Source organism: Candidatus Berkiella cookevillensis (assembly GCF_001431315.2).
Lineage (GTDB): Bacteria > Pseudomonadota > Gammaproteobacteria > Berkiellales > Berkiellaceae > Berkiella_A > Berkiella_A cookevillensis.
Window position 1 is genome coordinate 1,960,832 of sequence record NZ_LKHV02000001.1, and the last position, 57,671, is coordinate 2,018,502.

A 57,671-nucleotide genomic window follows, 5' to 3' on the forward strand; every position below is an offset into this window, starting at 1 on the left:
CAAAGACAGTTTGTTCAAACTTCTGTGTGATTGAGTTTTTTTTCAATCTTCGACGAAAACCATCAATGATCAAGAAGCCAAAACCAACAATGACAACAATCAATATCATTAATCTTAAATCTTCTAGCATAGTCTCTCCCTTTAACCTGCTAACTGAACAGCCTCATCTATATCCACAGATACTAATCTTGATACACCCGCTTCACGCATCGTGACACCATGTAATTGCTCACCCATGGAAATTGCTATTTTGTTATGGCTAATAAAAATAAATTGAACACTGTCTGACATCTCTTTAACCAATCGACAGAATCGACCTACGTTATTATCGTCTAAAGGCGCATCAACTTCATCGAGTAAGCAAAAAGGTGCAGGATTTAGTAAGAATATAGAAAAAACAAAGGCTACCGCGGTCAGTGCTTTTTCTCCACCGGATAATAACTGTATACTTGCATTCTTCTTTCCAGGGGGTCTGGCCATTACCGTTACACCTGTATCTAGCAATTCATCACCCGTTAAGATGATAGAAGATTCCCCGCCCCCAAAGAGTCGTGGAAATAAATTTTGGAAACCAGTATTAATTTTATCAAATGTTTCTCTAAAACGATCTCTTGTTTCTTTATCAATTTTCTTAATCGCAGCATCTAAGGTTGCAAGCGCTTCAGTCAAATCATTATATTGCTGATCCAAATAGGTTTTACGCTCTTGTGCACTGCTGTATTCTTCAATTGCCGCTAAGTTAATTGCACCTAATCGACTTATTTGTCGTTCAATTTTTTCAAGGCGCTGCTGCCATTCTACTTCTGTTGCTTCAGGAGAAAGCGTGCTCAAAACATCCTGCACGTTTATCTCTTTTTGAGTAATCTTCTCTGATACTGTTTCCATATGCACTTTCAGTGCTTGCCAATTCATTTTTTGTTGCTCAAGATGGTTACGAACATCTTCAATGCGATTTTGTTCTTGATTCATCGCACTATCAATTGCTTTCAGTCTATTTTCACCTTCATGCATTTCATCACGTGCTTGGTTCAACAGATCTTCTGCTTCAAGCCGCTGATTCAATGATAACTCAAGGTTTTGTCTTAACTGCGCTTCAGGTGCTTTCGAAGATAAAATAGATTGTTCAATGCGTTTTAAGCGATCTTCTGAAACGACAATTTGCTCATCATATCGTTCAACACTTTGTATCAGAGCTTTTAATTCGCTGCGTGCTGCTTGCAAATCTAAAGCTAATTTATGATGCTGTTCTTTTTGTGTTTGAAGCTGTCTTTTAACTTGCTGGCGCATTTCTTCCAAAGAAGCTTTCTTACTATTGTGTGTGTTTAGAGCTTCATGCAATACGCCCATTTCATCCACACTGTAATGTAATTTTTCTCTTGATTTATTGATAGCCTCATTGGAAAGTTTGATATTTGTTTCAATATCATTGATTTCATCACTAATTTGGAAGATTCTTTGCTGACTTTGCTCAATCTTGTTCTTTTTAATTTTGATTTCACTTTGTAAATTAAAGCTTCTTTGCTTTAACATGGTGAAATTATCAACATCATCTGAGATCATCTGTGATAGTTCATTGAGGTTAGCCTCTGTTTCTTCCAACGACTTAATAAGCCCAATAAAAGAATTATCACATTCAGCGTATTGCTCAGACAAAGATTTAATTTGTTGTGTCAGCTCAAGGATGCTCTGCTGATTTTCCTTATTGACTGTCGGGATCTTAATAAAACCTTGACCTAACCAAATGCCCTTTTGTGTGATCACACTGATATCTGCATGCTGTTCTAGCAAAGCAAAAGCTTGTTCGAGATCTTCAGCAAACCAAATATGGCTTAATTGCGCTTTTAAACCTTTGCTTAAAACATCTAAATTGAAAATTTTGCTTAATATACTTCTTGAATCGAGCTGTAGATTGCTATCATCATGCACAACCATATTCAGCCCAGATACTTGTCCAATATCAATGGAGGCTAATAACTCCACTAAATTATCTTTTTCTAAATAAATTGCATCTAACTGCTGAGCCAATAATGTTTCTATCGCAGACTGCCATAGAGCATCGACTTGAATAACCTCGGCCAAACGCTTGTTATCTATCAGTCCTTTTTCAGCTATCCAGGCATTGATATTTTTATTTTCTTTACCCAATCTCACTGCTTGAATGGCTTGCAATGTAGTTAATTCATCTTTAAGCTTCTGTCTTTGTTTTTCTGTGAGTTTAATCTCATTTTTCAAATCAACAACATTATTTTTCAATCTTGATTGATGATTTTTTTGCTCTTCCAACTGTCTTTCAAGCTGTGTTTGTTTAAGCTGAATATTTGCCAATTCTGATTCAAGTGGTGGTAATGATAAATCACTTTCTGCATCTTTAAGGAGCTCCAACTCACTTCTTAACTTCTCATACCGCACATCATTTTGCTGCACTTGTTTTTCAAGATGGCCAATGTTCGTCTTCTCTGTTTCTGCTGCCTGCGTCGCGTGATGAAGTGATTGTTGAATTTGTTGATTTTCTTCGCGCCAAGATTCGAGGTATGATTCTTGCTCTTCTGTTTGCTCACTGAGTAATTCTATTTGCGCTTCTAAAACAGATTCTTCTGGTTCAAATTTCTCAATATCGCTCTGTAATTGGATGATCTTTTCTTTGTCTTGAGTGACACGTACTTGCGCCTGCTGTAGCGAATAAGTTTCTTCTTTTCGGTTTTCTTCAAGTGTTTTTACTTGTTCATTGATATTTTCGAGCGCTTGCTCTATTTTTGAAATATTTGAACCAATGCTGTAAAACTGACGCTGTGCCTCATTTAAATGCTCATTGCGTTCTGTTTGCCCATCTCGTGCTTCTTCTAATTCTGCACGAAAATGTGTCAGTGCCGCCTGATGCCTTTCATAATCTGTGGCTAAATCACGAATATTACTTTCTTTAACTTGAATTTCAGCATCTAAGCGCTTCCAGGACATCGCAGCAAGCTCAAAATCAACCGATTTTTCTTCTTGCTTAAGTTCTTGATATTTCTTAGCTGCAATGGCTTGCTTTTCTAAGTTTTCTAATTGTTTTTCTAATTCTAATCGCACATCATTCAAACGATTTAAATTATCTTGTGTGTGTTTGATGCGATTTTCAGTTTCTTTTCTTCTTTCTTTATATTTAGAAATACCAGCAGCTTCTTCAATGAAATGACGCATATCATCTGGTTTAGCATCAATAACACGGCTTATCATACCTTGCTCAATGATTGCATAGCTTCTAGGGCCTAAACCTGTACCTAAGAAAATGTCTGTAATATCTTTTCTTCTTGCACGTTGACCATTGATAAAATAACTGGATTGCCCATCGCGTGTGACAAGACGTCTTAGTGCAATCTCAGAAAAGGCAGCATATTCACCGCCCAAAGTGCCATCGCTATTATCAAATACCAGCTCAACGGATGCTTGGCCAATGGGTTTACGAGAGGATGAACCGTTAAAAATCACATCTGTTAAGGCGCCACCTCGTAAATTCTTTGCAGAAGATTCCCCCATTACCCAACGAATGGCGTCGATAATATTGGATTTTCCACAACCATTAGGACCCACAATTGCGGTAAGATTACTCACCAAATCTAGAGTGGTTGGATCAACGAAGGATTTGAAACCTGCTAACTTAATCTTGCTTAGCCGCATTTTCATAGCTCCTGGAACATACAGATTAAAAAGTGTTATGGTGCTTTTAGCGCAAAGTGATGAATATCACCTAAAACTCAATGTGAGCCTTTGTTAAACCATCTCATAAATGACAGTTGGCCGCTGAGGATTCAATCGCTACACTATTTATATGGACAACGATTATAGCATGGAAAATTATGAATCAGCTTATGAAGCAAATTTTATTGGTTGAAAACAGCAAAACAGCACGCGTATCTTTAGAAACAAAGTTAACAAACACAGGTTATACTGTGCTTTCTGTCGGCTCTGGCAGAGAAGCTGTTGACCTTGCGCAAAGCAAAGTCTTTGATCTTATTATCATGGATCTATTTCTACCTGATCTGAATGGCTATGAAGCAGCTAAACTCATCAAATCAACAAATTTAGCCAACAAACCTATAGTGGCCTATTCTAGCAGCGATAACCCATTTGATCGAGCCAAATGTCGGGCTGCAGGAATTGAGTTGTATATCCTAAAGTCTGTTGACCATAAAGAATTGATGGAGCAAATTTCTCTATTACTAAATTAATATAGTTAAATAACAAAATTGGATTCTAAAGAATGCGCCTCACTTATTTCCTCTTGAGGCTGCGCTGCTATCCATTTTGCAAAATCACCCGATGCACTATGCATGTGCTTTTGAAAAATGCGCTTGTCTCCCACAATCCACAATTTTTTCTGAACCAAAGTTAACAACTTGTAAAAGTATCCCCTCCCCTCATCAAAAACAAAGGGTCTTGAATCTTTCATTTGATAAACAGGAGAAAAAATCACATACTCACTCATGTAAGAAGGCATATTTGAAAAGTGACAAACGGTTACAGGGAATGATGACAATACCAAAGACAATAACTGATATTGCTTATAAAAGGGCGTTATCACAACACACTGCTTAGTTATCTCAGGATAACGCTTGAACAAGGCTTCAATTGCATAGGCTTCTTCTGGATTACTGTGTTGATTTTGAGCTATGGCTTTTTTCTTCTGTCTAGAGATATCTATAAAAGCAACCGGAATATCTTTATCAATCGCTTGAGACCTATTTGCAAGCATCATTGTATTTTTAAAATATTTCTCATTCCAGTAGTCAAAGATTGTTTTGTTTTTCTCCGATATTTCTCCCAATTGCAAACAAGCTTTTCTACTACTTGCTCTACCACAATGATACTTACTATTATTTGCTGCAACATCAAATGCTGAACCATAACTTATGTTTAAGCCCAATATTTGCATTTTTTCTAACAAGGCATCACTGGCTTGATAGATATTTTCTAAGACAAATTCGTCTTCCTGTGCTGAAATCACACCAGCATTTAATTGCCCTAAGGGATCGCCAAAAAAAATCGCTCGCTGCGCGCGACTCAATGCTGGCAGTACACTGACAGCCGATAATTGCTCCGCATCTTGTATCAACAAATACTCTATGGCATCTGTGTTAGGTTTAAATTCAGATGTGCTCTGCAATGCTTGACCTTGCCAATACAAAACCGTCAGCTGCCACATCGTCGTTCTTAAATTTTGTAGTGCAAAGTTAAGCGTATTCATGGATAAAGAGTGGCACTCATCTGCATATCCTAAGTCACTTATCCATTTATGCCACAGTTGTTCTGCTTTTTGATATTGGTTTAAAAACTCTACTGCTTGAATTCTTCGTTGATCATTCTTAGCCTGAATCACTTTTAGCTGCCTGATTTTTTCAACAAGCTGTTGCTCATAAGGGCTATGAATAGGCTCATTTGATAAGGCTTTCTGCAAATATTCGCTGGCCTTTTTCCTTCGATGCTGCTTCACAAAGCTCAACCATCCCACACATCTCTGTACGAAGGTTTGGCTCTTGAGTTTTTCATGCCATTGATTTTGTATCTCAATATATAGAGATCTCTTTTCATCTATATTTTCATCTTCATTCATGAGTTGTTCTAAGAAAGCATTTACTTCACCATACTCTTTCTCATTTTTCTCACGCAAAATATAGTAGTTCCTTGACAGACTGATTGTTTTTAAAATCACCTCATAAGTCTTGGTAATTTTTGAATAAATGTACTCTTGCGCAATATCAAGCGTATTAATCTCAGCGATATTAAAATACTGAGTGCATTTTTCTAAAAATGCTTCAATCGTATTCATGTCATCCATTGCAAGCAAATGTGTCATGGGCTCTACTATTTGATCATTGCTTAGCAAGGCAATCGTAGGTCTTGAGGATTTGCTTAAGGCATGTAGTGAAAAAATATTAGCAACATAATCATGCATGAATGCATCAAAAGGGACGCCCTTAGGTGCAACCACAGCCTGCATCATCCCTTTCTTTAAACTCAATAATCCCAGTAATGTATAGTAATAATCTGCGCTATGTATTTTTGTATTCGGAATATGGGCTTGATGAAAATGCGCGATATTCAAATAATTTTCTTGGCTAATAGGCTCTTTAGAAAAGTCATTGTCAAGTTGGCAATACTGCTTAAGCAATATATTTTCTTCTTTAAGCCTTGTAATATTTTCAAAATTCCCGTCTAAGTCTGCATGCGAAATAATAATCCAAGAATCTTGAGATACTGGATCAATTGTTTTCAATAGAGAACTTATCTCCGTATTTAACAGATTTTTGAGTAACTTCATACTTGCTTTTAAAAAAGCTTCTACTGTTTTAAAGCAATAGCCACCTTCTTTATTTACACATTCATGCTTTAAAAAATCATCATATAAAGCCTGTGGTCTTAAATATATTTTTGAGCTGGGTAAGAATAAGCTACTGGGAATCCATGGCAAAGAAGGGCTGCTTCTCAATACTATTTGCTTATCTAAAACACGGATAGGCAACCATATTGGGAGCCAAATCTCTTCTTTATCCTGCCAAAAGGGCGCGACCCAATAGTCTCCATCAGGAAAATCTGCGCATGCACCCTTTTTGAATGCTTCTTGAGAAAGGATATGATGCTTTGGTATAGCATTCTGATTGAGTGGCAATTGCTTAAAAGGCTCTCGCCACGCAAACATCTGCCAATACTGCAATAAATCAAGACTATCTTTTTTATCTGTTAGTATTTCACAGTCTTCTTCATGGCTGCCTGCTTGCATTTTGAATCCTTTATGAATCATGGAATTATTATGGGCATAAAAAAACCCACTATCGAAATGCTCGAGAGTGGGTCTCATCGATATGTTTTTTATCTATAGGGTGTAAGTTTAGGTTTGTTAGACCTTCTTGCACGCAGATCATCTCTTTCTTCAAGATCAGGATAAGGTTCATCCACGTAATTATTACGACCATTGTTTAAGGGATGCATCCCAAGCACATCTTTAAAGCCCTGATTTTGAGGACCATGTGGCATACCCTCTTTAAAAGGATGAACACCATCTGCATAGGCATGAGGACGACCATTTGGATTCGAAGTTGCTTGATAACCTGCTGAGATGTACTCGCCTGTCAGCTCTACAGTGAACATTTGGCGCACATCAGCCGAAGGTACTCGTCTGGTTACGACGGCATAAGCTCTATCATATTGTTTTGAAAAGGTTTTCCAATCTTTTGGTATATTTGCAGCCATGGCTAGCCCTCAAGTATTCTCTTTGGGTCAGTCTATCATAAACATTTAATATTTGAAGTATCTAGGGGGAAATGTCCCCCTAAAGTCAGATGAACGTCTTAGAAAGATTTCCAAATGGTAGGCGCATCATCTTCGGCAGGATTATCACGTTTATCAAAAATCTTTTTATGTTTTTCCACTTCTTTAATTCTGGATGGGGGCAATTTAGTGCGTTTTTCATCAAAAGCTCTAAAAAATGCATCAAAATCACTGACATAATCTTTTTTTAACTTGCATCCAAACATCTTTTTCTTCGCCTTAATCAAGTTGTTAGTAGTATGGATTTTCACCGGAGCTATGATCTGTTACATCCACTACACGGGCAATATTAGGAAATTTTTCTTTTAAGGTGCGTTCAATACCATCTTTGAGCGTCACATCGACCATACCGCAGCCATGGCACCCGCCCCCAAATCTTAAGACCACATCATTGTCCTCTGTGACCTCAACAAGACTGACCATCCCACCATGTCCTGCTAAATTTGGATTCACTTCTGTTTGTAGCACATATTGGATTTGATCTGCCAAGCTAGATTCTACATCTGGCTTAGGCCCTTTGAGATTGGGTGCAGTAATGGATAACTGCCCACCCATTTTGTCATTCAAGTAGTCAATTTTAGCCTCTTCAAGATAGCTAGCACTCGCTCTATCGATGTACAACTTAAATGCTTCTAAGTCCATAACTAAGTCATTAGGCCGCTGTTCTCCTGGGGGACAAAAGCAAATACCAATATCTGCTGTAGGTAAACCGGGTTGATCTAAGAAAACTCTTAGATTCATTCCCTCAACCTCTTCCTTTTCGATTAAATAACGAAAATGTTCTCGTGCAGAGGGAGTGACATCAATTTCTGGTAATAAATCAACAACTTCAGACATAATTTTTCCAACCATAAGACTTTCTAACTAAGCATATAATACTATTTTACCTGTTTATAGAACAGAAATCCTTAACTACTGCCATTCAAAGTAGGAATTATGTTTGCTATAATTCCTAGGTCGCTGCTAAATTTTAGTTAGCTAGTTTAGGAAAATAAGGGATATAATCACTATTTAACGGATCTCGACGAATCAACAGTAAATCGTGACTATTTCATTGTGATGTGTGTATACAAGGATAACCACGGAGATTTTAATGACTGATCGGAACGTACTCGACTTCCGTGCCCAAGCAGAACAAATGATGCGTATCATTGAATCCCGCCTGGAAGCAAACCAAACGCAAGCTGCTACAGAGTTTCTCATACTCAAATTTAAAGCACTTTATGAACAAGGTGTGGCAAGCGGGCGCCTCTATGAAAAAGAAGGTCTGTATCCCTATACCGCTTTCCAGGAAGATCTCTAGAAAATTGTATTTCAAACACGACTTAATCATCAATTCATTGAATTATAAGCTCTTAATTATTTATTAGCTTATTTGTTGTCTACTCTTGCTTATGTCATACTTAAATTAAGGAAAGATTGAGTACGAGTGTGCTATGTCTACTGAAATTACACCTAGCTGGGCTAATAAAAGGTTAAGTGGCGAAGAACGCGCCCTGGTTCGCCAATGCAATACTGCCTCAGAACTTAATAAAGATATTAGACGAACTGCAGAATGCCCCGATGTCATTCAAGTCCCATCCCCCAAAAAAGTACAGCAATTAAATCAGGGCTTATCAGCTAAAAATAAACAAAAACCTTCTAAACGATAGTCTTTGCCCATGAATCTTCTGGGGTGTTGTCGATGACAACCCCCAGTTAAGAAATTCGTGCTTATTTAAGAATGTTTAAAATGCTTATGATGCGATGCAAATATGTTATCCACTTCTAACAAAAATGCTTTTCTTTCTTCGGAATTTAAAACTTTGCCTACTATCTGTACATTTTCAAGTTGAGCTTCTTTAATTCCAGAGGCAAATAATTTTTGACAAGCCTTCAAAGCCTCTTCTTTTGATTCTACAATGACATCAAATACTAATTCATCTTCTTCAGATGTTAAAATATCCAACTCTTTTATCGCTTTGACCATTTCATCAATAGCTCTATTTTCTCCTTCTAATTTAATGCCATCCATAATATGCTCTAATATAAATGAGGTACCATCTTCTTTCTTCTCGCTAAACTCGCAGCGATTTTCACTCAGTTCAGCACAAGCCCATTTTTTCTCTGGATATACAGCCTTAAGCTTCTGCATATAAGCAGATACAAAAGCTTTATTGATAGGTGTTGAAGGCTGCGTCCCTTCCACAGATTGGATATGTGCATTTAAGGTTGTAAGTAGCGGTTCTGAAAGCACTCTTTTTCTTGTTTTTTTAGCAGAAGAATTTGTCGTCTCATCATATTGATAATGCACAGGCTCAGCTTTAAGCCATTCACTAGAATGAGTCATGGGTTGTGATGGATTTTTTAATACCGCAGGAGACGAAATCACAGCTTCTGTGCTTAAAACGTGTATCCTATCGACTTCTAGTTGCTTTGCTTTGTTCGTTACTTTAGCAATAAATTGAACCACACTTTGGGCTTGCGGTTTGTCCTTTGGACTAGAAGTTAATACTGAAACATGATCTTCTGCAAAAGCTCTCAATGCCTCTGATGCAATTTGGTTTTCTTTTAATCCAGGATCTAAGCCTAAAATACCAGCTGTATAACCGTTATAAAGGGTGCTATCACCACAGGTATTGCCCACTTGTCTTTTACAGTCTTTGCTGTCAATTAAAATGCTTGGGCCTCCATCCCTATTTTCTGCGACGAACCCTTTTAAGGTTTTTAGATAATCAAGATAATAACGCCCTTGATCATTTTTTGGGTTATGTGAATCATAATGATGAATGAAAACGTCTGTTACACCTTTAATTTTTTGGTTGTGTATAATATCTATATTAAGAACTTTGCTCTTCAAATATGCATTGATAAAATTTTGTAAATCAATAGTTCTTAAAGCTGCGATTTCTGTTTGAGAATATTTTTGATGCAAAACATCTTTCAGCTGCTGATAGAAAATAGGATCGAGCAAAAACTCAGACACAGAACAAGTCCAATGTACATTGGAATGATTAATGAAAGAGATCACTCTTATTTTTTCTGGCATTTCGCTATCACGCGCCAATGACTGCGCAAATGCCCGCCAATAACCTTCCGCAAGATTATGTCCGCCTGCTTGACCACCACACACAACATCAGGACGAATACCTGTTACTGTCCCATCTGGATTTTTAATATATTCATAGTCTCGATCGTCTAATTGAGTAACGGAAGCAATATTCTCATCTACATGCTGCAAATACCATTTTAAAAGTGGCAAAAGATGTCTATCATTTTCTAAAAATTTTCCAGTATTTGGCATACAACTTCTCCTGTTTTATAGATCAGTTATTCAAGGTCGATATCAGATTAGGTATAAAATTGATGTTATAGTCACAGCACATGAGTTTTACCCGCAAGGGGCACAATGTCGGGTAGGCGTCAAGCCTCAAGCAACCGGAGTGTACATATTAGTACATGAGGATTGCGAGATGGCGAAGACAACACCCCCGAAAACTCATGTGCGAAGACTATATAGCTTAGGCATGATTAAATAGATAAAGTTCAAGAGATGCTCTGACACAAAAGCAAAGCATTTATATTCTATATGTGCATATACAAATAATGAAGAAAATAATACTTGGATAAAAAAAGCCCATGCCAATAAATACAAAAATGGCTGGGCTTTTTCCATATACGCATAGTATTTCTAATTTAAAAACTTGGAATGTTTTTTAAGAGGCATTGATTCTGAGTTGTTAATTATATTTTTCTTTTTTTTCTGCTGCCGTTGCTGCAACTTAAATACTTCATTAACGCCAATCGTTTCTTTCTGCACAATTTCCTCTAATACAGAAAACATTGTACGAAGCCACTTCTCTCGAACATAAATAGGTGCTTTGGATTCAAGCAATCGTTGGTTTTCAGGTAGACACTCTTTTTTCAATTTCTGCAAACATAAAAAAAGTGATGATTTTTTAAAAAAATCATACTCTGGCGCAAACTCGGCTCTTGCTTTTGTTTTCCAAGCTTTGTAAGCATCAAGATTACTATACAATGTCGAGGAATTATTATCATGCCCTGCGGGTATATCACAGATATTCTCATAACAATCATCGCTGTATAGCTGACCACCTTTATTTTCCAACTGCTTTTCTTTGGAATATACTTCAGTAATCTCTGGTTTCAGCTTGCTTTTATATTCACGATAAAGACTATTTACTGTATGCTTAATTTTTTTGGAAAAATAATCTATTTTATTTCTCGTAAAGATATTTGACTCCATCTTGATTGCTTTTAATCTATCTAAAGCTCTCTGCCTAAATATATAAATACTGTTCGATCGTTTAAGTGCAGCATTATCTGTGGTTATAAAGGTATCTTTATGAATATCTTTAAAAGAGATAACATATCCAATTTTTTTCGGATCAGTATCAGTAACCCTCATTACTCTGCCAATCATTTGAATAAAAATATCTTCGTCTTTAGTATTCTGTAGATCTAATACATAATTGACGCTTGAATCATCAAAACCAACGCGCATCTTACGAACAGCAACTGCAACACAAGCATTAAGGCAGCATCTAAAGCGTACAATATTTTCGTTATCAGCCTTTGAGTGAATACCAAAGGCTTGAATACCTAAATGATTCAATTCAACAGTTAATCTGTCCACATCCAAAATACTATTAACAAAAATAATTCCCTTGTTATTACAAAGCAATTTCCCATTTGGATGAAAATGTATCTTCAATATTTCAGAAATTTTAGCAATCTTTTTTTGATAATGTTCTTTTGAATATTTTTCTGAAAAAGTATCAGTAACAATGGGCACAACTCTTCCGTCTTTTAACGCATCCAGACGTGAATATCTAAATAGCTGCTGAGCTAAAGGAGCATCTTTTTTCTTATCTTTAGTCGGGGTGGCAGACAAACCAATGACAGGCGTATTTTCTTCAGAAGAAAGTCTCTCAATAGTGATTGATATAGTGTCTCTTGCAATATCATGATATTCATCAAAAATAATAAGCCCAGGGTTGAAATGTCTTTCTAGATCCATCATAAAAAGCTTAAAGCTCTCCTCACAAAAAATGAATACATTTTTGTTTTCCTGATGTTTTTTATGCAAAAATCCTTGACTTACATCCTCTTGTTTGGAACTTATCTTTATAATTTCTTGCTTAAATAGAGCTGTTTTTAATCGATTTGCAAAATCCGTCTGTGTTTCAATAAACTCATTATAAGTCTGTTGTACAAGCTCCTGGGTGGGAGCAACAATAAAAATTGGTCTTTTCATTTGAGTACAGCAAAGATGTGCTAAAGCAATCTGAACTCGTGTTTTTCCAGATCCTGTACACATGGCCATATGGCCAACTGCATTTTTCTTAGATAATAACGTTTCTAAAGCTTGATATTGATGCTTATACAAAATGTCTTTAAGCATTTCAACTTGTGTTGATGCCTGAGCAAATACTGCATGAGTATTCAAATGAGCAATAGGCCTTTCTCTATCATTAATATTGCGAATCACTTCTATATTGTTCGCCACAGCATGAATATTTTCAAGATTCAACTGCAATAAGCGTCTTTGCTTTTCTTTATTAGCATATACTCTATCATTAACCAAGTTACACATATGAGTAATACTATTTTTAATGTTCTCTCTGAAACTTTCTTGAACACGTTCAAAGTTAATGCCTTGCAAAAATGCACTTGTCTTTTCAATATAATCCTCTGCTGTGGATATTGCTTTCTTACAAGCATTTTTGTGTTGCGTACATCTTTCTAGCCCACCAAAATCATTTTTTGATAAAACAAGAATACCTGGCACGCCATCTATCCTATAAGCAACTTCATTCAGCATATACTGCATGAAATAATCTTCTCCCCACCATTTCACACAATTCGCAGGAGGGAAAAGATAAAATAAACTTTCAGAATCATTAAAAATCTCTTTTAATTTACTCATATTATAAGCAAATATCTTTGAGCCTAGCGCCACATTTAATTTAGTCTCAACACTTAATGGTTTGTTGCTAATGGTTTGAAGGCTTAAGCATAAATTTTTATTTAAATGAGAAATCAATTTTTGATAAAAAACTTTCGAATCTAAATTTTCTATTTGCTCATTCAGCAAAAATGTAGATATATTATCATCGCAAACGATACAATAGTTAAGATTAAAATGATGTGAAAACATAAAAGCTGTAATTCGTCTCGCAACCAACATTCCCAGTATCTCTTCCTTAAAAACACCATGAGAAGCGGACATAAGCTCTTCAATCACCAGATAATCAAGTGATGCAGGAATGGGATGAGCCATTTCCTTTAAATCTTTCTCTGAGAGAACCAGTATAGTTCTTATTCCTTTCTGAGGAGGAGAAAAATATGCGTTTTCTTTTCTTCCTGCCATAATAAAGACACAAGGCTCATCTTTTTTTACAACGGGGTTCATAGAATAAAAACGAATTTTACAATTTTTATTCTGTATATATATCATTTGATGTGTTTGCTGTATTAATTTTGCTTGTTTAGAAAGCATTTCTAAACTTATATTCTGAACAATCGACTTTTGCTGAATAGCGCTTCGAGAAGCTAAATTCAAAGAGATATTTTTAGGCATACTCAAGGTTGCCCGATTTTCTGGCCTTAAATATTTATTAGAAATGCCTGCACTTAAAACTGTTTTTTCCTTGTTTTCCCCCAGAGCATTGACCTGCTGCAAGACAAGCAATGCATTTTTATTTCCTCTTTGAGCAGCATTTTCCAGCAATGATAAAGCATTTTTACCTTTATATGGACCATCATTTATGGACTGATTAAAGTCGTCTACAGTAAGTGTATCTTGATAATGTTCCAAAACCACCAATAATTTTTGAGGTTTACCATTAATCGCTGCCGTGGTCAAAAAACGCAGAGGACTTTGTCCTTTAGACAAACCTTGTTGTATTTGAGTAGAAAAATCTTCTGCTGTATACAAAGAAAAATCAATGGCAGCCCCTCGCATAATAAGATCAATAAGCTCTTGTGCTTTATTAGATTGTGCCATTAAATCTTCTACAATGGGCAAAGGGCTGCTTATAAGTTCTACATCCTTGCTCAAAGGAGGCAAATCATAACTCTGCTTAAAAAGCTTATCTTGTGTTGCCTCCTCGTCCTGTTTCTCTTTATCTACAAGAATGTCATCTTTCTGCTCAAGCGACTGAGGAGAACTAACTTGTGCTTGCTTTTTTAAATCTTCTGCTGTACATAAGGTAGAATCAATTGTAACCTTAGCTTTAATGAGATTAGAAAATTTCTCAAAATCTTCTGCTGTAAAATCGTTTTTATATTGTTCAAATACAGTACGAAACGCTTCAGCATGGCCATTGGAAAAAGCATCAATGAGATACAACAAAGAGCTTTTGCCTTGATACCGCCCTTCTTGCGTTCTAGCTGTAAAATCTTCTACTGCAAAATCGTTTTTGAAGTGTTCAAATACAGAGTGAAAAGCGTCTGGATGACCTTTACTAACTGCAATCGCCAGATAAAATAAAGGATTGTTTCCTTTGAGATTTCCTGTTCTCACTCTCACCGTAAAATCTTGTGCTGTAAAATCGTTTTTGAAATATTCAAACATAGATTGAAAATTTTTATTAGCTGATTTATTAAAACGAATAGACATAGCGAAGCGAATCAAAGGATTTTCACCTTTAAATGGCTTCTCTTTTGCTTGTGCCGTAAAATCCTTTGCTGTATACAATGAGAAATCAAAGTCTGTGTGGAACCAAACACGACAGATAAGTTCATCTACTCTATTAATAGGCGGAGAGATATTTATGGATTCTACATCCTTGCTCAAAGAAGACAAATCATAACTCTGCTTAAAAAGATCATATTGTGTTGCTTCCTCATCCTGTTTCTCTCTATCCACAAGAATCTCATCTTTCTGCTCAAGCGACTGAATGGAACTATTTTGTGCTTGCACTCTTAAATCTTCTTCTGTGCATGAAGCAGAATCAATTGTAAATTTAGCTTTAATGAGATCAGGAAATTCATCATAATCTTCTGCTGTAAAATCGTTTTTATATTGTTCAAATACCGATTGAACAGCTTTAGCATGGCCATTGGAAAAAGCATCAATGAGATACAACAAAGGGCTTTGATTTTTATAATATCCTTCTTGCGCTTGAGTTGTAAAATCTTCTACTTTAAAATCATTTTTGAAATACTCAAATACAGATTGAAAAGCGTCTGTCTTACCTTTGCTAGCTGCAATAGCCAGATACAATAAAGGACTATTACCTCTAAGACTTCCTTCTGCCACTTTTTCTGTAAAATTTTCTGCGATAAAGTCATTTTTGAAGTGCTCAAATACAGATTGGAAAATTTTATCCTTCGTTTTATTAATAGAGACAGTCATAGCGAGACGAACCAAAGGATTTTCCCCTCTAAACGGTCTTGTTTCTGATTGTATTGTAAAGTCCTTTGCTGTATACGAAGAGAGTTCAAAGCTTGTGCCTTGCTGAATAAGATTGATAAGTTCTTGCGCTCTATTTATGAACAGAGAATTGTTTATGGGTTCTGCTCCCTTGCTCAAAGGAGACAAATCATAACTCTGCTTCAAAAGCTCATCTTGTGTTACTTTCTCTTTATCTACAAGAGCGTCATCTCTCTGTTCAAGTGGCTGAACAGAATTAACTTGTAGTTGTGCCTCTAAATCTTCCGCTGTGCGTGAAGCAGACTCAATTTTAAAATCAACACCAATGAGATTAGCGAGCTCTTCAACTTGTTGCAAAATCTGTTTCGCGTTTTCATTACCTGTATTACCAGCGATTTGTAATAAACGAAAAATACTATCATCCTTTTGATTGGCGCCATCCTGTTCTTGCAGCAACAGAACTTCTGCTTTAAATAGATCTTTGTAATGAGAAAATACAGATTGAAAACCTACAGTACCAGCAAGCGATGCTAAAACCCATAAAACTGTTTTACCTTTATAGACTCCCTTTTGTACTTGAGTTGTAAATACTTCTGGCATGTATATGCTGTAATCTACGCTAATACCTTGCACAATTAAATGAATAAGTTCTTCTGCTTTTTTACTGATACTATCTAAAAATAAGACATCTGTTTTTTGCAAAATTTCTTTTGCATTTTGATTATCTCTTTCTACCGCAGACTTCAATAAAGACAAAATACTTTCTGCTTTATGTGGCCACCGCTTCACTTTAACTGTAAAATCTTCGATTTTCAATTCATCTTTATATTTTTGAAACACCACATGAAAAGCTTGCGGATTACCATTAATTGCTGCTACAGCCAAATTCCATAATATATACTGGCCTTCATAAGGTCCTCTTTGTGCTTGTGTTCTAAAATTCTCTACAGAAAAATTATTTTTATATTGCTCAAAAACAGATAAAAAAACCGCAAGACCTTCCAACTTTGAAACACCTCTGGCAAGCAACCATAGTGGGCTTTGCCCCTCATCTGGACCTTTTTTTACTTGAACAGTAAAATCTTCTGCCTTAAAATTCTCTTTAAATCGCTCAAATACAACGTCAAAAGCCTCGAACTGACCATTAGATACCCAACTTGACAAACGCCATAATACACTTCTGCCTTTATAAGGTCCGGCTTGTGCTTGAGCTGTAAAATCCTCTACATTGAAAGCATCTTTATATTTTTGAAATACAGATAAAAAGAGGGAAAAGCTACCATTAGGTACTCCAGAGGAGAGAAACCATAATACATTTTTCCCTTTATCTAAACCTTTTTGTAATTGAGTTGTAAAATCTTCTGCCTTAAATTCATTTTTGTATTGATTAAAGACAGATTGAAATGCTGTGGCATTACCTTTACTAGCAGCAATAGATAAATGCAATAATGCTGTTTCACCATTGCAAATACCAAGACCGTCTTGCACTTGTGCTGTAAAATCTTCTGCTGAATATATACTGAAGTCTATTTCAGCGCCTTTTCTAATTAAATCAATAAGCTTTACCGCTTTATCCACAAATAAGGCTGGCATTTGCTGAATGAGTGCGTTCAAGATTTGTATTGCATATTGATTTTTATCTGTGGATGCAGCTGTTTGCAATAATGACAAAGTACTCTTGCCCTTATATGTACCCTCTTGCACTTTTGACTTGAAATCTTCAACTTTAAACTCGCTTTTGTATTGCTGAAATACCGCCTCAAAAGCTTCTGGATGACCATTAATAGCTCCAGCAATCAGGAGAAATAATGAACTTTGACCTTTGTATTCTCCTTCTTGTGCTTGTGCGGTAAAATCTTCAACTTTAAATGCTTCTTTATATTGATTGAATACAAGTAAGAAAGATGAAATTCCATATCTGCCACATAAAAACCATAAAGCACTTTTTCCTTTATCAAGGCCGTTTTCTATCTGAACAGTGAAATCCTTCGCTTGAAATTCACTCTTATATAGCTTAAACAAAGGAAAAAAAGCTGCTGACTGCCCATGAGCCATCCTCATAACCAGTAGCAATAACGCACTTATGCCTTTATAAGGATCTTCATGCAACTGAATTGTGAAATCTTCTACTGTATATGAAGCATAATCAAGCTTAACACCTTGAACAATTCGTGTCATAAGATCTACGACTCTCTGTTTGGCTTTATTTCTGCTTAAAATATCAATTTGTTGTAAGATTTTCTGTGCATCTTGATTATGCTCTTCTGCTGCAGATTGTAATAATGATATAATATTTTTGTTTTTATAGGCGCCAATTTGTATTGGATTAGTAAAATCTTCTGTTGCAAATGTATTTTCGTAGTGTTTAAAAACAATATGAAAAGCTTCAGGCTTACCATTAATCGCGGCATCAATTAAAAACCATAATGGGTTTTTACCTTGATTTTCACCTGCTTGAGCTTGTACTGTGAAATCCTCTTTCTTAAATGTATCTTTGTACTGTTCAAATACAGATAGAAAAATATCCGAATGACCATTCGTAGCGGCTACCACTAAAAGAAATAATGGACTTTGCCCTTTGCGTACCCCTTCTTGGGCTTGAGCAGTAAAATCTTCTGCACTGAAGGTATTTTTATAGCGAGCAAACACAGCCTGAAAAGCTTCAAGCTCACCATTTACAACCGAATGAGAAAGAGACCATAAGACACTTTGACCTTTTGCTGAGCCTTCTTGAGCTTGAACCGTAAAATCTTCAGCTTTAAATGCTTCTTTATGGTACTCAAAAACATTCAAGAAGTTTTTGAAATTGCCACTAAAAGCAGCAAACCAAGCCAAAAACCATAAAGCATTTTTGCCTTTATTTATTCCATCTTGTATTTGTATACTAAAATCTTGCGGTGTGTACGAGCGATAATTAATCAGAGTGTTTGAACTAATGGACTCAATTAATTCTTTTATCTTGTATTGATCAGGCCAACAGTTTTTAGTATCAAACATTATTACAGCATCCTCGTTTATTAAAAAATGAAATTTTTGGAAGGCACACTTTAAGCTTTAAATTTCAACGGGTGAGATTTTTTATGTATTTTTTTAAGAAACTAGAGATTTTCATGTCTATCGCAATACAGAATTACAATAAAAAAACCACTTAAAAAATAAGCTATCTTGAATACGCAAATAGTGTAAATGCAAGTCCAAAAACAACGGTTCAGACAGAGTGTTAAGCCGGTTTATTCATGAATATTAGGCAAATGATAGTGGCTAGTTATTGACACTTATTCTCATCGTAAAAAGACACACCCTTAATTTGTTGGTACTCTAACATGTGATCAATCAAATAACAATAAAGCCGAATCACTTAATGCTAATATGACTCAATTTTTCTTCATATCATGACTTTTATATTTTGTTGTATATTCACTATATGAGAGATCTTAAGATTTATTGCACAATAATTTAAATATGCTCAAAAGTAGAACTGGACACAGATTCTTTGAGTCGCGCAGTTTACACAGATGCAAATGAGTAGCACAAAAAGACCTGCAACGAAGGCTCAAAATGAAAAATAGATTAGCCATTCCATGGCTATAAAGTACTTAAACGAAAGGTTTAAAAGTAGTAAAAAAGAAGATTGGTGTCATATCAATCAATTTTTAAAGGCTCTGCCAAATAAACGCTCACGCGCATCCCAACTATGCAAACAACCTTCAGGATCACGTTCATAGTTTATCGGTAAAACACCATCAGTGTCACAACTTGTTTGAGAGCAGTCAAGTGCGGAGGTGACAGAGCTAGATGCTACGAATGAGCTTAATAATGGTGTGTAACTAGGTACTGGGATAGGCGTTGCCATCTTTAAAGATTCTTCATGTTGACGAGTAATTCTCTCAATAATACCTTGGACTTTCTTAAAAATTTCTTCGCGTTTGTGATTTAAACGTGAACGAAGATAGTTTGGATCATCTAACATCGCCATATCTTGAAGTATCCCAGGATTAAAGCACTCAAAACCAACTCTTGAAATGCCTTTACTGCTTACATCTTCTAGCACTTCTGGCGTATCATCCAACATAAGGCAATTTTCTAACGCAATGTTATAACGCGTCGCTAAATCTATAATGTGTTTTGATTTAGGGGCCAGTGCCTCAATAATAAAATGCGGTACCAAAGCTTTGTTCAAAACCTCTACTTGCTCATTAGCTTCCAAGCATTCATATTGAAGGTTACCAGCCACTCTTGTTAAACAATAGCCTTTATCCCCTGTCGTTGGATACATGAATGGACCTGAAGAAGTGTTTGCTTGTAAAAATGGCGCAAATGCAATAGCTGCAACTTCGCAAATATCATCAAAATTAGGTTTATTTGTTACCACAGCAAACAACATCTCAATCCCTTGTGATTGTGCACCATGAAAGATACGCTTATAGAGATCTAGCCAAAATCCTTCGGAACCCATCCATGTTGCTTCAGCTTTATTGCTATTAAAATGCGTATAATCTAAATCCGCAACAATGAGAAATTTTTTGCTTGGGCCATAACTTGCCATAAGAATCAGTACCTTAAAGAAATAAAAAATTAGTCAGTTAATAAATCAACTAACATGAGGCTGACAATTATTATAGATTTGGCACATATTTGCAACTCATTGTGCAGAAAATGCTTATTATTGTGCCATAAGAAAAAATTCTAAAATAAGATAAGCGAGAAAAGAAAAAGAGGAAAAAAGAGCGCATTCAATATGAATACGCTCTTTTTTAATTAGGCACTGTGCGCAATAATTGCCAACATTAACAAAGCCACAATGTTGATAATTTTAATCATTGGATTGACAGCAGGACCTGCCGTATCTTTGTAAGGATCGCCAACGGTATCGCCGGTTACAGCCGCTTTATGTGCATTTGAACCTTTTCCACCAAAATGACCATCTTCAATGTATTTTTTGGCATTATCCCAAGCACCACCACCTGAGGTCATGGAAATAGCAACAAATAATCCTGTCACAATCGTACCCAACAGCATCGCCCCTAAGGTTGTGAAAGCTGCTTCTTTACCAGCAACAAAATTAATCATGAGCCAAAGTACAACAGGTGCTAATACAGGCAATAATGAAGGCAGAATCATTTCTTTGATTGCGCTTTTGGTTAACATATCAACAGCACGCCCATATTCGGGTTTTGCAGTCCCCTCCATGATGCCTTTGATATCGCGAAATTGTCGACGCACTTCTACCACAACTTGACCACCTGCACGCCCAACGGCCATCATACCCATTGCGCCAAACAGATAAGGCAACAAACCACCAACAAACAATCCAACCACAACAAACGGATCGCTTAAGCTAAATTGAACGTTCAAATTGGGGAAATAGTAAATCAAATCTTCAGTGTAAGCCGCAAATAAAACCAACGCAGCCAAACCTGCTGAACCAATTGCATAACCTTTTGTAACTGCTTTGGTTGTATTTCCAACTGCATCTAAAGCATCTGTGACAACGCGAACATCTGCCGGAAGTTCAGACATCTCAGCAATACCACCCGCATTATCGGTAATAGGGCCATAAGCATCTAAAGCAACAACCATCCCAGCCAGTGCTAACATTGCTGTTGCAGCAATAGCAACACCAAATAATCCCGCATTTAAAAAAGAAATTAAAATACCGACACAAATAACAATAACAGGCAAAGCACAAGCTTCCATCGAAATCGCTAAGCCTTGAATGATATTCGTTGCATGACCTGTTTCAGAAGCGGCTGCCACACTTTTGACTGGACGATAACGTGTTGACGTATAATATTCAGTGATCCAAACAATGAAACCTGTGACGCCAAGCCCAGTTAAGGCACAAATTAATAACTTCAAACCTGTGACAGAACCTTTACTCAGGACAATTTCTTTGTCAAAACCCAAGAGGTAATAAGTTGCTCCGACAATCAAAGCACCAGAGATCAGGGTACAAACAATAAGACCTTTATATAAAGCGCCCATTATATTTTGCGCACTACCAAGTTTAACTGCAAAAGTACCCAAAATAGAACCAATAATACAAACGCCGCCAATTAGAAGCGGATACATCATTAAAGTTTCAGTTTGTTGACCTGTTGCGAAAATAGCAGATAAAACCATCGTAGCAACAATCGTAACAACATAGGTTTCAAACAAATCGGCAGCCATACCCGCACAATCTCCGACATTGTCTCCTACGTTATCAGCAATAACAGCAGGGTTACGAGGATCATCTTCAGGAATACCTGCTTCAATTTTTCCAACCAAGTCTGCTCCTACGTCAGCACCTTTCGTAAAGATACCACCACCTAATCTAGCAAAAATGGAAATCAATGAAGCACCAAAACTGAGCGCAATTAAAGCCTCCAGCATAGGTCTTTGTTCAAGTCCTGCTTGCTTTAAAAACAAATAATAACCTGTCACACCTAAAAGACCTAAACCAACAACGAGCATGCCCGTTATTGCACCACCTTTAAAAGCAACATCTAAAGCATTTGCTAAACCAGAACGAGCAGCTTCTGCTGTTCGCACATTTGCTCGCACAGATACATTCATGCCAATGTATCCAGCCAGACCTGATAAAACAGCCCCGACAACAAAGCCAACGCCAACATATATGCCTAAAAAATAAGTTAAAAAGGCTGTTACAAAAATACCGACAACACCAATTGCTCTATATTGTCGATTCAAATATGCGCTTGCGCCTTCTTGAATAGCCGCTGCAATTTCAACCATCCTAGCGTTACCCGTTGCAGATGCAAAAACCTGTCGACTTGCATATATCCCATACATAAGTGCTAAACAGGCGCACCCCAAAATAAATCCATTAAGTTCCATTTCTTAAACCTCTTTTGTTATCAAGGTTGCTTATTATTTTTATCCCAAACAGTCTCGAAGATCACTTCGTTGCAAACAAAATGCCAGAACCCCAATAGCGTTGCAAGAAAAAATACAATACAAAAAAATAGCCAGTTTCTAACTCATCCCTATTATGGCTGTCCTGTATAATTAGGTAGGATATCTAAACAATTTTTAGTAAAACTTTGACCTATGCGATGATTTGCGGTAAAAGTACTCTACCTTCCGCATATAATTTTTCGGAGTTATCCTGTGGCCATACTAACAATGTATCGCTCTGCAATAGAATCAAATCTTAATGATCAAGACGAGCTTTTTAAAGAAGCGGAACGTTCAACAAGCAAAGATTCTTTTTTATTGAGTGCCTTAGGGAAAAGTCTTACGCCAGGACTGCGTAACAAAGATCAGGTTTGGGCTGCCGTCAATGAAAAAATTGCACGCGTACAAGGCCTGCTTGACGCAGCAGATCCTGCACAGCAAGCTCAAGATAAAAAGAGAAGAATGGGCTTCTAATCAAAGCCTCTTTAAAAGCAAGCCTATCCACTCAGTGGTTTTAGCATTTAAGATATAGTCACAGCACATGGTTTTTACCCGCAAGGGGCACTGTCGGGTAGGCGTCAAGCCTCGAGCAACCGGAATGTACATAAAAGTACATGAGGATTGCGAGAGGGCGAAGACAACACCCCCGAAAACTCATGTGCGAAGACTATAAAACCACTTAAATAGAGTAGTTACACTAAAACTTCCATTTCAGCGCCAAGCCCCAACCGCTCATCGCCTTAAACTTCCGATTTAACAGCACTTCCGTTACTGTACAAGATATACATAGAACAATAGTTGTAAGAACACATACAAAAATAGTTTACAACACACAATTAAGTTGGTAGAATTTCCAAAAATTAAACAGACTTCCTTTACCCTTGATGGCAGGTACACGAAATGACAAACAAACTTGAACTTGATGATGCACCTACTACGTTATTATTTGATAAGCAGAGTAGAAAGGCAGATAAGCCTAAACAAGCGATTCCAGATCGTATTTATGTTGTACCTTGCGCATTAGCCATGGCTGCACAAACACTGTTAAACAGCCAAGATCCCGCTTACAAGCCCAATATCAACAGCAGACCCCAGTTTTAAAAAAGGGCGCTATAAAAGCGCCTTTTTTAAATTACTCTCTCAGAAAATACATTGACTTTAGAATCCAAAAAACAAGGCAACTCAAATTTTTGCGCTAAGATCATATTTTTGACTTGGCTTATTTCTGGCGACAAATATCTATCCTTGTCAAGAAAAGGAATATGCTGTCTAATACGCGTATAAATTTCATGCAAGGCAGAATTCTGCACTGTTGCTTCTCTTAAATCGATACCTTGACACGCCGCTAACATTTCAATACTAATAATATCCGTGGTATTTTCAATCATTTCTAGCAATCGAAAAGCAGCGCTGGTTGCCATGCTCACATGATCTTCTTGATTGCCTGAGGTTGGAATACTATCAACCCCAATCGGATGCGCATACATTTTATTTTCACTGCTTAAGGCTGCCGCTGTCACATGTGGCATCATAAATCCAGAGTTCAAACCATTTTCTTTGATTAAAAAACTGGGCAGTCCAGACAAAGATTCATCACACAATAAATTAATGCGACGTTCAGATAAATTGGCAATTTCTGCCAATACACAGGCTAGTTGATCTGCAGCAAAAGCAATAGGTTCTGCATGGAAATTACCCCCCGATAAAATCTCCTTCTCTTTTGAAAATATCAGAGGATTATCCGTTACAGCATTGATTTCACATTCAAGAATCTGGGCGATTTGTTGCATCACGCCTAAACAAGCCCCCATTACTTGTGGAACACAACGAATGGAATAAGGATCTTGTACTCGCTTTTTAACAGTACGCTGTAGGCTATCTTCTGTCAAAAACCGTAAAATCTCCGCCACATGCATTTGGCTTGGTAATCTTCTCAGTATTTGTATACGCGCATCTATAGGACTTAGATTCGCATTCACTGCAATGCTGCTGAGTGCAGAAGCACAGAGTGCCGCATCAAATACAATCTGCGCTTGAAATAAGGCAAAACATAAAATAGCCGTTGAAACCTGCGTGCCATTAATAAGTGCTAAACCTTCTTTGGGTTGAAGTTTTAAGGGCTGCAATCCTAATATTTCTAAAGCCTGTATACCCGTGATTCTTGCTTGTTGATACTGAGCCTCTCCCTCTCCAATGAGAAGTAAAGAAAGATGCGCTAAAGGCGCTAAATCACCAGAAGCGCCTACAGAGCCTTTTGCAGGAATAATTGGATAAATATCAGAATTGTATAATTTAGAAAAATAATCAATGAGATCCCACCTTACCCCACTGAATCCTTGCGCCATACAATTTAGCTTCAATATCGTGATTAATTGTGCAATCTCTACTCTCAAAACAGGGCCCGTGCCTACAGCATGTGAGCGAAGCAAATTATGTTGTAAATCAATGAGCTGTTCGGTGGGAATGATCTTATTGGCTAATTTTCCAAACCCTGTATTGATACCATACATGATTTTGCCTTGTGCCAACAGCTCATCAACAACATCTCTTGCCGCTTGTACAGATGGCTGGCAACGAATATCTAAGTCAATCTTTGAGTGTGTTGTCAGTAGTTTTTTAATGTGTGATAAAGTAATATTTCCAGCGCTAAATTTTAAAACATCCATATCTATTTATCCTAATTCTAATGCTTTATTTTTTATGGTAAGGAAGGTAAATCCAGGTGGTTTTCATGTGCGCAATCAATCGCTTCTTTATAACCCGCATCTGCATGACGCATCACCCCCGTGGCAGGATCATTGTGCAAAACGCAACGAATGCGATTTTCGGCATCTTGCGTCCCATCTGCAACGATGACAAAGCCTGCATGTTGAGAAAACCCCATACCCACACCACCACCATGATGCAAGCTTACCCAGCTTGCACCACTTGCACAGTTAAGCAAAGCATTTAAAATCGGCCAATCTGATACGGCATCCGAACCATCCTGCATACTTTCTGTTTCTCGATTTGGGCTTGCAACAGAACCAGAATCCAAGTGATCTCTACCTATCACAATGGGTGCTTTTAATTCACCCCTTTTTACCATCTCATTAAAAGCCAAACCACAAACAAGCCGTTCACCCAACCCTAACCAACAAATACGTGCGGGTAAACCTTGAAAGCTAATTTTCTCGCGTGCTTTATTTAACCATTGATGTAGATGAATTTTATCAGGAAAAAGCTCTTTTACTTTTGCATCTGTTTTATAAATGTCCTCTGGATCGCCCGATAAAGCCACCCAACGAAAAGGACCAATCCCCTTACAAAACAAAGGCCTGATATAAGCAGGTACAAAACCTGGAAAATCAAAGGCATTCAAAACACCTGCGTCCAATGCCATTTGGCGAATATTGTTACCATAATCAAAAGTAGGAATACCTAATGCATGAAAGCCTAGCATTGCTTTTACATGAATAGCCATAGATGCTTTAGCAGCAGCTATCACCTCTTCTGGATGTGACTGTCGCATCGTTTGCCATTTCTCAAGACTCCAATTGAGTGGCACATAACCATTTAAAGGATCGTGTGCACTTGTTTGATCGGTTACCAGAGAGGGTTTAAAATTCTGATTTAAAATTTTAGGATAGATATCCGCAGCATTAGCCAACAAACCGACAGAAGTAGGCTTATTTTTTTCAAGACTTAATTGAATAATCTCTAATGCTTCTTCTAAATTATTTGTCGATGTATCCAGATATTTTTGCGCTAAGCGCTTTTGTATGCGACTAGGATCTACCTCAACAGCCAGCATAGACGCACCTGCCATTACTGCGGCCAAAGGTTGTGCGCCTCCCATGCCTCCCAAGCCGGCTGTTAGCACCCATTTACCAGCTAAGTTACCGTCAAAGTGTTGGCTTGCTGCGCTTATCAATGTTTCATAAGTACCCTGAATAATGCCTTGACTACCAATATAAATCCACGAGCCTGCCGTCATTTGGCCATACATCATTAGGCCTTTTTTATCCAAGGCATTAAATACATCCCACGTTGCCCAATGTGGCACTAAGTTTGAGTTTGCAATCAATACACGGGGCGCATTAGGATGTGTTGTGAAAACACCCACAGGTTTTCCTGATTGAATCAATAAGGATTGATCCTCTTCCAATCGTTTCAGCACTTCTATAATTTTATCAAAAGATGCCCAGTCACGTGCAGCACGCCCAATACCGCCATAAACAATTAAATGCGCTGGATCTTCAGCAACATTTGCATCTAAATTGTTCATCAGCATTCTTAATGCTGCTTCGGTAGTCCAAGATTTTGCGCTCTTTTGTGCGCCTGTGGGTGATTTGATAGAACGAGTATTATCATATCTACTATTTGTCATAAATAATTTCTCCACCATTGATCACGCTTACACAGGGATTTGCACCTATATAATAAGATAATTCGTCTGGATGATTGATATCCCACACCACAAAATCTGCATCAAAGCCAACTTTAATTTGCCCCTTTTTATCCGACCATCCTAAAGCTTGGGCTGCATTTTTTGTTACGGCTTTAAATGCTTCAAAAGGCGTTAACCGAAACAAAACACAAGCCATGTTTAAAGCAGTTAATAATGAAAGACAAGGAGAAGAACCAGGATTGCAATCCGTTGCAATTGCAATAGGAATCTTATATTTTCGTAATAAATCTACAGGCGGCTTTTGCGTTTCTTGCAAATAATAATAAGCACCAGGCAATAAAACAGCAACAGTGTTGCTGTGTGCTAAAATTTGAATACTTACCTCATCAATGTGCTCCAGATGATCCACTGACCATGCCTGAAAACGTCCCGCTAAATGTGCACCTTTGGAGTTTGTGAGCTGATCACTATGCAGTTTAAGATTTAAAGACAAATCCTTTGCCTTAGAAAATAAATTTTCTAACTCTTCTGCATCAAAAGCAATTTTATCGCAGAAAGCATCTACCGCATCTACAAGATTTTCTTTCACTAAATTGGGCAGTACTTCTTCTGTCACATAATCTAAATATGCTTTTTTATCTTTATATTCATGTGGCAAAACATGTGCGCCTAGGAAAGTAGTGGAAATATTTAAAGAAAATAATTTACCAATTTCACGTGCCACACGTAGCATTTTTCGTTCTGTTTGATAATCAAGCCCATACCCAGATTTGATCTCTAAACTGGTAACACCCTGCGCTATAAATTGTTGGATCCGCTTCAGTGATTGTTGCATCAGTTCAGCCTCAGAAAGAGCACGCGTTGCATTTACGGTTGCGTGTATTCCACCGCCTTTTAATAAAATTTCCTCATAAGAAACACCTTGTAGTTTCAAGGCAAATTCATTTGCGCGATTTCCACCATAAACAACATGGGTATGACAATCAATAAGCCCAGGTGTTACCACCCTGCCTTCTACATCATAATATGCAGAATGATTATCAATATATTGTGCTGGCAGATCTTGCACTTCTCCCACCCACACAATGCTTTTATTGTGAGTAACGATAGCACCGCTTTCAATGAACTGATGCTGCGCATCCTCTGTCATCAGAAATATTTTGGCATTTGACCATATCTTGAATGAGGCATTTGGCATATATTATCTACTGTAAATATTAATAAAATTGGCAGCAATTAATGCAGCAAGTTTGGCGGTGATATGATCCTGATCTAAATTTGGCGCATATTCTGCAATATCAAAGGCAACAACTTGTTGGCTATGTGCCAATTTATCAAGTGCAGGCAGTACATGCCAAGGCATCAACCCATGAGGAAAACTTGCACTCACACCTGGAGCAACACTTGCAGAAAATACATCCATACAGACAGTCAAATATATTTTTCTATGTTTGGCAAGAATGGCATCAATGTACAATCCTAATTTTTTAGGTTGCTCATAAATATCATCGCAATGTAAATAATTTACATTCCATACATCTGCTGTCTCATACAACGAGGCCGTATTCGCCTGTTGACGTATACCAATACAATAATAATGAAACGGCAAATTCTGTTGTTGACGTTCTCTTGCAATTTGTAAAAATGCAGTACCTGAATTGGCCTCATTATTTATTTGAGGTCTCATATCGAAATGTGCATCAAAATTAACAATCGCAAAATCCTCATCACGATTGATGTCTTGCAACCCTTGGTAGTGTGCCCAAGCAATTTCATGCCCACCTCCTAACATAAAACTAAAGCCATTTTTTTCATGAATAGATTTTATTTCTTCTGCAACGCGACGCTGAGCTTTTTCCAAATCATCCTCTAGACAAATGATATTTCCTATATCGAAAATTTGAATTTTAGAATCAGATTTAAGGGGATGATAGGGCATATTACCTAATATTTTACGAATAGCATTGGGTGCATCTTTAGCACCAGGTCTACCTTGATTACGCGTCACACCAATATCGGTACAAAATCCTAATATACATAGCGCATGATTCAAATCTTCTACCTGTGAAACAGATTCATTCAGTATCGTTATTTTTTGATATATTCGTTGTGAAGCTTCTGTTTCAATACGGCCTTGCCAATTCAATGCTTCTACTCTTTGAAAATACGGATCAACGTTCAATGCTTATCCTTATCAACAGCTAATAAAATATATGATGACTACACATGATGAATGAAACTCATAACATCTTCTCTGGCCTTTACTAATTCGGCTTCTGAAACAAGATGCTTTAATTTCTTCTGGTATATACCACTCAAACGCGAGCCTTGAGATGCAGCAACTTCTAACCATGCAATGGCATGTGGAATATCTTTTGCAACCCCTACTCCATGCATATAGGCCAAACCAACTTTATATTGAGCACGTGGATGGTTTCTTTGTGCAGCTTTTTCATACCATTTAAAAGCTTGTCGATCGCTTTGTTCTATACCCAAACCTTTTTCATATAAATAGGCTATTCGTAACTGTGCTTCTAAATGTTGATTGTCGGCTGCGGCTTTAAAATGTTGATATGCTTTATGGAAATCTTGCTTTCCCCACTTATTTTTACTATAAAGTGCACCTAATTTGAAATCTGCCTCAATATCTTTTTTATTACTGGCCTGCTCATACCAATATAATGCTTGATTGATATCTGCCTTAACCCCTTTTCCTTGATAATATAAATCAGCAATGGCTATTTGTGCTTGTGTTGAGCCTAATTCTGCCGCTCTTAAATACCAGTATGCTGCTTTTTTAATATCGGGTTTTACAACTTTGCTTCTCATATAGAGTTGCGCAATTTGTAGCTGCGCTTGAACATAGTTTTGTTCAGCAGATAGGCTTAACCATTTAATGGCTGCCGCTCGGCTTTGTGTATCTGTTTTGGATAAATAGTATTCGGCTAAATCAAATTCTGCTTTTGGATTACCTTGACTTGCAAGCTTGATATTTGCACTGATGGAATCATTCGACAATGGTAACTGAGTGATTTGTTTTGCACATAGGATATGATTATTAACTAACATAATTATAAGTAATGCGGATACAATGAATCCCTTCCTATATTTCATTCTTATATTCCCTCAACGTCACCGTTTTAACTTAAACATTCTCTATTAAATAGCTAGTATCCACAACCCACTAAATAATTGCTAAATAATTGGGACATCCACAAGAAAACACACATTATTATTTAGTTAAATACATATTCCAATTAACTATTTTCCAATCTCATTCATCGGAAAATAATTGACATGAGTATATCACCTCAATATAGTCGCCTTCCTAAATAAAACAAAAAATTGGGGGAAACAAATGCCAAGCAATAATCTGCACAATGAAATTTCACCTTCACAATTTGTGAATATCATCAAATCACTTGTACAAGGTAAATACCTTTATCACTATTGGCGTTCAGGTGATGGAGAAATAAGCTACATCCAACTACCAGAAATCGTTTCTACTCATTTCAGAAGATTGGATTTATCTTTGCACTCAAAGAAAATGAGCACTTATTATGACTCAAACCAAGAATTTGATAAATTTGTCGGCCGCTTAGTAAATTCTGCACGAGGAAACTATTGGTCTCCTACTTCAGAAAAAGCACATGCAGAATATTTACTAGGATTTTTGTTACATAACAACTTTTACATACGGCTCAATGAGACTACATTGATAAGCATCGAAGACCTTGTCTATCGCAAATTACCTTCCTATGAAGCAGATTACTTTAAAACTGGCTCTCATTATAGATGGCACACAGTACCTAATAAAAAATATGATTTTCTCTCATCCGAATGGCGAGCACAGCAAAAATATCCAAACATGGACACTGTAAAACAATACTGGCAACAAATTTTAACAGAAAAAGAAAATAAAAAGATTGCAAAAGAGCAGGAAAGGCAAAAGAAAGAACAAGAATATCAACTGCGCCAACAACAATATCAATGGGAATTGCAACATCGCTTTACTCATATTGTACTTGATTTCCGCCTCTTCTCTTATGCGCTAGAAGCTTATATTACGCTCATAGAAAGCCGAGAAGAACACTGCATGCAAGATGGTAACTTGCCTATTGCTTCTACATCGCTTAGAACATTAATATCCCAATTTACGCAATATGCTCGAACCATGGATCCCAACAATCCGCAACATCATCAAATCGTAGCCAATATGCTAGATGCACTCATGATTCATTTGATGAGAGAAGCGAAATACGAATCTACACTGCATGGTGCTTATGCAAAAAGATTGCTAGGCTTCCTCTTGCATCACAACTTTAAAGTAAATGGTTTTGGTAAAACCTATACTATGCAAGAAATTTTTTGGCACAACAGTACTGAGTATGAAAAATCTTTACTCCAATTTAGCCACAGCAATCACCATTTGTTTTTTGCACTACCTGGATGGCAACAAAATCAAAATTATCCCAATAAACCAGAGCTTGAATATGCGTTACATCAATCACACCAAAAACAAGTGCTTGCGCAACAAATGCATCAACCCAATACATTTTTGAGAGCCTACCAACCTATGGCATTGCAAAGCCCGTTCTTACAGCCTGTTCAGCAAAAACCCCTCTATCAATCAACACAGCTCAGATCTATACTAGGCTATTGATTATTCCATTAGAGCAATACTGTAATGCTTTCACATCAACGTATAAAAGGGCTGGTTGCAGCAGTGCATACGCCATTTAGCAAGGATGCTAAGGTACTCAATCTCTCAATGGTTGAAGCACAAGCAGACTATTTAATCCAGCAAGGTATTCATCAGGTATTAGTGGCGGGCACAACAGGCGAAAATTTCAAGCTAACTCAAATAGAAAGACAAAACTTAATTCAAAGCTGGTCAATTTTAAAAAAACCTTCATTCAAGATTTATTTCAATGTGAGCGATCAAAGCGTTCATACGGCTATTGAATTAGCGCTGTTGGCTCAAAGCTTAAAGCTTGATGGCATATTGATTATGCCTCCTACTTATTTTAAAGCAACGACTATTCCTCCACTTGTTGCCATTGTAAAACAGATTGCTGATTCTGTGCCTAATATGCCTTGTTATTATTATCACTATCCACAAAAAACAAATTTTTCCTTTTCATTGCTTGCTATTTTACAAGAAATTGAAAGACAAAAAATTCATAATGTTGTTGGTGCAAAATTTTCTGATACCAATATGTACGACTATATGCAATGTATTCATTATCAGGATAAAAAATATAATATCTTAGCAGGCAATGATAAACAGCTCATCGCTGCTTTGGCGTGTGGTGGCGAAGGATTTATGGGTAGCACTTATAATATCTTGGCTAAACTCATGTCTAAACTCATCTCTGAGTTTAATGCCAATCACATTGAAGCAGCAAGATCTTTGCAATTAACACATCATCAAATTATGGCCTTAGGCGATGCTTTTGGCTCTGATATTATGCTCGAAAAGGAAATTCTAAAACTAAAAGGCATAGATTGTGGCCCTCCGAGACTACCACAGCAGGCTTTAAGCGAAGAAGAACAACAAAGTTTAAAAGTCGCGCTGCGCAAATTTGAGTCATTTATATAATAAAAAATGGCCAAAAGCTTACAAATACATGGGTTGAATACTTACATCAACGCTGATTATAATGCATGTCTATCTTCTAACTATAAACTTAGGTATATCATGCTTAATTCATTTAAATTAATAGATACAAGGCTTCAACAAACAACGTCTAACCAGATGCCACCAAGGCACATGATTGACTCATTTAGAGTAGAAACCCCATACCTGCAAACTGAACCAATGATTCCCAGCAACACAACATCAAGACATATTGGCGTTGCACACCCAATTTATTCTCAAGAACATACTCACGCAATAAGAGCATCAACGCCCCATCAGCAACAGCACTCAACACCGCCAATGAGCCAGAATACTATGCTGCCTTTCAGCTTGCCGAGCATTGGTGAAATACAGAGCACACTGGAAACAGCAAATATACTCTTAAGTCTTTTGACGGACTTCGAACAAACTAAACAAATAAACGCTGATTTAAAGGCACGTTTAGGTCACTCAGAATATAGCCAAAGGCTGTATCATCAACAAAACCAAATATTAATATCAGATAAACAATCTTTATACGCATCTTTGCAAGAAGAAAAAAATAAAAACACAACGCTTCAGGAAGAAAACAAAAATCTTTTTCAGGGGATAAAACATGTCTCTTCACTCAATAACAAATTATCTCATGAAAAACGCCAATTAACCGAGGAAAATGAAACCCATCGAGAAACCATTAATCAGCAAATGCTTCAAATGCGAATGCTTCAAGCCAACAACGAAATCTTGACATTAAATGCAAAAGAACAAGAAAAACAAAACGAAGATCGTATTAAAAACTTGGAAATGCAATTAGCCGCTGCACAAGAAGAAATCTTAAAGCTCAAAAATGCTTCTGCACAACAAAGTGCAGTTACGTCACCAGTATCAGATATCGAAGAGGTAGTGCCTATACTTGTCTTCATGAAAAAATCAGCGCCCCAAAATATTGAAAGCCTAAAAGAAAGATTTTTAAGCTATCAACAACCTAAAGACGAACAACCTAAAGAAAATACGCAAGGCATGCGTCCAAATTTCTAAAGGTAAGCATCAAAAGCAATCTATTCGATGTAACAAAAGAATAGATTGCTCTCCTACACAAACCAATATAAAACCAGACAAATAACCTATTCTTCACAAGACACACATCTAAGATTCTTTGCTATCGCCAAGAAATTTAAAAATATTAGAACTGTCTTTGTTTTTTAAAAAATATATGATAAAAATAGCCATCATTTTTCAAGAATAGCCCACACGGCAATCAAACCAGTTTGAATTTAGGCAAGATACCAAGCGAGCGCAGCCCTAAAAATGCACGCTCTGGAGCATGGCTGGAATGAATGAGCGTAGGCAACGCAGCATTAAATTCAAAATGGGAAAAGTACATGCATCATTCATGCTTATCTAATTTCTTTATTTCCTTTATTTTTCTGTTTATCTACGCATCTAATGCTATTGCACAAGCAACAATAGAAACTTTTGCTTCACCTGAATTGCTTAGACAAGCAGATATCTACTACCAAAAACATATTAAAAATGGCATGAGTGGTGCTTCAACACATCTTGAAGAAATAGAGCGAAAAGTACGTGCTAAACAATCCTTTGATGCTCAAGATTGGTACGGCAGTCGTTATGCTTTGTATCAAGTATTAACTGACAATAGTGCAGATTTCCAATCTTGGTTTTTGTTGTGCAAATCACTGATAGGGCTACAAGAATATGATACTTATCAAAATTATGATGAAGTATTACAAACAGCCTTCATCAAAGCCCATCAAAATGCCCAAACATCTTTAGATAAAGCAGCCCTGTATTGGCTGGCCTCTCAAACTAAATTACAATTTACTCAACTACGTGAAACTGCGCTCAATTTAAGTAGTCAAGCTAATATTGAAGCGCATATTAGCGATTTGATAAAAAATTATCCTGCAGAATTTGCCGCTTATCAACTTGATATTCCCCAACGCACAGATATTGCCAGCGCTTGCCTTACTTGGACTTATCCACTACTTAAAACCAGAAATTTTCATTATGAAGACTATCTTTCCATAACACCTAAAGTAAAAGATCTGGGGGTTATTGCCCGAGGCAAACAACTTTGCGTTGAAGGCTTAAATTTTGGAGAAAATTACACTCTAACACTCAAAGCAGGGTTTCCTGGTGAATCAGGCACTAGCTTACTCAAAAACCAATCTCTTAATCTCTATATTCCGCATCGAAAATCTGCTATCCGCTTTCGGGAAAAGGGTTATATATTAGCAAGTGGCGCACCTCAAATAGTACCCTTGGTTGCAGTCAATGTTTCGGAAGTAAAACTAAAAATTATTCACATTCCAGAGCGCAATATTCAAAGCATTCAAACAAACTGGTTTACCAATCAGCTTTCTAGATGGGATGCTGACAACATCGCAGAAGAAGAAGGTGAAATTGTTTGGCAAGGCACTTATCGCTTTGACAGTGAAACAGACAAAACAGCTATCTCAGGACTCCCTATTGATAAAATGATGGGTAAAAAATTACACGCAGGTGTGTATTTAGTTGAAGCCCGCACAACTGAAGATAGTTACGATCCCGATGAATTTGCATCACAAGCGCTTGTTATTAGTGATATTGGTCTCAGCACTTATCATGGCCCTGATGGTTTGCATGTTTTTGCGCGTTCACTGAGTCATGCAAAAATCTTATCCGATGTGAACATTCGTTTAATTTCACGCAATAATCGTGAGCTTCACACAATTACAACTGACAAAGAAGGTCATGCCGTTTTTACAGCCGAAATACTCAATGGCAAAGGGGGCAACCGACCTGCTTTCTTAACCGCCACCCAGAAAGATCAGCAATTTACAGTGCTTAATTTAAGAGATGAAGCCTTTGATCTCAGCGATAGAGGCACACAAGGCCGCAACCATCAAGGTGCCATAGATGCTTATCTCTTTACAGAACGCGGTATCTATAGACCTGGTGAAACAATCCATCATCTATGCTTACTGCGTGATAATAAAGGCCAAGCGACCGCAAAGCTGCCCATAACGCTTAAAATATTTAGACCCGATGGCGTGATTGCACAAGAATCCCTTTTACAAGATATGGGTAATGGAAGCTATGCATTGGATTATGTTATCAATCATGCAGCACAAACAGGCACATGGACTACCGCTATTTATCTTGATCCAACTAACACTGAACTCGCGCATACTTCCTTTGAGGTAAATGATTTTGTACCACCTCGTATAGAAGTTAAAACTTCTTCTACTTTAAAGAGTATCGTGCCACAACAAAGTAATCGCTTAATGGTCAATGCTCAATATTACTTTGGTGCGCCAGGGGCAAATCTAAAAGTAACGGCTGAATCCAAACTCATTCCTATGTCAGAACCCTTCTCAAAATGGAAAACTTATCACTTTGGCCTAATAGAAGAAGAATGGGTCGCACAAAGATTCAAACATTTAGACACTATAACCGATGAACAAGGAAAAGCTTCGATTATTACTAAAGTGGATCTTGAACCACAAACAAGTCACCCTTTACAGTTAGAAACAACAACTACTGTTTTTGAAATCGGTGGGCGTGGTCAAAGCAGTAAACAGACTACCCTTTTTTGGCATCAGCCCTATATCATTGGCATTGAGCCTCAATTTAAAGACAATTCAACCAGTAGTCATAGCGATGCAAAATTCAATATTATTGCGGTAAATCAAAAAGGTGAATTACAATCGACACAATCATTACGTTATACCCTGTATGAAGAACAGCATGATTATGTTTGGTTTCGTGCCGGTACTCATTGGCAATATGAAGTGGTTGTTCGCGACAATGTCGTTGCCAATGGTACTTTGAAATTAGACAATAAAGCACCTTTGGCATTTACAATGCCTGTTAAATATGGAGCTTATCGCCTTGAAGTCTTAGATGAGAAAACAGGTGTCGCAACCAGCTTTCGTTTTGCAGCAGGCTGGTATTTTTCAGGTGAGACACCAGACAGGCCGGATACACTCGAAGTTAGCTTCTCCGAAGACAATAAAAAAAATGCGAGCAATAAAGCAAATATTTACATTAAAAGCCCCTTTGAAGGTCAACTTTTTGTTGCATGGGCTGGAGATAACTTTAAACCGATATACACAGGGAAAATTGGATCCAAAGGTATAAACCTTGAACTCCCTATTCCCAAAGCATTCCGTGCAACACCTGGCAACTATTTAATTGCGACCGTCTATAGAGGCAGCGATGATAAATCTTCACAAATGCCCAAACGTGCGATTGGTGTTGCCTGGATGTCCAATAAACAATTTAAAGAAAAACACGAAATTGAACTGTCTTTAGAACATCCAGCAGTCGTCAACTCTGCAAAAACAGTTGATATTGTTGTGAAGGCAAGCAAAGCACACAAAAATCTAAACCTTGCTGTCGCACTGGTTGATGAGGGCACACTTTCTTTGACAGATTATAAAACACCTAAGCCATATCAATATTTCTTTTCTCAAAAAAGCTTGAACTATGCATTGCGTGACAGTTATGGTCATTTGATTAATCCATATGGTGCACGCCCAGGCTCTTTCCAAGTGGGAGGTGGGGAGTCCATCTTAAAACGTGCATTGACTCAATTGCCTGCACGTAGCTACAAAGTAGTATCACTTTTTTCAGGTATCATCGAAGCAAAAGAAAATGAGACAATTCATGTTCCCTTTGTCTTACCTGAATATACGGGTAAACTACGTGTTATGGCTGTTGCTTGGGATGAACAAGGTGTAGGACATACACAGAGCAGTCTCTCTGTTCGAGATCCTATCGATGCCTATCTGGTACTCCCTCGTTTCCTTGCACCCCATGACAGTGCAAAAATACCTTTGGTTCTTAAAAATGTGGAAGCACCTGAAGGCGACTATTCACTGACACTTCAATCTGAAAAAGACAAAGTGACTCAGAAAATTCATTTACAAAAAGGGCAAGAACTTCGTATACCATTCACCTTAAAGGCAAATACCACAGGCACAAAAAAAATTGAACTGATCTTAAAAGATTCAAAAGACCTTACTTATAAACGTCAATGGGAATTATCTGTACGACCTACAATACAGCCTGTATCCTTACAAGCATATGGAAAGATTGAAGCAAAATCTTCTCTAAGCCTTGATGAAAAATTACTCAATAATTTCCAAGACAATAATAGCAAACTTTCTTTATCTATTGGTTCTCTACCTGAACTTGGTAGTGCACAACTCATTCAAGATTTGTTGCAATATCCTTATTATTGCCTTGAACAAACCATCAGCCGTTTATTTGCAACTTTGTTAAGCACCAACCCTTCTGATGAAATGATTCAAAAAGGCTTTAACCAGCTGACAACCTTGCAAAAAATTGATGGCTCTTTTTCATTATGGTCTCACAATGGACAAACAGAACCTTGGCTTACGCTCTATGCCGCTGATTTGCTACATAGTATGAAACAAACAGGCCATGCAGTTCCTTTGGCTCTGATACAAAACGTAGATCATTGGATCAAAGAAATGGAACAACGTTCCATGAATCAATCTACAGATATCTCTATTGCTGCCTATGCGCATTATATTCTTGCAAAAGAAAATCAAAGCTCATTACGCACACTACGCTTCTTTGCAGACAGTCATCAGAAAAACATTATACGCCGTCGTGATTTGGCCTTTATCGGTGCTGCGTTTGCACACTATGGTGATGCTCAAAACGCAACACTTTGGTTTGATAAGGCAATCAACGCTGTTGATACTCAACATGGCACTGATTTCTTCAGCTTTGGCTCTGAGCTACGCGATAATGCTATCTTAGTGACTTTAATTGCCGAAACCACTCAGAATAACGAAAAGCTTTATCCCCTCTTACAATCACTGGTAGATAAAGCACGCTTATCACATTTTCTAAGCACGCAAGAAAAAGCTTGGTTGATACGCGCAGATCTTGCCTTAAAAGACGCGCGCAAAAAATATTATCTAAGTCTTAATAATAACCCCTTAGATGGCATACAACCCAACATACTTAACTTTGATTATCAAGCATTAAAGCAAGCACCTATTTTACAAAATACAGGTGACGCACCCGTCTATTATGCGCTCTCTCAGCAAGGGGAACCGATAGATGTCAAAGCGTTACCACAATCGGGTTTTGCATTACAACGTTCTGTCTACACCTTAGAAGGACAATATGCTGATTTAGAGAAAATGAAATCTGGCGATTTGTATATTGTGAAAATCAAAGGTCAACGCAGTAACAATACACTACACCATGTATTACTGGTTGATCTTTTGCCGCCCGGTTTTGAAATTGAGCAGACTACTCTGTCCGATCTCGCAGAACAATTTCCATGGTTAGGAGCAATATCACAAGCAAGCCGTACAGAAAGCCGAGATGATAGGTTTATGGCAGCCTTTGAGTTGGCTAGACAAAATGATTTCACGGTAGCCTATATGGTGCGTGCGGTTAGCGCAGGTACTTTTAATTATCCACCTACTTTTGTAGAGGCCATGTATCAACCACAGTTTTTCGCTTATGGAGAAGCAGAAAAAATACATATTTATTCTGAGTAATATGAATAAAAATATTTTTAAAATATTCGCTTGGGGCGCTCTTTTGAGCATAGGTAGTTTTATGGGATTTTTGCTAGCGAATAGCATCTATCCTTTAAACACAAAAAGATTTAATGATGTTTCAACCATTATTTATGCTCAAAATACACCCATTCATATTTTTCACAGTCAAGATGAAAAACTACGCATTCATACCACGGTTGAAGAGGTAGATCCACTCTATCTCAAAATATTGTTAGAGAGAGAAGATAAATATTTTTTTTCACATCCAGGTATTAATCCCTTTGCCTTACTTCGAGCAGTCTATCAAAGAATCCAATATGGGCATGTTATTTCTGGCGGCTCCACAATTAGCATGCAAACAGCAAGACTCTTAGAGCCTCGACCCAGAAAGCTTATTTCAAAATTTATAGAATGCTTTCGTGCTTTGCAATTAGAATGGCATTTTTCTAAAAAAGAAATTCTAAATATCTATATGACTTTAGCGCCATTTGGTGGAAACATCGAGGGTGTTCATGCAGCAACAATGACTTATTTTCAAAAATCAGCAAAGCAACTCTCACCGAGTGAAATTGCGCTCTTAGTAGCACTCGTGCAATCACCCACGCGCCTTCATCCCATTCATTATCCTGAACGCGCATATCTTGCACGCAATACACTATTAGCGTTTATGGCAAAAAAACATCTGATCGATGAAGAAAATTTTAACATTCATACATTAGCAGACTTACCCAGCAGTAAAAACAAATTCCCACGTGAGATACCGCACCTTGCTTGGCGATTAAAAAAGCAATATCCCAATGATATAAAAATTCATACAACAATAGATCTTAATCTGCAAAAGAAGATTGAATTCTTACTCTCACGCTATCAACGATCTTTTCCTCCTCAAAGCAATACTGCTATTTTTATTGTAGAGCACAGAAAAAACAAACCCGTGGTATATATTGCCTCGCGCGATTTTTATAATGAAAATGATCATGGCTTTGTTGATTATATTTGTGCTTTTCGCTCACCTGGCTCTACCTTAAAGCCCTTTATCTTTGGATTGGGTTTTGATTTAGGCGTGGTTAAGCCAGAGAGCTATTTATTAGATGAGCGTCGACGTTTTGGCGCATATTACCCACGAAACTTTGATAAGAACATACATGGTGTTGTAAAAGCAGAAGAGGCACTTGCTCTGTCTTTGAATATACCTGTTGTTGATTTGTTGAATCGAATAGGCGTCATGCGTTTTTTAAGCCTTTTAAAAGAGGCGGGAATAACACCACAATTACCACGCTCTTTTGATAGTCCAAGCCTCGCCATCGCTTTAGGTGGATTAGGTCTTTCTCTGGAACAGCTTGTTAGCTTATACAGCGCTCTAGCGCGTGATGGCAAAGTAATGCCTATTTCTTATCTTGATACGCAAATCTCCAGCACAGAACACGCTCTTTTTTCTGAGCATGCAGCACAACAAGTCACTACTATTTTAAAAGTAGATTTGGAAAATAATCGCCGTTTTTCCTTAAAAACAGGCACCTCTTATGGTTATCGTGACACTTGGGTGATTGGTTACGATCAACAATATGTTATTGGTATTTGGACGGGCATACCAGATGGATCACCGATGAGTCCATTATTAGCGAGAGATCTTGTTGTACCTTTATTTCAAAAGGTTGTAGCCGTACTACCAGAAAAGGAAATGCCCTCTTTACAAAAATTTAGCTCCCCTACAATGGTGCTCAAAAAATCATCACAACATATATCCGATCAAAAAAATGTACATAAAACAGTGCCTACACTTATTTTTCCAGTTGATGATACGATTGTTGAGCTTGAAAGACAGGCATCCCAATACAAAGCCATCCCTCTTAGCGTCACTGGCGGAAAACGCCCTTATACCTGGCTGATTGATGGAAAGCCTTTATATATAGGCACCTGGAAACAAAAAGAATTTTGGATGCCAGAAAAGAATGGCTATTATACTATTACCTTGATTGATGCCAATGGGCAAACTGCCAAGGCAAATATTGAATTGAGCTCTAATCAACAGATTGCCGATGCAAGCTAAAATTTATATTTCGCTTATAAAAAATTAGCAATATATTGTGTCATGCCAGCGAAGGCTTATAAGCGTCAACTTAAGGAATTTCTGGGGTTTGATATAGAATATTGCTGCCTATTCTTCTTCTTCGTTCGCAAAGCGAACATGTTCTCACTTTGTAAAGGGAGACGCTCGTGCAGCGTAGCTGCGACGAGCAGAGGGATTTAGCTTTTTGCACTTGGCCTCCCAGCATAAATCCCCCTTGCGCACTTGTCAGTGCGCGTCCCCCTTCAAAAAGTGGGATTTTTTATTCGCTACGCTCATCGAAAGTTCTGTTAAAAATATAACTCTGTAGCTTAATCAAAAATGTGACTAAGAGACAGGGACAAGCCGCAGGACGCAGCGTAAGTAAGTAGATTACTAAAATATCAACAACATCTAGCTTTTCTGCGCATTAAATAAACGAAAATAATTTTCAGTGGTTGCCTGTGCAATTGCGTCAAAAGATGTATTGCGCAATTGAGCAATAAATTCAGCTACATGCTTTACATAAGCAGGCTGATTCATCTTTCCACGATGTGGTATGGGGGCAAGATAAGGACAGTCTGTTTCAACAAGCATTCGATCAAGCGGTACTTTCTTTGCAACATCTTGTAAAATATGTGCGGTTTTAAAAGTAACAATGCCAGAGAATGAAATATAAAAATTCAAATCAAGTGCTTTTTTTGCCATTTCCCAATCTTCTGTGAAACAATGCATCACGCCGGATGCTTTATCTGCTGCTTCACGCTTCATGATCTCAATGGTATCTGCTTTGGCTTCTCGTGTATGAATAATAAGTGGTTTTTTTAATTTTTTTGCAATCTCTATATGCTGACAAAAACGTTCTTGCTGCCAAGCTAAATCACCTTCACTGCGAAAATAATCTAAACCTGTCTCGCCAATAGCCACAATTTTGGGATGCTCAGCATATGAAGCCAGCCTCTCTACATCTAAGGGTTGCTGTGGTAATTCATTAGGGTGCAATCCGGTTGAAATACTCACGTTATCATAGCTTTGTGATATTTTGCTTAAGGTAGCATGGTCTTCTAAAGTCACAGAAACACACAGAAAATGTGTCACGCCTGCATCTTTTGCAGCCAACATTACATTATCTAAATTATTATCAAACTCTGACAAATTGAGCATGTTTAAATGGCAGTGGGAATCAACGAGCATCATATTTATTTCACATCTTATTGTTATAGTCTTTGCACATGGATTTTACTCGCAAGGGGCACAATGTAGGGTAGGCAGCCTCAAAAGATCAACGAAAAATGGCATTTTTGAGATAGCTTCTACATTGTATGCGTTGAGCGATCGGACTGCAGCAACCCAGCCAAATAGGTTTCTATTTTATTACGGATATTCGTACTTTCATCTTCTTTAAATTGCACACCAATACCACTGGCTTTGTTGCCTTGTGAACCATTAGGCGTAATCCATACAACTTTACCAGAAACAGATAATTTTTCTGTTTCTTCCATTAAGTTCAAAATCATAAATACTTCATCACCCATTTCATATGGTTTTGTTGTTGGAATAAACAATCCCCCTCCTTTCACGAAGGGCATATAACTTGCGTACAATACATATTTATCTCTAATAGTAAGAGAGAGCATGCCTGGGCGAGGCTTCTTATCCATATCATTGATGGCTTCTTCAGCACTCATTTACCCCTCCATACACTTCCAATTATACAAGTTCTGAAATAATAATAACTTATTAACCCCAGCTATTTCCTGCACTGCTTTAATAGCCTGTTGTACCTGTCTCAAGTATCGAAAACAATTTATTTGCGTGTATTTACCAGCGCTGGATTGTAATTGTCTTGCATTAAGAATGTATATATGTTCAGTCTGCTGGTTATCAATATATTTAATAAGGTCACTCACCCCATAATATATTAAGTATAGAGCTTCCAAGGCATGCTGTGACAAAATTTGCTGCAACGCAACTTCTTTTGAGATCTGCCCAAAGACAAAGCGCTCTACAATAGCATCCTTGTTCTGCCACACAGGAGAAGTTAACCACATTTTTGCTTTTTCAACATTGCCATTTGCAAGGGTATGCACTGCCTTGAGTGTTTGCTCATCGCATGACTGATCCGCAAACTGTGCTTTTAATTCAGCGATACTCTCTTGAAAGGAAGGTTCTTTAAATCGATACTGAAGACAGCGGCTGAGTATGGTCGGCAACAATAATTTTGTATTCTCAGCAATCAGAATAAAAGAACCATAGGATGGCGGTTCTTCTAGAACTTTTAATATTGCATTTTGTGAAGCACGATTTAATTTATCTGCTCTGTTTATAATGACAATTTTCTTTTGCCCATAATGTGGGGTTAGACTCAGAAAATTGATAATCTCACGTATGTCATCAATACCAACAGAAGTATCTTCATCTTCGCCTAAGCAAAAGCAATCTGGATGTGTATTATCAGTACTCTCCAAAGCTTTTTGAAATGAATAACAACTCCTGCATTGACCACAATAACCATTTGAATTTTTATTCGAGCACAACAAATACTGAGCAAAGTATTTTGCAGATGCCAATTTACCTCGTTTTTCAGCACCATAAAATAACAAGGCATGATGCAAAGTATTGGACTGTGCATGCTGCATAAAAGGCTGCAATAACTTTGAAATCTGATTTGGTTGTAGAATACCGTCCATATTATTCTGTCTGCATTATTTCATGCATGATAGACGCTAACTGCTCATGCACTGCGTGCAAGTTCTGACTTGCATCGACGATTCTAAAGCGATCTGGCTCTCTTTCGGCGAGTGCTAAATATTGATTACGAATACGCGTAAAAAAGCTAATATCTTCTTTTTCAAAGCGATCTAAGTTTTTGCGTTTTTGTATACGCGTTAATGCAACTTCAACGGGCGCATCTAAGATAATGGTATAATTTGGTTTAAAATCCCCTAATACCCAATCATTGAGCTGCAAAATAGACGCTAGTGGCTGCTGTCTGCCACCACCTTGATAAGCTAGGGTTGCATCTAAAAATCTATCGCACAAAACCCATTGATTGTTTTCAAGCGCGGGTTTGATCACATGATTCACATGTTGATATCTGCCAGCATACAATAATAAAATTTCTGTTTTGGGTAATAACACTTCATCTTTTGTTTGCAATAAAATATGGCGAATTGCTTCTGCAATGTGTGTTCCACCCGGTTCTCTTGTGCGTATAAAGTCTTTTTTATACTTTGTTAAAAGTGAAGCAAGGTAATCCATATTGGTGGATTTACCTACGCCTTCAATACCTTCTAGTGAAATAAATTTAGCAGCCTGAGCCTTACTCACTTAATACTCCTTGCGCTGGTTGCTGTAATTGATACTTTTGCACCGCTTTATTATGTTCATTCAGATTGGCAGAAAAATAGTGCGAGCCATCTCCTTTAGCCACAAAATACAAAGCTTCGCCGTTATCTGGATGCAATGCGGCTTCAATAGCATCTAATCCAGGCAATGCAATAGGCGAAGGTGGCAAATTAGGATAGACATAGGTATTAAAGGGATTATCCATTTTTAAATCTGCTTTTGTAATATTTTTAGTTTTATTGCCTAAACCATACAATACGGTGGGATCGGCTTGTAAACGCATGTTTTTAGCTAAGCGTCGATGAAAGACACCAGAAATAAGAGGACGCTCTACACTGAGCTGGCCTTCTTTTTCAATAATAGATGCCAAAATAAGCGCTTCATATGGCGTATGGATTGCAAGTATTTCAGCACGTTTCTCCCAAGCCATTGTTAAATGGCGCTGCATCGTCTGATATGCTAATTTTAATAGGGTTATATCCTGGGTCTGATCGGGAAAATAATAAGTATCAGGAAAAAAAATACCTTCTAAATAAGGATAAGGCGCATCTAATAAAGTGAGGATTTCTTTTTCACTGAGTTTTTCAAGAGTTTGGAAAATCGCTGGATGCTGCTTTAATTTTTCCAAAAAGTCCGCAAAAGTCTGACCTTCAATAATGGTAATAGCATATTGTGCAACATCGCCTATGACTAATTTATTCATTAATTGATCAGGGGTTAATTTCCCAGATAATAGATAAGTACCTGCTTTTAATTTTTTATCTGCTTTGTTTATTTTTACCCATAGCAAGAACTGTTTAGATTGGATTTCACTGAGTATATTCTGTTCTTTTAATAATGCTGCCACCCCTTTTACGCTCATACCACGTTTAATGCTCAAGGTATGCTCTGTATTTCCCAGCATCAGTGGTGCATGTGCAAACCTTAGCTCTATATAAATTGCCAAAGACACGCTCACAATAATAGCCAGACAAATTGCAGTGATCTTAGGTAGCAAAATACGTTTCCTGTTTGAGTATTGTTTGAAGCATTTTAGTTAAACTGCCAACCTTGTAAGTTTGGTGCAGCAGCCTTCGAATAGGCCAAATACCTATTATACTATTACACACAAAAATTTCTTCGGCCTTTGCTAAATCACTGGCAAATAATAGTCGCTCTTCTACAAAATATCCTTTTTTTTGCAGATAGTTTAGCAAATAAGCTCGCATCACACCGTATACACCACTGTCTTTTAAGCAAGGCGTGAAAATCTGCCCATTGATGACAACAAATAAATTACTTTTGCTGCCTTCAATAACGTTACCCTTTGCGTTGCACAATAAAACTTCCTGACACCTATTGGAAGCCTCAATGCTTGCAAGCACTTGAGATAAACGATTTAAATGTTTGATACCTGCTAATTGAGGATCAATAGGCAATACAATATTGCTCCACCCAGCCTCTATACCCTCTGTGCTGAAAGCTTCTGGATAAATAGGGTAATTACGTTGTAGCAGTATAATGTTAGGCTGCGAATTATGATGAGGTTTGTAGCCCTTACCACCCTGTCCACGTGTAATAATGAGCTTTAAGACCCAAATTGTCTGGACTCTATTTGCTTTTGCAATAAAGGCATTTACTTCGTTCAGCAAAACTTCAAAATCTATAATAGGAAAGAAAAGCTTTTCTAAACCGAGCTTCAAACGCTGAAGATGATAATTGTAGAAAATATTTTGTTGTAGGGTATCTATATTTCGGATGGTGATGGTTTCAAAGACACCATCACCATAGTGCAATCCTCTATCATAAAAAAGAGAATTGCTTTGAATACGATCTATTTTTCCATTCGCTAAAAAGCTAAATGCGTCGGAATACCAATGCTCCATTCGTTCCGCCAAAGCCGAATGAATTAGACATTGTTACTTCAAGCTTCATCTCTCTTGCATGATGAGGAACGTAATCTAAATCACATTCAGGATCAGGCTCATCAAGATTAATCGTTGGAGGAACAACTTGATCACGCAAAGCCAGAATCGAAAAAATAGCTTCTACTACACCTGCAGCCCCTAATAAATGGCCTGTCATAGATTTAGTTGAACTAATAGCTACTTTTTTAGCTTGCTCTCCCAATGCAACTTTAATCGCAAGGGTTTCACTAATATCGCCAACATGGGTTGAAGTTGCGTGTGCGTTTACATAATCAACTTGCTCAGGTGAGATACTCGCATCTTTAAGTGCAATCGTCATTGCTTGAGCTTCGCCAACACCGCCTTCAGAGGTTTGTGTAATATGATGTGCAGAACCACTCATACCAAAACCAGCGAGTTCAGCATAAATTGTAGCACCACGCTTTTTAGCATGCTCGTACTCTTCTAAAACAATTGCACCTGCGCCATCGCCAAGAACAAAACCATCACGGTTTTTATCCCAAGGCCTACTGGCTTGTTCTGGATTATCATTGTTTGTAGAGAGTGCGCGCGCAGCAGCAAATCCACCTAAGCCTAGCGGTGTACTCGCTTTCTCAGATCCGCCAGCAACCATAACGTCTGCATCACCATAGGCAATACAGCGTGCAGCAATGCCCACACTATGGCAGCCCGTAGAACATGCCGTTGCAATGGCTAAGTTAGGGCCTTTAAAACCAAAGCGAATTGATACATGACCAGAGGTAATGTTAATAATTGCGCCAGGAATAAAGAAAGGAGAAATACGACGAGGACCAGAATCACGGTAAACATCATGACTCTTTTCAATAAAGCCAAGGCCACCAATACCAGAACCCATAGAAACACCACATCGTTCAGGGTTTTCAGGTTGCGTTAGTCCTGCATCTTCAATGGCTCGAACTGCCGCAGCATATCCATATTGCACAAAGTCATCCATCTTACGTGCATCTTTAATAGAGATGCCATAATTTAAAGGATCGAAACCACGTACAAGGCCACCGATACGAGCGCTGAATTCAGACACATCGAGAGTATCAATAAGACCAATACCGCTTTTCCCCGCCAAAATAGCGCGCCAAGCAGTTTCTACTTCATTGCCTACAGGCGATATAATTCCTAATCCGGTTACAACAACGCGTCGCATTCTAGTCATTCGTTCCTCTGATTGATGTAAAAGAAAAAAGCTGCCTATTACAACAGCTTCTCGTCTTTAAATTAATTTATGAGGATTTTTTAAGGTGCTCTTCAATATAACGAATCGCATCACGCAAGGTGGTGATTTTTTCTGCTTCTTCATCTGGAATTTCAATTTTGAATTCATCTTCCAGCGCCATTACCATTTCAACGGTATCTAATGAATCCGCGCCTAAATCATCCACGAATTTTGACTCTGGTTGAACTTTATCACGCTCAAGGCCTAATTGTTCAACAATGATATCTGTGACTCGCTCTTCAATACTAGTCATAACTTCTTGTTCCCCAGCCATAGTTAACTACGCTCCAAAAATAAGTTACAAAACAAACACTGCTCAAGAAAACTTCTTTGCACAATAATGAGGGCAAATCCTAGCAGAATTATACAAATCACGCTAGTTGCAATCGTCAATATAGTTAATTAACTATATCAATCCATTAGCATGCCACCATTCACGTGCAAGGTTTCTCCTGTAATGTAACGTGCCTGATCAGAGGCTAAAAAGCCTACACAATTTGCAACTTCTTCCACCTGCCCCCAGCGACCTAATGGAATTGCCTGCAAGAGTGCTTGCTGTTGTGCCTCTGTTAATTGATCTGTCATATCTGTTTGAATAAAACCAGGTGCAACCACATTGACGGTAATATCCCTAGATCCAACCTCTTTCGCCAATGATTTTGAAAAAGCAATGACGCCTGCTTTAGTCGCAGCATAATTTGCTTGACCCGGGTTGCCCATCACACCAACAACAGAACTAATGGAAATAATGCGCCCCCACTTTGCTTTAATCATGCCACGCAAACATGCTTTGGTCAGCTGATAAACCCCCGTTAAATTGGTTCTTAGGGTAGCATCCCATTCTTCATCTTTCATGCGCATTAATAAATTATCACGTGTAATGCCCGCATTGTTAATTAATATTTGGACAGGGCCAAGTTCAGTTGTAATTTTTTTAATGGTTTCTTGAATGGCTTCTGCATTATCTACATCCAAGGCTACACCATAGCCCTTTAAACCATTTTGCTCTAAATAAGCTGAAATTTTTGCAGCACCTTCTGGGGTAGTTGCACTCCCAATAACGGTTGCCCCCATTTTACCCAATATCAATGCAATGGCTTGACCAATACCACGGCTTGCACCACTTACAAATGCTACTTTCTCTTCTAAAGAGGATAATTGCCACATGAGACTATCTCGCTTATGTTATAGTTATAGTCACAGCGCATGTTTTTTCGAGTAAGCGTCAAGCCTCGAGCAACCGGGATGTATACATAAATACAAGAGGATTGCGAGAGGCGAAAACAACACCCTCGAAAAAGCATGCGCGAAAACTACGATAAATGATTTTGTGCTTCTTCAAATAAAGCCATTGTTTCTAAAGAAAGACTTTGCACATTACCATCAATGCGCTTAATCAGTCCTCCAAGTACTTTGCCTGGGCCACATTCAACAAAGGTATCTATACCTTCTTTTACTAAAGCTTCAATTGACTCTACCCATCTTACAGGCTGATATAATTGTTTCACTAATGCCGTTTGCATGGCCTCTTGCGTCTCATGAGCTTGCACATCCACATTATGAAGCAAGGTAATTTTTGGAGCTGCCAAAGTAATTGCTTCAGATTGCATATAGTGCTGTAACTGCTCAGCTGCAGGCTTCATCAGTTGGCAATGCGATGGAACGGAAACCGGAAGTGCTAATGCTCTTTTTGCACCTTGTGATTTTGCCAAACTCATTAAGGCATCAACGGCGTGTTTTTCACCCGCAACAACGGTTTGCTCTGGCGAATTAAAATTGACAGCTTCACATAAGCCTATTGTGATTTGTTTACAGAGCGCAACAACATCTGATGCAGACATGCCTAATATAGCTGCCATAGCACCTTGGCCTTGTGGAACAGCTGCTTGCATGAATTGGCCACGCTTTTGTACAAGGGCAACCGCCTGAGAAAAGGACAAAGAACCCGCACATACCAAAGCACTATATTCACCCAAACTATGGCCAATCATAAATCGTGGCCTTAAACTTGTATGTTCTTGCCATAATCGCCAGAGCGCAACAGAAGCCGTTAATAACAAGGGCTGTGTCCATTGGGTGTCATTCAGTGTATCTTCTGGGCCATTCTGACATAAATCCCATAGATTTTGTCCTAAAACATCACTTGCTTCTTCAAAGCATTGCCTAACCAAAGACTCTTGCTCAAAGGTCTTCAACATGCCAATTTTCTGCGAGCCTTGCCCAGGAAAAACAAAGGCAAAATTTGATTTCATGATTACCTCATTCATTACTGATGATTTTTCAATGCTGACTACAAGCATAACTGTCTGCACTAGACATCAGATTTTCTCTCACAGTTCACACAGTGAACATTTTCCCCTCTACCAATTTTGGGAGAGGGTGCCCACAGGGCGAGTGAGGGTTAAATAATTTGATATAAATATTATTTCTTTCAAATTCTAAGAGAAAACTCTCTTAAACTTTGTTGCTAGATTGTTTAAATTCAACCCTCACCCGGCTTTCAGCCACCCTCTCCCAAAATTGGTAGAGGGGTTATGATTCGCTTCACTCATCAAAAGAAATGATCTTAGCAAGCCTAAAAGCAAAGTGAGAAGAATACTAAAACTTAATTAAGGCCGATCCCCAAGTCAAACCTGCGCCAAAGGCTTCGCACAAGAGTGTTTGACCTCGTTTAATACGACCATCTCTCACCGCAACATCTAAGGCAAGTGGAATAGAGGCGCTGGAAGTATTACTGTGCTCACCCACCGTTAAGATGACCTTCTCTAAAGGTACACCTAACTTTTCGGCGGTTGCTTTAATGATGCGAATATTTGCCTGATGCGGGACAAGCCAATCAATATCATGCTCTCCCAATTGGTGTTTACTTTTAATTTCTTCTACCAATTCACCCAAGCGGGTCACAGCAACTTTAAAAACTTTTTTACCATCCATTTTTACATATGGGTAAAAATCAGAAATAGGTAAACTCGGTGTATCTGTTTTTTCAACCTCAGGCATCATGCCTGTATGATCAGCTAATTGTATGTTATCAACAGACAATATCTCATCTTGATTACCATCAGCATACAAATAAGTCGATAAGACACCTGGTTCTTCACTACCTTCTAGCAATACACAGCCAGCCCCGTCTCCAAATAAAACACAGGTGCTTCTATCGGACCAATTAATGAGGCGACTCATCATTTCTGCGCCTACCACTAAAGCACATTTGATTTGTCCTGTTTTTATGAATTGATCGGCAATACTCAATGCATAAATAAATCCTGTACAGGCTGCTTGCACATCAAAAGCAGGACAATTGTGCGTAATACCAAGTTGTTTTTGAATAAAACATGCTGTAGAAGGAAAAATTTTATCAGGAGCGCCGGTTGCCACAATAATCATATCGATTTCTTGTGTAGACTTTCCAGCAGCCTCAAGTGCACGCTTAGCAGCTTGCGTCCCCATGTATGCACTGGTTTCATGAGAGGAAGCAATATGACGAGATTGTATCCCTGTTCTGTCTAAGATCCATTCTGACGATGTTTCGACGCGCTTTTCCCAATCATCATTGCTCATTACCTTTTTAGGCAAATAGCTGCCAGTACCACAGATACGACTATACATTTTGTGCTCTCTTACGGGCTCCTAAGGTTTTCTCAACTTCAACACGAATACGCTCAGGAATATTATGAGTAACTTCAACGATTGCTTCTAAAATAGCATGTTTATAACTATCTTTTTCAGCATTTCCATGGCTTTTGATAACAATGCCATTTAATCCCAAAAAGGTAGCACCGTTATATTGGCTTGGTTCAGCACGCGCAGCGATTTTCTTCAAGACAGGCAATGCAATAAAGGCTGCAAAACGCGCATACCAACCATCGGTAAAGGCTCGTTTAATAGTGCGAATAAGCATGTCAGCAACACCTTCACTGCATTTGAGTGCAACATTACCAACAAAACCATCACAGACTACAACATCTGCCACACCTTGATACATATTAGTACCTTCTACAAAGCCAACATAATTAAGCCCACTCTCTTCTAATAATTGAGCGGCTTTTTTCACTGCTTCGCTGCCTTTAATGGCTTCTGAACCAATATTTAAGAGTCCTACTTTGGGCTTAGGGATATTATCAACGCCTTGCGCTAAGATAGATCCCATCACCGCAAATTGAAATAAATGCTCTGCTTCACAATCTACATTGGCACCCAAATCAAGCATCCGCATACGACCCATTTTCTTCTGATCTACATTAATCGGCATTGGATAAACAATTGCTGGCCTATCAATACCTGGTAATGTTTTTAAAACAAATCGCGCAATAGCCATGAGTGCGCCTGTATTACCAGCGCTCACACAGGCATGTGCTTTTTGCTCTTTAACCAGATTAATTGCGACACGCATAGAAGAATCGCGCTTTGAGCGCAATGCAAATGCAGGTGACTCATCCATCAAAACTTGTTGTGTTGTATGATGAATGGTTAATTGAGAATGTGCTTTAACCGCATGCTTAGCAAGTTCTTGCTCAATGCGAGCTTCATCTCCCACTAAAATGAGATGTAAATTTGGATAGTTTTTGATAACGTCCAGGGCAGCTGGGATAACGACTCTTGGGCCATGATCCCCCCCCATTGCGTCCAAAGCAATACAAATTGTATTAACAGGACTATTCTTCATCTGCATCCATAGGTGTATCAATCACTTGACGTCCACGGTAATAACCATCTGCGGTTACGTGATGTCTACGATGTGTTTCACCAGATTCAGAATCAATAGATAACGTAGGCTTAGTAACTTTATCATGAGTACGACGTTTATCTCTTCTGCTACGAGATACCTTATCTTTTTGTACGGCCATTTCAATATCCTCTTTTTATTAAGATTTAAGTTTTATCAAGATCATTCATCAAGTTTTTAAAAGGAAAAATTTTCTCTTCTTCCGTTTTTTCTATTTCAGCTTCTTTAGGCTGAACCAAAGCACACGGATGTGTATGCTTAGGCGTCATCGGTAAAGCCAAATGTAATTCTTCTGTAAGCCAAGCCAACAAACTAATCGTTTCATCGTTTAGCAAAAGTGGCTCATATTGTTCTGGCAATTCTTTCGCCGCTTCAATAGAAATAACTGGACTCACACAAATGTCTTGAGAAATTTGGTAATCAAACGCCTCTAAACATCGCTGACATGTTAAAAGCAAGCTGCCTGAAAAATGCCCTTCTATCGTTGGAATGCCTTCGGCATCGATGCCAAACTCTAAGGCTACCGTTAAAACACGGTCTGCTGGTTGAACATTATCAAGCCCCAAACCAGTTAATTCGCTAACAAAAACATTAGCCGTCAAAACATGGCCTTTCTGATTATCTTGGCATAATTTCAATGGGTTAATGATTTTGGGCAGTTCATTAGGTAACATAAGGCGACAATAATATCGCCTCGCCTGCATAGAGTCAAAATAGAAAGTAATATTCGTTCATTTTATCGTAAAAACAGATTATAGTTGGTTAAATCACATGAAAATTGTTCTGGCATCTAGCTCCCCCTATAGAAAAGCGCTTTTAGAAAGACTAAAAATCGAATTTACAGTCGCAAACCCGGACATTAATGAAGATTTAGCCATTGAATCCCACCAAGCACTGGTAGAAACTTTATCTGTTCAAAAAGCACAACACGTTGGCATGCTACATCCAAATGCCTTCTGTATTGGCTGCGATACAATCGCAACGATGGGAAAAATACGGCTGGGCAAACCCCTTAATTTTGAAACAGCAATGCAACAGCTACTTTCTATGAGTGGCCAAACCATACATTTTTATACCGGCATTGCCCTTCACTGCGCATCCAAAAATACATTATTTAAAAAGACTATTATCACAGAAGTGCTCTTTAGAAAATTGACACCCGCCATGATTACACATTACTTAAATGCCGAAGAACCCTATCAAAGCTGTGGCGCTTTCAAGTCTGAAACCTTAGGAACAGCTCTCATTCAAAAATGTCAAAGCGACGATCCAACGGCCATTATTGGTTTACCTTTGATTACTTTATGCGATATGTTTGAGCAAGCAGGTGTGTCAATTTTTGGAGGAGAACGAGTATATTAAGGGTGATTTATGCAGAGAATTTAAGGTCAAACAGCTAAATTTCTCTTTGCATTATTCATACTATATATCGCCAACACCTTCTCTATCTATAAATGAGCATAGCGAATGATTTTTTCCTCTCCCAAAATTGGTAGAGGGAAAAATATTCGCTTTGCGAACCCAGAATGTACATAGAGGGACATGAGGATTACGAGAAGACGAAGCCTCCCCCTACATTGTGCCCCTTACGGGTAAAATTCATGTGGAAAGAGTATATTATTGGACAAATTCACCAGGTGCCCTATCCCCCACCATACTATTATTTTCTTTTGTGAGTTTCTCAATGTATAAATTAAACAATTCTGATACATTTTGGTCGTCAGGCATGGTTGCTAACATGCGCTTGTAACGCATCACTTCATTTGTCAAATCCGTAATGCTAACATTCCATTCTTGATAAGTTTGATCAATCATTGCTTTTACTTTTTCATGATCTTGTTTGACAAATTCCCAAATGGAATAATTACGCGCTGTCTTTTTATCCCAGTCAACTACTTCAATTTTAGCTCTTAATAAAGCATCCATATGCTCCAAAAATAATTTTTTCGTTAATTCATACTCAAAAAAGAAATCACCCAAAATCATTGTAATCATAGCGGGATAATCATCTAGCATGTTATCTGGAATGATTTTGGCATCAATGTTCATTCTTAAGAGTGCCGCTTGGTAATAAAAAGTCGCCTTAGGAATATTTTTTTCACCGTAATAATATGCAGACATGCCCGCTAAAAACAAAGGTGATACTTTGTCCAGATGTGTTTCTAACTGCTCAACAAAACCTTGATTAAAATTAACACCAAATACTTTTACACCGCCTTCTAATATGTGACCAGGCGGTGTCATCGCCTCTGGTTCTGTCACAGAGATAGTAGGTACAGCAGCGGTCGCTGTAGAAGCATATACAGCTCTATCTATGGCAACAACGCTGAAAAACACCGCCAAACAACTAGAAACGAATTTACCAATCCATAAAGACATATCATTAATCCAAGTTTTATCATTAGGACTATAAAAAATATAGCAAAGAATACAAAATATGGAGTATATAAATTTGCTCAAATACGTTATGGTGATACGACACCTAGTCTTATATTCAAGCACACAATTAATACATGAAAGTAAATCGACTGATCAGCATCGCAGCAGGAGCAACTTTAAGTAGCATTGGCCTACTCACAGGCCTCGCGGTTGGCTGGTTACCTGCATTCATTTTATCGATGATTGGAATGGGCTCACTCTTTCATTTTTTAATGGCTATTTTAGGATTAAGCGCAGGCTTCTTAATCTATGTAAAAGCCTCTAAATATTTTAACTGCTGGCCAATGTATAGCCCCCCTCCATCAAGCATACAACAAATGCTTAATTTAGTGCGTAGTGTGCCTCAAGAAAGCTTATATGAAGATGCAAAAACAGCTATCCGAAAAATTGAAGCTGAACTTGCTTTGCAATACCAACACGGATGGAAAAACTTTAAGGTTGAGTTCACAAACGAAACCTCAGATCTTTCGCACTCTGCCACAAACACACTTTTAAGGCCTCTACATGATCTGTTACCTCAAAGCCCAGAAGAAGGTGTAGCTACATCTACTGTATTAACCAAAATTTCTAACTGGACATCTTCAAAACGCAAACATTCTTAAGGTTTTTATTAAAAATAATTTGACTAAATAACTACCTATGCTACCATGCTGGCCTCATTGAAATAACTTCGAGGTTATTGTGCCCTCCACCACGCCAACATATTTATTTTGTTTTGATTTCGATAACACTTTAGTAAAAGGACATTTCCATAATCAACTCTGTGGTTTAAATGTAAGCCCCGGCAAAGCGACGCCCGAACAAATCGAATCACTCATTAAAAAATTCGGCATTTTAAATAAAGATGAGCTACTCAAAACGTTTAAGAAAATTTTAGAAAATGGCCACAAAATAGCTATTACTACTTGGTCAGATTACCCTGAAGTGGTTGTACCCACTTTAAAACATATCGGTCTTAACGAAACAGAAATAAAACAAATTTATATCGCCAGTGGACTGCCAGAAAATCAAGCTCTACGCAAAGAAACACATATCGAAGGCGCTAAAAAACATTTTTCGATACAAGATAATGCATATGTTGTACTGATTGATGACGATCAAATGAACGTATTACATGCACAGAAAAATGGTCAACTCGGTATTCTAGTAGACGCAGATGACAATGATGCTTTGTATCTAAAACAAGTCCAAAGCATGCTCACTGGAAAGAGAATAACCCCAGCAGCAAAACAATCCAGAAGCAATCCCCGTCAATGGTTGATAGCCATAATAGCTGGCATAGCAGTTGGTCTTACAGCATGGTATATGGGGGCAATACTTTGGATGGCAGTGACAGCAGCAATATTAACCACAAGCATTACAACGCTTGTACAAAAATATTTTTTCGCGCCCAAAGAGGTAACGCCATTGGTAACGGCACCTGCTAAACCTGCTCAAATACAAAAACCAGTTGTAAAACCTTCTGTTTCATCGAAACCAACACCCAAACCAATCATAAAAAAGCATATCCATCCAAATAATGCGCCGGATAATACTCAAAAAAATGCTTCAATTTGCACTTTTGCACAAGTAAGAGATGCGTCCTCAACCACTCAAGGTAATATCATTTCTATCAATGGTTTACCCTTTTATCAATCATCAGGAGATAATTCTGCTTTTCCCGATACTTGGTTCCCCTTTTTCGGTTGTCTAGAAAATGATCTTAATGTATTGAGAAAAAAAGGTTGGTACATAAAGATAAATCATTATTATCCAACGCCAGCGCATCAAATACCCAAAGACATTGAGAGAAAAATGAATGAATTATTTCCTTCTTATGGCTCTTGTAACGCAGGCAGAGAGCTTTTAAACCGTTTCTATAATATGCCCTGTTTATTACTCTCTTCATGGTTAGGTGGCGGCTTATGGAAAGAAGAACGCGGTCAGAAACTTAAAGCATTTCTGCAAGAGCAATATCCTAGCTTCTATAAAAATTTACCAGCACCTGCACCTACATTTCTAAGTGCGCAACCAATGAAAACAATGGAAGAAGTAAATCAATGGTTGTGCCAAAAAGCACAAGTACAAAAGATTGAGGATTTAAAAGACAAACTACCTATGCAAATCATAAGCATGAAAATACAAGATGGAGCAACAGAAAAAAAAACGCCAGTAAGAAAGAAAGTGTGTATTGCAGAGCTAGACAGCATGGAAGGTCAAAGGTTGTACAACGTACGATATAAGCTACAAACCCAAGGAAAAAGCCCTTGTCCTGCTCGAGCCGATGGAGAGCAATCACTTAGAAGATATCATCTCAAACGTAAAAATATTGCACATATGCAATAAAAAAGGGGCTAAAACTAATGCTCTGTCCGTTAAGTAGATTGGCATTACTCTATGTCTCTTTTTTCGCATAGGTCAATGCAAAGTAAATTAATAAAATTTCGGATGAGCACAGCGAATCAGTTTTCTTTCTTTGTTGTCAAAGAAAGAGGCATCTTTAGATGCAGAGAAGGATTTTTAAAACAAAGATTTAAAAAAATCCATCTGCTCACTAAAGTTGAGCCTCTTCCCTTGATTCCAAGGGAAGAGCATCATTCACTTCGTTCATTTTTTTACTGATGGGTATTTACTGAAGTTTTTGCTGACCCAAACCTAATTCAGCTTTAAAAGACTGTCCAATAGAGGTTCCAAATCGTGATGCTAGCTTATCTAAGAAATTATTAGAAACTGTGTAATCAATAATCTCTTCTACACCAATGACTTCACGCGCAACATAACCTGCACTTCCCAAACCATCGACTAAACCAAGTGCTAATGCTTGATCACCTGTCCAAAACAAACC

At 37.9% G+C, this 57,671-nt stretch carries 44 protein-coding genes (2 of these 44 running past the window's edge); 13 read left to right on the top strand and 31 right to left on the bottom strand.

Features of this window, described 5'->3' with window-relative positions:
* Together CC99x_RS08440 and smc are read right to left on the bottom strand one after the other, a co-directional pair.
* On the bottom strand, positions 1-130 hold the start of the coding sequence (locus CC99x_RS08440; protein WP_057623973.1) for a cell division protein ZipA. 695 nt of this gene lie to the left of the window's left edge; the window shows 130 of its 825 coding nt (coding positions 1-130); its start codon is at positions 128-130; its stop codon lies beyond the left edge, outside the window.
* Positions 131-141: 11 nt separating this feature from the next.
* Positions 142-3,657, bottom strand: a complete 3,516-nt coding sequence (smc, locus tag CC99x_RS08445) for a chromosome segregation protein SMC (RefSeq protein ID WP_057623974.1) — start codon at positions 3,655-3,657, stop codon at positions 142-144.
* Between the two features lie 179 nt (positions 3,658-3,836).
* Here smc and CC99x_RS08450 point away from each other — a divergent pair, with 179 nt between their 5' ends.
* Positions 3,837-4,208 (top strand): response regulator, encoded by a 372-nt coding sequence (locus CC99x_RS08450; protein WP_057623975.1) that lies wholly within the window; start codon positions 3,837-3,839, stop codon positions 4,206-4,208.
* Between the two features lie 5 nt (positions 4,209-4,213).
* On the opposite strand, the gene CC99x_RS08455 is transcribed toward CC99x_RS08450, so the two are convergent.
* The 4 genes from CC99x_RS08455 to CC99x_RS08470 all read right to left on the bottom strand — a co-directional run bounded on the left by CC99x_RS08455 (position 4,214) and on the right by CC99x_RS08470 (position 8,157).
* Positions 4,214-6,757, bottom strand: a complete 2,544-nt coding sequence (locus tag CC99x_RS08455; RefSeq protein ID WP_057623976.1) for a DNA2/NAM7 family helicase — start codon at positions 6,755-6,757, stop codon at positions 4,214-4,216.
* An 89-nt stretch (positions 6,758-6,846) separates the two neighbouring features.
* Positions 6,847-7,227 (bottom strand): hypothetical protein, encoded by a 381-nt coding sequence (locus CC99x_RS08460; protein WP_057623977.1) that lies wholly within the window; start codon positions 7,225-7,227, stop codon positions 6,847-6,849.
* A 98-nt stretch (positions 7,228-7,325) separates the two neighbouring features.
* The gene (locus CC99x_RS08465; RefSeq protein ID WP_057623978.1) at positions 7,326-7,511 is read right to left on the bottom strand and encodes a CBU_0585 family protein; all 186 of its coding nucleotides are present in this window, start codon (positions 7,509-7,511) and stop codon (positions 7,326-7,328) included.
* Positions 7,512-7,536: 25 nt separating this feature from the next.
* Entirely contained in the window at positions 7,537-8,157 is a 621-nt protein-coding gene (locus tag CC99x_RS08470; protein ID WP_235528061.1) for a NifU family protein, read from the bottom strand.
* A 241-nt stretch (positions 8,158-8,398) separates the two neighbouring features.
* On the opposite strand from CC99x_RS08470, the gene CC99x_RS08475 reads away from it, so the two are divergent.
* Together CC99x_RS08475 and CC99x_RS08480 are read left to right on the top strand one after the other, a co-directional pair.
* The gene (locus tag CC99x_RS08475; protein ID WP_141651876.1) at positions 8,399-8,608 is read left to right on the top strand and encodes a hypothetical protein; all 210 of its coding nucleotides are present in this window, start codon (positions 8,399-8,401) and stop codon (positions 8,606-8,608) included.
* Positions 8,609-8,741: 133 nt separating this feature from the next.
* Entirely contained in the window at positions 8,742-8,957 is a 216-nt protein-coding gene (locus tag CC99x_RS08480; protein ID WP_057623980.1) for a hypothetical protein, read from the top strand.
* Between the two features lie 65 nt (positions 8,958-9,022).
* On the opposite strand, the gene CC99x_RS08485 is transcribed toward CC99x_RS08480, so the two are convergent.
* From CC99x_RS08485 to CC99x_RS08500, 4 genes are all read right to left on the bottom strand, one after another.
* Positions 9,023-10,588, bottom strand: coding sequence for a hypothetical protein (locus CC99x_RS08485; RefSeq protein WP_057623981.1), 1,566 nt, complete (start codon positions 10,586-10,588; stop codon positions 9,023-9,025).
* Positions 10,589-10,975: 387 nt separating this feature from the next.
* A complete protein-coding gene (locus tag CC99x_RS08490; RefSeq protein ID WP_057623982.1) occupies positions 10,976-18,682 on the bottom strand; it encodes a DEAD/DEAH box helicase in 7,707 nt (2,568 codons plus the stop codon).
* Between the two features lie 649 nt (positions 18,683-19,331).
* A complete protein-coding gene (locus CC99x_RS08495) occupies positions 19,332-20,231 on the bottom strand; it encodes a hypothetical protein (protein ID WP_057623983.1) in 900 nt (299 codons plus the stop codon).
* 212 nt (positions 20,232-20,443) lie between these two features.
* Complete coding sequence (locus tag CC99x_RS08500) at positions 20,444-22,525, bottom strand: sodium-translocating pyrophosphatase (protein ID WP_057623984.1); 2,082 nt, start codon at positions 22,523-22,525, stop codon at positions 20,444-20,446.
* Between the two features lie 273 nt (positions 22,526-22,798).
* On the opposite strand from CC99x_RS08500, the gene CC99x_RS08505 reads away from it, so the two are divergent.
* On the top strand, positions 22,799-23,059 hold the full coding sequence (locus CC99x_RS08505; protein ID WP_141651877.1) for a hypothetical protein: 261 nt from the start codon (positions 22,799-22,801) through the stop codon (positions 23,057-23,059).
* Positions 23,060-23,485: 426 nt separating this feature from the next.
* A complete protein-coding gene (locus tag CC99x_RS08510) occupies positions 23,486-23,686 on the top strand; it encodes a hypothetical protein (protein WP_057623986.1) in 201 nt (66 codons plus the stop codon).
* Positions 23,687-23,712: 26 nt separating this feature from the next.
* Here the strand turns inward: CC99x_RS08510 and hutH are convergent, their stop codons facing one another.
* Genes hutH through CC99x_RS08535 form a run of 5 tightly spaced genes read right to left on the bottom strand, consistent with a single transcriptional unit; the run spans position 23,713 to position 30,089 of the window.
* A complete protein-coding gene (hutH, locus tag CC99x_RS08515) occupies positions 23,713-25,251 on the bottom strand; it encodes a histidine ammonia-lyase (RefSeq protein ID WP_077065353.1) in 1,539 nt (512 codons plus the stop codon).
* A gap of 32 nt (positions 25,252-25,283) precedes the next feature.
* The gene (gene hutU / locus CC99x_RS08520; RefSeq protein WP_057624040.1) at positions 25,284-26,954 is read right to left on the bottom strand and encodes a urocanate hydratase; all 1,671 of its coding nucleotides are present in this window, start codon (positions 26,952-26,954) and stop codon (positions 25,284-25,286) included.
* A complete protein-coding gene (gene hutI / locus CC99x_RS08525) occupies positions 26,944-28,173 on the bottom strand; it encodes an imidazolonepropionase (RefSeq protein WP_057623987.1) in 1,230 nt (409 codons plus the stop codon). Before hutI ends, hutU begins: the two co-directional genes overlap by 11 nt.
* A 3-nt stretch (positions 28,174-28,176) precedes the next feature.
* Positions 28,177-29,157, bottom strand: coding sequence for a formimidoylglutamase (gene hutG, locus CC99x_RS08530; RefSeq protein WP_057623988.1), 981 nt, complete (start codon positions 29,155-29,157; stop codon positions 28,177-28,179).
* A 38-nt stretch (positions 29,158-29,195) separates the two neighbouring features.
* The gene (locus CC99x_RS08535) at positions 29,196-30,089 is read right to left on the bottom strand and encodes a tetratricopeptide repeat protein (protein ID WP_083477299.1); all 894 of its coding nucleotides are present in this window, start codon (positions 30,087-30,089) and stop codon (positions 29,196-29,198) included.
* A 244-nt stretch (positions 30,090-30,333) separates the two neighbouring features.
* On the opposite strand from CC99x_RS08535, the gene CC99x_RS08540 reads away from it, so the two are divergent.
* From CC99x_RS08540 to pbpC, 5 genes are all read left to right on the top strand, one after another.
* A complete protein-coding gene (locus tag CC99x_RS08540; protein ID WP_057623990.1) occupies positions 30,334-31,638 on the top strand; it encodes a hypothetical protein in 1,305 nt (434 codons plus the stop codon).
* 24 nt (positions 31,639-31,662) lie between these two features.
* Positions 31,663-32,577 carry a dihydrodipicolinate synthase family protein gene (locus tag CC99x_RS08545; protein WP_057623991.1) on the top strand — a complete coding sequence of 305 codons (915 nt, stop codon included), beginning with the start codon at positions 31,663-31,665 and terminating at the stop codon, positions 32,575-32,577.
* A gap of 99 nt (positions 32,578-32,676) precedes the next feature.
* A complete protein-coding gene (locus tag CC99x_RS08550; protein ID WP_057623992.1) occupies positions 32,677-33,633 on the top strand; it encodes a hypothetical protein in 957 nt (318 codons plus the stop codon).
* A 299-nt stretch (positions 33,634-33,932) separates the two neighbouring features.
* Positions 33,933-39,146 carry an alpha-2-macroglobulin family protein gene (locus tag CC99x_RS08555; protein WP_083477300.1) on the top strand — a complete coding sequence of 1,738 codons (5,214 nt, stop codon included), beginning with the start codon at positions 33,933-33,935 and terminating at the stop codon, positions 39,144-39,146.
* Positions 39,147-39,189: 43 nt separating this feature from the next.
* Positions 39,190-41,199 (top strand): penicillin-binding protein 1C, encoded by a 2,010-nt coding sequence (gene pbpC, locus CC99x_RS08560; protein WP_259596656.1) that lies wholly within the window; start codon positions 39,190-39,192, stop codon positions 41,197-41,199.
* A 411-nt stretch (positions 41,200-41,610) separates the two neighbouring features.
* Here the strand turns inward: pbpC and CC99x_RS08565 are convergent, their stop codons facing one another.
* From CC99x_RS08565 to CC99x_RS08630, 14 genes are all read right to left on the bottom strand, one after another.
* On the bottom strand, positions 41,611-42,393 hold the full coding sequence (locus CC99x_RS08565) for a TatD family hydrolase (protein ID WP_445971457.1): 783 nt from the start codon (positions 42,391-42,393) through the stop codon (positions 41,611-41,613).
* Between the two features lie 116 nt (positions 42,394-42,509).
* A complete protein-coding gene (locus CC99x_RS08570; RefSeq protein ID WP_057624042.1) occupies positions 42,510-42,857 on the bottom strand; it encodes a PilZ domain-containing protein in 348 nt (115 codons plus the stop codon).
* A 27-nt stretch (positions 42,858-42,884) separates the two neighbouring features.
* Entirely contained in the window at positions 42,885-43,886 is a 1,002-nt protein-coding gene (locus CC99x_RS08575) for a DNA polymerase III subunit (protein ID WP_057623995.1), read from the bottom strand.
* Between the two features lies 1 nt (position 43,887).
* The gene (gene tmk / locus CC99x_RS08580) at positions 43,888-44,526 is read right to left on the bottom strand and encodes a dTMP kinase (RefSeq protein ID WP_077065354.1); all 639 of its coding nucleotides are present in this window, start codon (positions 44,524-44,526) and stop codon (positions 43,888-43,890) included.
* A complete protein-coding gene (gene mltG / locus CC99x_RS08585; RefSeq protein WP_057623996.1) occupies positions 44,519-45,541 on the bottom strand; it encodes an endolytic transglycosylase MltG in 1,023 nt (340 codons plus the stop codon). The genes tmk and mltG overlap by 8 nt, the downstream gene beginning before the upstream one ends.
* Positions 45,531-46,409, bottom strand: coding sequence for an aminodeoxychorismate lyase (gene pabC, locus CC99x_RS08590; protein WP_057623997.1), 879 nt, complete (start codon positions 46,407-46,409; stop codon positions 45,531-45,533). Before pabC ends, mltG begins: the two co-directional genes overlap by 11 nt.
* Entirely contained in the window at positions 46,381-47,622 is a 1,242-nt protein-coding gene (gene fabF / locus CC99x_RS08595; RefSeq protein ID WP_200953419.1) for a beta-ketoacyl-ACP synthase II, read from the bottom strand. The genes pabC and fabF overlap by 29 nt, the downstream gene beginning before the upstream one ends.
* Before the next feature lie 67 nt (positions 47,623-47,689).
* Positions 47,690-47,935 carry an acyl carrier protein gene (gene acpP, locus CC99x_RS08600; RefSeq protein ID WP_057624044.1) on the bottom strand — a complete coding sequence of 82 codons (246 nt, stop codon included), beginning with the start codon at positions 47,933-47,935 and terminating at the stop codon, positions 47,690-47,692.
* 158 nt (positions 47,936-48,093) lie between these two features.
* Positions 48,094-48,849, bottom strand: coding sequence for a 3-oxoacyl-ACP reductase FabG (fabG, locus tag CC99x_RS08605; RefSeq protein WP_057623999.1), 756 nt, complete (start codon positions 48,847-48,849; stop codon positions 48,094-48,096).
* Positions 48,850-48,995: 146 nt separating this feature from the next.
* Positions 48,996-49,934, bottom strand: a complete 939-nt coding sequence (gene fabD / locus CC99x_RS08610; RefSeq protein WP_057624045.1) for an ACP S-malonyltransferase — start codon at positions 49,932-49,934, stop codon at positions 48,996-48,998.
* 346 nt (positions 49,935-50,280) lie between these two features.
* On the bottom strand, positions 50,281-51,291 hold the full coding sequence (locus CC99x_RS08615) for a beta-ketoacyl-ACP synthase III (protein WP_057624000.1): 1,011 nt from the start codon (positions 51,289-51,291) through the stop codon (positions 50,281-50,283).
* Entirely contained in the window at positions 51,284-52,348 is a 1,065-nt protein-coding gene (gene plsX / locus CC99x_RS08620; protein ID WP_057624001.1) for a phosphate acyltransferase PlsX, read from the bottom strand. Before plsX ends, CC99x_RS08615 begins: the two co-directional genes overlap by 8 nt.
* The gene (rpmF, locus tag CC99x_RS08625) at positions 52,338-52,529 is read right to left on the bottom strand and encodes a 50S ribosomal protein L32 (RefSeq protein WP_057624002.1); all 192 of its coding nucleotides are present in this window, start codon (positions 52,527-52,529) and stop codon (positions 52,338-52,340) included. The genes plsX and rpmF overlap by 11 nt, the downstream gene beginning before the upstream one ends.
* Positions 52,530-52,554: 25 nt before the next feature.
* Entirely contained in the window at positions 52,555-53,082 is a 528-nt protein-coding gene (locus CC99x_RS08630; RefSeq protein ID WP_057624003.1) for a YceD family protein, read from the bottom strand.
* A gap of 97 nt (positions 53,083-53,179) precedes the next feature.
* Between CC99x_RS08630 and CC99x_RS08635 the strand changes: the two genes are divergently transcribed.
* Positions 53,180-53,770, top strand: coding sequence for a Maf family protein (locus tag CC99x_RS08635; RefSeq protein WP_057624004.1), 591 nt, complete (start codon positions 53,180-53,182; stop codon positions 53,768-53,770).
* Between the two features lie 255 nt (positions 53,771-54,025).
* Here CC99x_RS08635 and CC99x_RS08640 read toward each other — a convergent pair whose 3' ends face one another.
* On the bottom strand, positions 54,026-54,787 hold the full coding sequence (locus tag CC99x_RS08640) for a hypothetical protein (RefSeq protein ID WP_057624005.1): 762 nt from the start codon (positions 54,785-54,787) through the stop codon (positions 54,026-54,028).
* A 134-nt stretch (positions 54,788-54,921) separates the two neighbouring features.
* Between CC99x_RS08640 and CC99x_RS08645 the strand changes: the two genes are divergently transcribed.
* Together CC99x_RS08645 and CC99x_RS08650 are read left to right on the top strand one after the other, a co-directional pair.
* Positions 54,922-55,449, top strand: a complete 528-nt coding sequence (locus CC99x_RS08645; RefSeq protein ID WP_057624006.1) for a hypothetical protein — start codon at positions 54,922-54,924, stop codon at positions 55,447-55,449.
* A gap of 79 nt (positions 55,450-55,528) precedes the next feature.
* Complete coding sequence (locus tag CC99x_RS08650) at positions 55,529-57,172, top strand: hypothetical protein (protein WP_057624007.1); 1,644 nt, start codon at positions 55,529-55,531, stop codon at positions 57,170-57,172.
* Positions 57,173-57,455: 283 nt separating this feature from the next.
* Here CC99x_RS08650 and CC99x_RS08655 read toward each other — a convergent pair whose 3' ends face one another.
* On the bottom strand, positions 57,456-57,671 hold the 3' portion of the coding sequence (locus CC99x_RS08655) for a S49 family peptidase (protein WP_077065355.1). The gene runs 735 nt beyond the window's last position; only the last 216 of its 951 coding nucleotides appear in the window; its start codon lies beyond the right edge, outside the window; it ends in the stop codon at positions 57,456-57,458.

What these genes read in the sequence shown, in the direction of transcription:
- CC99x_RS08460 (WP_057623977.1), bottom strand. Translation starts at nt 7,227, where the DNA reads ATGGCTGCAAATATACCAAAAGATTGGAAAACCTTTTCAAAACAATAT.
- CC99x_RS08555 (WP_083477300.1), top strand. Translation starts at nt 33,933, where the DNA reads ATGAGCGTAGGCAACGCAGCATTAAATTCAAAATGGGAAAAGTACATG.
- CC99x_RS08490 (WP_057623982.1), bottom strand. Translation starts at nt 18,682, where the DNA reads ATGTTTGATACTAAAAACTGTTGGCCTGATCAATACAAGATAAAAGAA.
- CC99x_RS08550 (WP_057623992.1), top strand. Translation starts at nt 32,677, where the DNA reads ATGCTTAATTCATTTAAATTAATAGATACAAGGCTTCAACAAACAACG.
- CC99x_RS08450 (WP_057623975.1), top strand. Translation starts at nt 3,837, where the DNA reads ATGAATCAGCTTATGAAGCAAATTTTATTGGTTGAAAACAGCAAAACA.
- CC99x_RS08455 (WP_057623976.1), bottom strand. Translation starts at nt 6,757, where the DNA reads ATGCAAGCAGGCAGCCATGAAGAAGACTGTGAAATACTAACAGATAAA.
- CC99x_RS08500 (WP_057623984.1), bottom strand. Translation starts at nt 22,525, where the DNA reads ATGGAACTTAATGGATTTATTTTGGGGTGCGCCTGTTTAGCACTTATG.
- CC99x_RS08635 (WP_057624004.1), top strand. Translation starts at nt 53,180, where the DNA reads ATGAAAATTGTTCTGGCATCTAGCTCCCCCTATAGAAAAGCGCTTTTA.
- rpmF (WP_057624002.1), bottom strand. Translation starts at nt 52,529, where the DNA reads ATGGCCGTACAAAAAGATAAGGTATCTCGTAGCAGAAGAGATAAACGT.
- hutI (WP_057623987.1), bottom strand. Translation starts at nt 28,173, where the DNA reads ATGCCAAATGCCTCATTCAAGATATGGTCAAATGCCAAAATATTTCTG.
- fabD (WP_057624045.1), bottom strand. Translation starts at nt 49,934, where the DNA reads ATGAAATCAAATTTTGCCTTTGTTTTTCCTGGGCAAGGCTCGCAGAAA.
- CC99x_RS08565 (WP_445971457.1), bottom strand. Translation starts at nt 42,393, where the DNA reads ATGATGCTCGTTGATTCCCACTGCCATTTAAACATGCTCAATTTGTCA.
- pabC (WP_057623997.1), bottom strand. Translation starts at nt 46,409, where the DNA reads ATGGAGCATTGGTATTCCGACGCATTTAGCTTTTTAGCGAATGGAAAA.
- CC99x_RS08575 (WP_057623995.1), bottom strand. Translation starts at nt 43,886, where the DNA reads ATGGACGGTATTCTACAACCAAATCAGATTTCAAAGTTATTGCAGCCT.
- CC99x_RS08495 (WP_057623983.1), bottom strand. Translation starts at nt 20,231, where the DNA reads ATGGCAAGTTATGGCCCAAGCAAAAAATTTCTCATTGTTGCGGATTTA.
- CC99x_RS08645 (WP_057624006.1), top strand. Translation starts at nt 54,922, where the DNA reads ATGAAAGTAAATCGACTGATCAGCATCGCAGCAGGAGCAACTTTAAGT.
- CC99x_RS08510 (WP_057623986.1), top strand. Translation starts at nt 23,486, where the DNA reads ATGACAAACAAACTTGAACTTGATGATGCACCTACTACGTTATTATTT.
- CC99x_RS08545 (WP_057623991.1), top strand. Translation starts at nt 31,663, where the DNA reads ATGCTTTCACATCAACGTATAAAAGGGCTGGTTGCAGCAGTGCATACG.
- CC99x_RS08465 (WP_057623978.1), bottom strand. Translation starts at nt 7,511, where the DNA reads ATGTTTGGATGCAAGTTAAAAAAAGATTATGTCAGTGATTTTGATGCA.
- CC99x_RS08630 (WP_057624003.1), bottom strand. Translation starts at nt 53,082, where the DNA reads ATGTTACCTAATGAACTGCCCAAAATCATTAACCCATTGAAATTATGC.
- hutH (WP_077065353.1), bottom strand. Translation starts at nt 25,251, where the DNA reads ATGGATGTTTTAAAATTTAGCGCTGGAAATATTACTTTATCACACATT.
- acpP (WP_057624044.1), bottom strand. Translation starts at nt 47,935, where the DNA reads ATGACTAGTATTGAAGAGCGAGTCACAGATATCATTGTTGAACAATTA.
- plsX (WP_057624001.1), bottom strand. Translation starts at nt 52,348, where the DNA reads ATGAAGAATAGTCCTGTTAATACAATTTGTATTGCTTTGGACGCAATG.
- CC99x_RS08485 (WP_057623981.1), bottom strand. Translation starts at nt 10,588, where the DNA reads ATGCCAAATACTGGAAAATTTTTAGAAAATGATAGACATCTTTTGCCA.
- fabF (WP_200953419.1), bottom strand. Translation starts at nt 47,622, where the DNA reads ATGACTAGAATGCGACGCGTTGTTGTAACCGGATTAGGAATTATATCG.
- CC99x_RS08540 (WP_057623990.1), top strand. Translation starts at nt 30,334, where the DNA reads ATGCCAAGCAATAATCTGCACAATGAAATTTCACCTTCACAATTTGTG.
- smc (WP_057623974.1), bottom strand. Translation starts at nt 3,657, where the DNA reads ATGCGGCTAAGCAAGATTAAGTTAGCAGGTTTCAAATCCTTCGTTGAT.
- CC99x_RS08615 (WP_057624000.1), bottom strand. Translation starts at nt 51,291, where the DNA reads ATGTATAGTCGTATCTGTGGTACTGGCAGCTATTTGCCTAAAAAGGTA.
- CC99x_RS08640 (WP_057624005.1), bottom strand. Translation starts at nt 54,787, where the DNA reads ATGTCTTTATGGATTGGTAAATTCGTTTCTAGTTGTTTGGCGGTGTTT.
- fabG (WP_057623999.1), bottom strand. Translation starts at nt 48,849, where the DNA reads ATGTGGCAATTATCCTCTTTAGAAGAGAAAGTAGCATTTGTAAGTGGT.
- hutU (WP_057624040.1), bottom strand. Translation starts at nt 26,954, where the DNA reads ATGACAAATAGTAGATATGATAATACTCGTTCTATCAAATCACCCACA.
- CC99x_RS08470 (WP_235528061.1), bottom strand. Translation starts at nt 8,157, where the DNA reads ATGGTTGGAAAAATTATGTCTGAAGTTGTTGATTTATTACCAGAAATT.
- CC99x_RS08475 (WP_141651876.1), top strand. Translation starts at nt 8,399, where the DNA reads ATGACTGATCGGAACGTACTCGACTTCCGTGCCCAAGCAGAACAAATG.
- CC99x_RS08570 (WP_057624042.1), bottom strand. Translation starts at nt 42,857, where the DNA reads ATGGATAAGAAGCCTCGCCCAGGCATGCTCTCTCTTACTATTAGAGAT.
- CC99x_RS08480 (WP_057623980.1), top strand. Translation starts at nt 8,742, where the DNA reads ATGTCTACTGAAATTACACCTAGCTGGGCTAATAAAAGGTTAAGTGGC.
- CC99x_RS08535 (WP_083477299.1), bottom strand. Translation starts at nt 30,089, where the DNA reads ATGAAATATAGGAAGGGATTCATTGTATCCGCATTACTTATAATTATG.